General features: G+C 71.5%; 59 protein-coding genes (2 of these 59 cut by a window edge). 36 read left to right on the top strand and 23 right to left on the bottom strand.

Annotated elements, in window-relative coordinates:
- From FGM06_RS02605 to FGM06_RS02580, 6 genes are all read right to left on the bottom strand, one after another.
- Positions 1-332, bottom strand: partial view of an NAD(P)/FAD-dependent oxidoreductase gene (locus FGM06_RS02605; RefSeq protein WP_144797253.1) — the 5' portion only. It extends 811 nt beyond the left edge of the window; the window shows 332 of its 1,143 coding nt (coding positions 1-332); the start codon lies at positions 330-332; its stop codon lies off the left edge, out of view.
- Positions 329-565: a sulfurtransferase TusA family protein gene (locus FGM06_RS02600; RefSeq protein ID WP_144797251.1), complete on the bottom strand. Its 237-nt coding sequence runs from the start codon at positions 563-565 to the stop codon at positions 329-331. The genes FGM06_RS02605 and FGM06_RS02600 overlap by 4 nt, the downstream gene beginning before the upstream one ends.
- 129 nt (positions 566-694) lie before the next feature.
- Positions 695-1,945, bottom strand: a complete 1,251-nt coding sequence (locus FGM06_RS02595) for a M20 family metallopeptidase (protein WP_144797249.1) — start codon at positions 1,943-1,945, stop codon at positions 695-697.
- Between the two features lie 51 nt (positions 1,946-1,996).
- Complete coding sequence (trxA, locus tag FGM06_RS02590; RefSeq protein ID WP_144797247.1) at positions 1,997-2,410, bottom strand: thioredoxin; 414 nt, start codon at positions 2,408-2,410, stop codon at positions 1,997-1,999.
- A gap of 126 nt (positions 2,411-2,536) precedes the next feature.
- A complete protein-coding gene (locus FGM06_RS02585) occupies positions 2,537-3,601 on the bottom strand; it encodes a sensor histidine kinase (RefSeq protein ID WP_241662517.1) in 1,065 nt (354 codons plus the stop codon).
- 159 nt (positions 3,602-3,760) lie between these two features.
- Complete coding sequence (locus FGM06_RS02580; RefSeq protein WP_144797245.1) at positions 3,761-4,552, bottom strand: HpcH/HpaI aldolase family protein; 792 nt, start codon at positions 4,550-4,552, stop codon at positions 3,761-3,763.
- A 226-nt stretch (positions 4,553-4,778) separates the two neighbouring features.
- On the opposite strand from FGM06_RS02580, the gene FGM06_RS02575 reads away from it, so the two are divergent.
- Together FGM06_RS02575 and FGM06_RS02570 are read left to right on the top strand one after the other, a co-directional pair.
- Positions 4,779-5,066 carry a hypothetical protein gene (locus tag FGM06_RS02575; protein ID WP_206668649.1) on the top strand — a complete coding sequence of 96 codons (288 nt, stop codon included), beginning with the start codon at positions 4,779-4,781 and terminating at the stop codon, positions 5,064-5,066.
- A gap of 99 nt (positions 5,067-5,165) precedes the next feature.
- Positions 5,166-5,318 (top strand): AbrB/MazE/SpoVT family DNA-binding domain-containing protein, encoded by a 153-nt coding sequence (locus FGM06_RS02570; protein ID WP_144797243.1) that lies wholly within the window; start codon positions 5,166-5,168, stop codon positions 5,316-5,318.
- A 55-nt stretch (positions 5,319-5,373) separates the two neighbouring features.
- Here the strand turns inward: FGM06_RS02570 and FGM06_RS02565 are convergent, their stop codons facing one another.
- Positions 5,374-6,084 (bottom strand): nucleotidyltransferase family protein, encoded by a 711-nt coding sequence (locus FGM06_RS02565; RefSeq protein ID WP_144797241.1) that lies wholly within the window; start codon positions 6,082-6,084, stop codon positions 5,374-5,376.
- On the bottom strand, positions 6,081-7,346 hold the full coding sequence (locus FGM06_RS02560) for a molybdopterin molybdotransferase MoeA (protein WP_186310949.1): 1,266 nt from the start codon (positions 7,344-7,346) through the stop codon (positions 6,081-6,083). The genes FGM06_RS02565 and FGM06_RS02560 overlap by 4 nt, the downstream gene beginning before the upstream one ends.
- A gap of 187 nt (positions 7,347-7,533) precedes the next feature.
- Between FGM06_RS02560 and FGM06_RS02555 the strand changes: the two genes are divergently transcribed.
- The 9 genes from FGM06_RS02555 (at position 7,534) to FGM06_RS02515 (ending at position 18,117) form a co-directional block, all read left to right on the top strand.
- Complete coding sequence (locus tag FGM06_RS02555; RefSeq protein WP_186310948.1) at positions 7,534-8,127, top strand: CoxG family protein; 594 nt, start codon at positions 7,534-7,536, stop codon at positions 8,125-8,127.
- Positions 8,127-9,017 (top strand): FAD binding domain-containing protein, encoded by an 891-nt coding sequence (locus FGM06_RS02550; RefSeq protein ID WP_144797239.1) that lies wholly within the window; start codon positions 8,127-8,129, stop codon positions 9,015-9,017. Before FGM06_RS02555 ends, FGM06_RS02550 begins: the two co-directional genes overlap by 1 nt.
- Entirely contained in the window at positions 9,014-9,787 is a 774-nt protein-coding gene (locus FGM06_RS16335) for a (2Fe-2S)-binding protein (RefSeq protein ID WP_144797237.1), read from the top strand. Before FGM06_RS02550 ends, FGM06_RS16335 begins: the two co-directional genes overlap by 4 nt.
- Positions 9,784-12,279, top strand: a complete 2,496-nt coding sequence (locus tag FGM06_RS02540) for an aerobic carbon-monoxide dehydrogenase large subunit (RefSeq protein ID WP_144797235.1) — start codon at positions 9,784-9,786, stop codon at positions 12,277-12,279. Before FGM06_RS16335 ends, FGM06_RS02540 begins: the two co-directional genes overlap by 4 nt.
- Before the next feature lie 93 nt (positions 12,280-12,372).
- Positions 12,373-13,569, top strand: a complete 1,197-nt coding sequence (locus FGM06_RS02535; RefSeq protein ID WP_144797233.1) for an XdhC family protein — start codon at positions 12,373-12,375, stop codon at positions 13,567-13,569.
- Entirely contained in the window at positions 13,566-14,570 is a 1,005-nt protein-coding gene (locus FGM06_RS02530) for an AAA family ATPase (protein WP_144797230.1), read from the top strand. The genes FGM06_RS02535 and FGM06_RS02530 overlap by 4 nt, the downstream gene beginning before the upstream one ends.
- 2 nt (positions 14,571-14,572) lie before the next feature.
- Entirely contained in the window at positions 14,573-15,991 is a 1,419-nt protein-coding gene (locus tag FGM06_RS02525; RefSeq protein WP_206668648.1) for a VWA domain-containing protein, read from the top strand.
- Positions 15,988-16,881, top strand: coding sequence for a Rossmann-like domain-containing protein (locus FGM06_RS02520; RefSeq protein WP_144797228.1), 894 nt, complete (start codon positions 15,988-15,990; stop codon positions 16,879-16,881). The genes FGM06_RS02525 and FGM06_RS02520 overlap by 4 nt, the downstream gene beginning before the upstream one ends.
- A 6-nt stretch (positions 16,882-16,887) precedes the next feature.
- Positions 16,888-18,117 (top strand): XdhC family protein, encoded by a 1,230-nt coding sequence (locus tag FGM06_RS02515; protein ID WP_144797226.1) that lies wholly within the window; start codon positions 16,888-16,890, stop codon positions 18,115-18,117.
- A gap of 24 nt (positions 18,118-18,141) precedes the next feature.
- Here the strand turns inward: FGM06_RS02515 and FGM06_RS02510 are convergent, their stop codons facing one another.
- A complete protein-coding gene (locus FGM06_RS02510) occupies positions 18,142-18,555 on the bottom strand; it encodes a Rieske (2Fe-2S) protein (RefSeq protein ID WP_144797224.1) in 414 nt (137 codons plus the stop codon).
- A 94-nt stretch (positions 18,556-18,649) separates the two neighbouring features.
- Here FGM06_RS02510 and FGM06_RS02505 point away from each other — a divergent pair, with 94 nt between their 5' ends.
- Both FGM06_RS02505 and FGM06_RS02500 read left to right on the top strand, forming a co-directional pair.
- Positions 18,650-19,588 (top strand): alpha/beta hydrolase, encoded by a 939-nt coding sequence (locus FGM06_RS02505; RefSeq protein ID WP_144797222.1) that lies wholly within the window; start codon positions 18,650-18,652, stop codon positions 19,586-19,588.
- Positions 19,589-19,675: 87 nt separating this feature from the next.
- Entirely contained in the window at positions 19,676-20,128 is a 453-nt protein-coding gene (locus FGM06_RS02500) for a hypothetical protein (RefSeq protein WP_144797220.1), read from the top strand.
- A 23-nt stretch (positions 20,129-20,151) separates the two neighbouring features.
- Here FGM06_RS02500 and FGM06_RS02495 read toward each other — a convergent pair whose 3' ends face one another.
- Positions 20,152-21,054, bottom strand: a complete 903-nt coding sequence (locus tag FGM06_RS02495) for a zinc finger domain-containing protein (RefSeq protein WP_144797218.1) — start codon at positions 21,052-21,054, stop codon at positions 20,152-20,154.
- A 102-nt stretch (positions 21,055-21,156) separates the two neighbouring features.
- On the opposite strand from FGM06_RS02495, the gene FGM06_RS02490 reads away from it, so the two are divergent.
- On the top strand, positions 21,157-21,750 hold the full coding sequence (locus tag FGM06_RS02490; RefSeq protein ID WP_144797216.1) for a class I SAM-dependent methyltransferase: 594 nt from the start codon (positions 21,157-21,159) through the stop codon (positions 21,748-21,750).
- Between the two features lie 49 nt (positions 21,751-21,799).
- Here the strand turns inward: FGM06_RS02490 and FGM06_RS02485 are convergent, their stop codons facing one another.
- Together FGM06_RS02485 and FGM06_RS02480 are read right to left on the bottom strand one after the other, a co-directional pair.
- Positions 21,800-22,306, bottom strand: a complete 507-nt coding sequence (locus tag FGM06_RS02485; protein ID WP_144797214.1) for an OsmC family protein — start codon at positions 22,304-22,306, stop codon at positions 21,800-21,802.
- 62 nt (positions 22,307-22,368) lie between these two features.
- Complete coding sequence (locus FGM06_RS02480) at positions 22,369-23,265, bottom strand: DUF3267 domain-containing protein (RefSeq protein ID WP_144797212.1); 897 nt, start codon at positions 23,263-23,265, stop codon at positions 22,369-22,371.
- An 81-nt stretch (positions 23,266-23,346) separates the two neighbouring features.
- On the opposite strand from FGM06_RS02480, the gene FGM06_RS02475 reads away from it, so the two are divergent.
- The 8 genes from FGM06_RS02475 (at position 23,347) to FGM06_RS02440 (ending at position 32,146) form a co-directional block, all read left to right on the top strand.
- A complete protein-coding gene (locus FGM06_RS02475; protein WP_144797210.1) occupies positions 23,347-23,670 on the top strand; it encodes a BolA family protein in 324 nt (107 codons plus the stop codon).
- Positions 23,671-23,724: 54 nt separating this feature from the next.
- A complete protein-coding gene (locus FGM06_RS02470; protein ID WP_144797209.1) occupies positions 23,725-25,134 on the top strand; it encodes a class II fumarate hydratase in 1,410 nt (469 codons plus the stop codon).
- Positions 25,135-25,275: 141 nt separating this feature from the next.
- Entirely contained in the window at positions 25,276-26,421 is a 1,146-nt protein-coding gene (sucC, locus tag FGM06_RS02465) for an ADP-forming succinate--CoA ligase subunit beta (RefSeq protein WP_144797207.1), read from the top strand.
- Positions 26,418-27,287: a succinate--CoA ligase subunit alpha gene (gene sucD / locus FGM06_RS02460; RefSeq protein WP_144797205.1), complete on the top strand. Its 870-nt coding sequence runs from the start codon at positions 26,418-26,420 to the stop codon at positions 27,285-27,287. Before sucC ends, sucD begins: the two co-directional genes overlap by 4 nt.
- A 99-nt stretch (positions 27,288-27,386) precedes the next feature.
- Positions 27,387-30,008 (top strand): hybrid sensor histidine kinase/response regulator, encoded by a 2,622-nt coding sequence (locus tag FGM06_RS02455; RefSeq protein ID WP_144797203.1) that lies wholly within the window; start codon positions 27,387-27,389, stop codon positions 30,006-30,008.
- 136 nt (positions 30,009-30,144) lie between these two features.
- A complete protein-coding gene (locus tag FGM06_RS02450; protein ID WP_144797201.1) occupies positions 30,145-30,462 on the top strand; it encodes a helix-turn-helix domain-containing protein in 318 nt (105 codons plus the stop codon).
- Between the two features lie 95 nt (positions 30,463-30,557).
- Positions 30,558-31,865, top strand: coding sequence for a tRNA (N(6)-L-threonylcarbamoyladenosine(37)-C(2))-methylthiotransferase (locus FGM06_RS02445; RefSeq protein ID WP_144797199.1), 1,308 nt, complete (start codon positions 30,558-30,560; stop codon positions 31,863-31,865).
- Positions 31,866-31,954: 89 nt separating this feature from the next.
- Positions 31,955-32,146, top strand: coding sequence for a hypothetical protein (locus tag FGM06_RS02440; RefSeq protein ID WP_144797197.1), 192 nt, complete (start codon positions 31,955-31,957; stop codon positions 32,144-32,146).
- A 21-nt stretch (positions 32,147-32,167) separates the two neighbouring features.
- Here the strand turns inward: FGM06_RS02440 and FGM06_RS02435 are convergent, their stop codons facing one another.
- Positions 32,168-34,213, bottom strand: coding sequence for an AMP-dependent synthetase/ligase (locus tag FGM06_RS02435; RefSeq protein WP_144797195.1), 2,046 nt, complete (start codon positions 34,211-34,213; stop codon positions 32,168-32,170).
- A gap of 105 nt (positions 34,214-34,318) precedes the next feature.
- Between FGM06_RS02435 and FGM06_RS02430 the strand changes: the two genes are divergently transcribed.
- Together FGM06_RS02430 and FGM06_RS02425 are read left to right on the top strand one after the other, a co-directional pair.
- A complete protein-coding gene (locus tag FGM06_RS02430; RefSeq protein ID WP_144797193.1) occupies positions 34,319-36,214 on the top strand; it encodes a helicase C-terminal domain-containing protein in 1,896 nt (631 codons plus the stop codon).
- Between the two features lie 316 nt (positions 36,215-36,530).
- The gene (locus tag FGM06_RS02425) at positions 36,531-36,722 is read left to right on the top strand and encodes a UPF0175 family protein (RefSeq protein WP_094524231.1); all 192 of its coding nucleotides are present in this window, start codon (positions 36,531-36,533) and stop codon (positions 36,720-36,722) included.
- Between the two features lie 144 nt (positions 36,723-36,866).
- Here the strand turns inward: FGM06_RS02425 and FGM06_RS02420 are convergent, their stop codons facing one another.
- A complete protein-coding gene (locus FGM06_RS02420; RefSeq protein ID WP_144797191.1) occupies positions 36,867-37,973 on the bottom strand; it encodes a 60S ribosomal export protein NMD3 in 1,107 nt (368 codons plus the stop codon).
- 150 nt (positions 37,974-38,123) lie between these two features.
- On the opposite strand from FGM06_RS02420, the gene FGM06_RS02415 reads away from it, so the two are divergent.
- Together FGM06_RS02415 and FGM06_RS02410 are read left to right on the top strand one after the other, a co-directional pair.
- Positions 38,124-38,474, top strand: coding sequence for a DNA-binding protein (locus tag FGM06_RS02415; protein WP_144797189.1), 351 nt, complete (start codon positions 38,124-38,126; stop codon positions 38,472-38,474).
- Positions 38,475-39,068 carry a DUF7411 family protein gene (locus FGM06_RS02410; protein WP_144797187.1) on the top strand — a complete coding sequence of 198 codons (594 nt, stop codon included), beginning with the start codon at positions 38,475-38,477 and terminating at the stop codon, positions 39,066-39,068. It begins immediately after the preceding gene.
- 49 nt (positions 39,069-39,117) lie between these two features.
- Here the strand turns inward: FGM06_RS02410 and FGM06_RS02405 are convergent, their stop codons facing one another.
- The 4 genes from FGM06_RS02405 to FGM06_RS02390 all read right to left on the bottom strand — a co-directional run bounded on the left by FGM06_RS02405 (position 39,118) and on the right by FGM06_RS02390 (position 43,679).
- Positions 39,118-40,092 (bottom strand): carbohydrate kinase family protein, encoded by a 975-nt coding sequence (locus tag FGM06_RS02405; protein WP_144797185.1) that lies wholly within the window; start codon positions 40,090-40,092, stop codon positions 39,118-39,120.
- Positions 40,093-40,158: 66 nt separating this feature from the next.
- Complete coding sequence (locus tag FGM06_RS02400; RefSeq protein ID WP_144797183.1) at positions 40,159-41,451, bottom strand: DHH family phosphoesterase; 1,293 nt, start codon at positions 41,449-41,451, stop codon at positions 40,159-40,161.
- A 98-nt stretch (positions 41,452-41,549) separates the two neighbouring features.
- Complete coding sequence (locus FGM06_RS02395) at positions 41,550-42,014, bottom strand: universal stress protein (protein ID WP_144797181.1); 465 nt, start codon at positions 42,012-42,014, stop codon at positions 41,550-41,552.
- 66 nt (positions 42,015-42,080) lie between these two features.
- A complete protein-coding gene (locus FGM06_RS02390; protein ID WP_144797179.1) occupies positions 42,081-43,679 on the bottom strand; it encodes a heme-binding protein in 1,599 nt (532 codons plus the stop codon).
- Between the two features lie 151 nt (positions 43,680-43,830).
- Here FGM06_RS02390 and FGM06_RS02385 point away from each other — a divergent pair, with 151 nt between their 5' ends.
- The gene (locus FGM06_RS02385; RefSeq protein ID WP_241662516.1) at positions 43,831-44,430 is read left to right on the top strand and encodes a PadR family transcriptional regulator; all 600 of its coding nucleotides are present in this window, start codon (positions 43,831-43,833) and stop codon (positions 44,428-44,430) included.
- Here FGM06_RS02385 and FGM06_RS02380 read toward each other — a convergent pair.
- Positions 44,417-45,226 (bottom strand): SDR family NAD(P)-dependent oxidoreductase, encoded by an 810-nt coding sequence (locus FGM06_RS02380; protein ID WP_186310947.1) that lies wholly within the window; start codon positions 45,224-45,226, stop codon positions 44,417-44,419. The two genes, FGM06_RS02385 and FGM06_RS02380, sit on opposite strands and share 14 nt — an antisense overlap.
- Before the next feature lie 122 nt (positions 45,227-45,348).
- On the opposite strand from FGM06_RS02380, the gene FGM06_RS02375 reads away from it, so the two are divergent.
- On the top strand, positions 45,349-45,555 hold the full coding sequence (locus FGM06_RS02375; protein ID WP_144797177.1) for a hypothetical protein: 207 nt from the start codon (positions 45,349-45,351) through the stop codon (positions 45,553-45,555).
- A gap of 129 nt (positions 45,556-45,684) precedes the next feature.
- On the opposite strand, the gene FGM06_RS02370 is transcribed toward FGM06_RS02375, so the two are convergent.
- Entirely contained in the window at positions 45,685-45,921 is a 237-nt protein-coding gene (locus tag FGM06_RS02370; RefSeq protein WP_094526024.1) for a hypothetical protein, read from the bottom strand.
- A gap of 138 nt (positions 45,922-46,059) precedes the next feature.
- On the bottom strand, positions 46,060-46,833 hold the full coding sequence (locus FGM06_RS02365; protein WP_144797175.1) for a GTP cyclohydrolase III: 774 nt from the start codon (positions 46,831-46,833) through the stop codon (positions 46,060-46,062).
- A 140-nt stretch (positions 46,834-46,973) separates the two neighbouring features.
- On the opposite strand from FGM06_RS02365, the gene FGM06_RS02360 reads away from it, so the two are divergent.
- From FGM06_RS02360 to FGM06_RS02325, 8 genes are all read left to right on the top strand, one after another.
- Positions 46,974-47,753, top strand: a complete 780-nt coding sequence (locus FGM06_RS02360) for an HAD-IIA family hydrolase (RefSeq protein ID WP_144797173.1) — start codon at positions 46,974-46,976, stop codon at positions 47,751-47,753.
- Positions 47,754-48,022: 269 nt separating this feature from the next.
- Positions 48,023-49,414 (top strand): DUF92 domain-containing protein, encoded by a 1,392-nt coding sequence (locus tag FGM06_RS02355; protein WP_144797171.1) that lies wholly within the window; start codon positions 48,023-48,025, stop codon positions 49,412-49,414.
- A gap of 107 nt (positions 49,415-49,521) precedes the next feature.
- On the top strand, positions 49,522-49,890 hold the full coding sequence (locus FGM06_RS02350; protein ID WP_144798501.1) for a GNAT family N-acetyltransferase: 369 nt from the start codon (positions 49,522-49,524) through the stop codon (positions 49,888-49,890).
- Positions 49,891-50,002: 112 nt separating this feature from the next.
- On the top strand, positions 50,003-50,425 hold the full coding sequence (hisI, locus tag FGM06_RS02345; protein ID WP_241662515.1) for a phosphoribosyl-AMP cyclohydrolase: 423 nt from the start codon (positions 50,003-50,005) through the stop codon (positions 50,423-50,425).
- Entirely contained in the window at positions 50,426-51,586 is a 1,161-nt protein-coding gene (locus FGM06_RS02340) for a DUF7118 family protein (RefSeq protein ID WP_144797169.1), read from the top strand. It abuts the gene before it with no gap.
- 68 nt (positions 51,587-51,654) lie between these two features.
- Complete coding sequence (locus tag FGM06_RS02335; protein ID WP_144797167.1) at positions 51,655-52,053, top strand: hypothetical protein; 399 nt, start codon at positions 51,655-51,657, stop codon at positions 52,051-52,053.
- A gap of 418 nt (positions 52,054-52,471) precedes the next feature.
- Positions 52,472-53,500, top strand: a complete 1,029-nt coding sequence (gene thyA / locus FGM06_RS02330) for a thymidylate synthase (protein WP_144797165.1) — start codon at positions 52,472-52,474, stop codon at positions 53,498-53,500.
- A complete protein-coding gene (locus tag FGM06_RS02325) occupies positions 53,500-54,075 on the top strand; it encodes a dihydrofolate reductase (protein ID WP_144797163.1) in 576 nt (191 codons plus the stop codon). Before thyA ends, FGM06_RS02325 begins: the two co-directional genes overlap by 1 nt.
- A gap of 28 nt (positions 54,076-54,103) precedes the next feature.
- Here the strand turns inward: FGM06_RS02325 and FGM06_RS02320 are convergent, their stop codons facing one another.
- Positions 54,104-55,279, bottom strand: coding sequence for an ABC transporter permease (locus FGM06_RS02320; protein ID WP_144797161.1), 1,176 nt, complete (start codon positions 55,277-55,279; stop codon positions 54,104-54,106).
- Positions 55,276-55,427: the end of an ABC transporter ATP-binding protein gene (locus tag FGM06_RS02315; protein WP_144797159.1), read on the bottom strand. It continues 580 nt past the right edge of the window; the window shows 152 of its 732 coding nt (coding positions 581-732); its start codon lies off the right edge, out of view; the stop codon is at positions 55,276-55,278. The genes FGM06_RS02320 and FGM06_RS02315 overlap by 4 nt, the downstream gene beginning before the upstream one ends.

Below are 55,427 nucleotides of genomic sequence, written 5' to 3'. Positions count from 1 at the left end.
CCGGTCGCCAGCACGAGGTGGTCGTATCCCATCGTCGGCCCGTCGCTGAACCCCAGCTGTTCGGCCTCCGTGTCGATATCGGTCACGCGATCGATTCGGAGGTCGACCGCGTCGTCGACGAGCTCGTCGAGCCGACGTCGACCGTCCGCCGTCTCGCGCTGGCCGAAGGGGACGTACAGCCACACCGGTTTGTAAACGTGGTCGGGGCCGTCGTTGACGAGCGTCACCTCGACGTCGCCGGCGTCGAGTTTGGATTCGAGCCGGTCGGCGAGGTCGTTCGCGAGGACCGATCCGCCGGTCCCGCCGCCGACGATGACGACGCGTTCAGTCATGCTTTCTCCACGTAGAACGCGGTGTGATCGTCGCCCTCTTCGACGGCGAGCAGCTCGTTACCCGCCTCCTCGGCCCACTCCGGAACGTCGGTGCGCGACTGCTCGTTGTCGCTCAGGAGCCGTATCACCGCGCCGGAGTCGGCCCCTCGGATCGCTCCGATGAGGTCCATCAGGGGACCGGGGCAGGCGGCTCCTCTGGCGTCGACGGTCTTGTCAGGTTCGATGTCGGTCATGGGCGTCTCACGGGTGTCGATTGCGTCCGACCGACATTAGTATTGTATATGAGTTCCAAGAGTGTGAAAATCGACGAAACCGCACGCGGCCGACGGGCGTCTCTCGACTACGGCCGCGACGGGGGACCGTTACTGGGAGATCGCGGAGGCCCACGCCGACGGGAGCCGCGCGTAGACGAGGGCGTTACCCACGAGCGCGTCGACGGGCACGTACTCGTCTGCGGCGTGGACGGTGTCGGTCCCGAGCGCGAACTCGACGGTCGGTACCCCGGCGTTCCGGAGCGTCTTCGCGTCCCCGCCGCCCGTCGCGCTCCGACGGAAGACGCGCTCGCCCGTGACGTCGGCCGCCGTCGACGCCACGGCCTCGACCAGCGGGCTGTCGGGGGGCTCCGCGGTGCCGATGCTCCACGAGACGTCGGTGATCGTTATCCCCTCGCAGTCGGCGACGCAGGCCCGGATGCGGGAGAGCACGTCGGGCGTCGAGACGCCCGCGGTCAGGCGCACGTCGACCTCGGCCCGGGCCGACTCCGGGACGCTGTTCACCGCGTCGCCGCCCTCGAAGACGCCGAGGTTGATCGAGGGGAACCGGAACAGCTCTCGGGCGGCCCTCTCGCCCATCGCCGGGGCGTAGTACTCGACCGACTCCTCGACGATCGGCTCGACGTCGGCGCCGAGGTCCAGCCGCTCCGAGCCGAAGCGGTCGCGAAGCGTCTCGACCGCGCCGTAGAGGCGGTCGACCGCGTTGACGCCGAGCGCCGGCCGCGAGCCGTGGGCCCCCTCGCCGGCCGCCTCGAGCGTCAGCCAGATGCTGCCGCGGTCGGCGACCGTGACCGAGTGCCGACCCGCCTCGCAGGTCGGCTCGCCGATCACGCAGGCGTCCGCGTCGAGCCGTCCGGCCTCCAGAAGCGCGGGCAGGCCGGCATCGCCGCCGACCTCCTCGTCGCTCACGAACGCGAACAGCAGGTCGACCGGCGGCTCGGTGTCGGTCGCCGCGAACGCCCGAAGCGCGAACAGCATCGACGCCACGGCGCCCTTCATGTCGGTCGCGCCGCGGCCGTAGACGCGGTCGTCAGCGCGCTCGCCCAGCGGATCGCGGGTCCACGCACCGGCGTCGAACGGGACCGTGTCGAGGTGGCCGTTGTACAGCAGCGTTCGGTCGGACGCCCCGGCGAGTCGAACGAGGAGGTTCGGCTTCGCCGGGTCGACCGCGAAGCGCTCGACCTCGACCGGGAGCGGGTCGAGGGACCGCTCGATTGCGTCGACGACCTCGCGCGTGTCGCCCGGCGGGTTCGACGTGTCGATCGCGAGGAGGTCGAGAGCGAGGTCGGTCAGCTCCTCGCGGCGCTCTCGCACGTATTCGACGGGAACCGCGTCGCTCATCCGCGGCCGAGCCCCCGACTCGATTCGGCTCTGTTCATGGACGCGTGCGGATCAGGCGTGCTCCTCGATCACGGAGCGGAGCCGCGCTTCGTCCTGCATTCCGACGAGGCGTTCGGCCGGCTCTCCGTCGGCGAACAGCAGGAGCGTCGGGACGCCGCGGACGCCGTACTCGGCGGCGAGCGCCTGGTTCGCGTCGACGTCGACCTTCGCCACGGTCGCGTCGGTCTCGGCGGCGATCGACTCGACGACCGGTTCGAGCATCTGACACGGGCCGCACCAGTCGGCGTAGAAGTCGACCAGCACGACGTCGCGTTCGGAGACGGTCTCGTTCAGTTCCGCCTTCCCGTCGACCGGAACGGGCTCGGACGGGCTCCGCGGCTCCACCTCGTCGGTCGCTCCCGCTTCGTCTCGGTTCCGAAGCTCCTCCATCTTCTGTCGTCGGATCGCCTCGATTTCCTCGGTCATCGACTCGTCGTACGGTCCGCGTCGACTTATGTTTTTGCGTGATTCACACAATATTGCCTCTCTCGGACGCACGTCACGGCCCCGCGACGTCGACGCGCGCCCGTCGTCGGCCGCGGGACGGACGGGTCAGGACTCCTCCGCGGTCGGCACCGTGATCCGGACGACCGTCCCGGTCGGCTCGTTCTCGAGCAGCTCGAACGTCCCGTCCGACGTCTCGACGGTCCAGTAGATGATCCAGAGCCCGAGCCCCTGCGTGTGGACGAGCGACGTCTCCTCGGGGCTCTCGATCGCGTCCGCGTCGAACTTCGGGACCCCCGTTCCGCTGTCGACGACCTCCACGACCGCCGCTCCCGTCCGGTCCGTGCGGAGCGCGACCGTGACCGCGACGTCGGTCGGCGTGTGCTCGGCCGCGTTGCGGAGCGCCTCCTCGACCGCCGCCGGGAGCGCCGGGTGCGACGCCACGCGGGGGTCGTCGTCGAACTCGGTCGCGATCGACACGTCCGGGTACGCCGTCCCGACCGCTTCGATCCGCTCCTCTACGAGCTCCCGGAGGCGGAACGTCTCGCGCTGGTCGGTGTCCCAGATCGAGACGATCTCCCGCGTGCGGTCGGTCGTCTCGAGGAGGCTCTCCAGGTGCGCCCGCGCGATCCGCACGTCCTCGTTCGTCTCCGCGCCGTGATCGCGCCGTTCGATCCGATCCAGGTTGCCGAGCGCGACGCAGAGCTCGTTCCGGAGGTTGTGTCGCAGCACGCGCTGGTTTATCGTCAACAGCTTGGTGAGGTCGCGGGCCTCGTCGAGCCGCTCGTCGGCCTCGACCGCGTACAGCCCGCCGCGGACGCCGACGGCGGAGCCGAGCGTGGTCGCGAACGCGAGGAGGAAGGTGAGCTCCCGCCGGTCTCCCTCCATCGCCCATATCAGCCAGACGGCGAGCGCGAGGAGCGCGAACGAGCCGGCCACGGTGAGCGCCAACCGCAGCGCCCGCCACTTCCCGGACCGGGAGATCGGTCGGTTCGGGAGCTCGTACCCCGTCGCGACCACGAGGAGGGCGATACCGCAGATCACGAACGCCTCCAGTCCCGTCCCGAGCCCCTCGCCCTCGGTCGCGAGGTGGGCGAGTCCGAGCCCGATACAGAGGGCCCCCAGCGCGTACACCCCGTGCTGTGGACGGACCCGGTGACGTGGAGGTGACACGGGTGGCCATACGGACAGGAACGTAAAGAATTTCGCCCGTCGGGCAGCGTACCCGCGAGCAACAGCTGAAGAGAAGTATTCATTCTAACGACATGTATCGAGGCAGACGGTGCCGAGAGCCGGGCGGTGGATCCGCCCTCGCATACCGTCGGAGCGCGTCTATCGGCCGGTCTCGAAGCCGTCGAGCCAGTCCGTCACGGCCCCCTTGAGCGCCCCGGTCGTGCTGCCGACGTTCAACAGTTGGTACCCGTTCGCCACCTTCTCGTCGACGTCGGCCGCGTCGAATCCGAGCCCGCCGACGGGCACGCTCGCGGCGATGGCCTTCGACCGGACCGTCTCGACCGCCTCCCGCACCTCCGGGTGGTCGATCTCGCCGGGGTGGCCGAGCGAGACCGACAGGTCGAACGGTCCGACGAACACGAACCCGAGCTCCGGGACCGCGAGGATGTCGTCGAGGCTCGCGACGGCCGCCTCGGTCTCGATCGTCGCGCCGACGAGCGTCTCCGCGTCCTCGGTCGCGACGTAGTCGTCGGCGAGCCCCCAGCGGCGGGCGCGCGCCGAGCCCAGCCCGCGGTCCCCGGGCTCGCCGTCGTAGTCGAACCGCGCCGACTTGACCGCCTTCCGCACCTCGTCCGGGCCCTCCACGCGCGGGAGGAACACGTTGCGCACGCCCAGATCGAGCGCCTTTCGGACGAGCGCCGGATCGGTGCTCGGGAGCCGCACGAGCAGCTCCGTGTCGGTCGCCTCGGCCGCGCGGAGCAGGTCCTCGATCCGGCCCGCGTCCCACGGGTCCGGGCCGCCGTGTTCGAGGTCCAGCCAGACGACGTCGAGGCCGAGATCGCCGTAAAACTCCACGAGCCGCGGGCTGTACGCGTTCTCGAGCGCGGCGAGCGCGACGTCGCCCTCGTCGAAGATGGCCGCCAGGTCGTTGGTCGACGGTGAGTCCGTCATGAGCCATCGGTTGCCCGCGTCCGGCATACGTCTGCCGACCGGCCCGCCCTCCCGCACCGGAACCGCCGCGAGCGCCGGTTCGAGGTCGCGGTTCAGACTGCGATTCCCAGATCGAGGTCCCGGCCCGAACTCCCGCCGCGGCCGCGCCGTCCAGTTGATTCTATCGCTCAGGTGAGAAATTTTTATAAAGACCCCCGATATGTGGTACTGTATCGTGTGTCGGGAGATGAAACGCGAGCCGGCGTGGGTGTCGGCGATCCGGCTGGCGATGCTGGAGGGGCGCGTCACCGTCGACGGCGTCGTCGAGGAGGCGAACCTGATCGAGGGGCGCGAGCGCACAGTCAGCGACGTGTTGGAGACGATGCGCGAGCGCGACCTGCTCGCCGCCGTCGACGGCGACGGCGACACCGACGTCTACGTCCCGGGACCGGTGCTGATCGAGTCGGACCGGTTCAATCTGGACTTCGACCGCGCCTCCGAGGGCGGTGCCCACCGCTGGAACTCCGCCGTCTGACTCTCGGGGACCCCCGATAGGCCCGACTCCCGTCTCGTCCGATCACTACGCATCGCCATAGCGTAAACTATGTCCCTGCTACGATCGTAGGGGCATCCCATGGGTAACCTCACGGACACCAAAGTGTCGGAGAAGAACCTGACGACGGTCCCCAAGCCCGTGCGCAACTTCCTCGACGTCGGCGCCGGCGACCGCGTGGAGTGGCACGTCGAGGACGGGAATATCGTCGTCAGGAAGGCGACCGAGGAGTAGACGCCGACGCCAGCCCGGCCGAACCCCGGCCGACGCCCAACCGAATCCCGGTCGATCAGCCGCCGCCCGTCTCCTCCGACCCCCGCTCGAAGAGGTCCGTCGGCCGGTCGACGTCGCGGCGGACCCCCGGGTCGTCGACGGCGACGAGCGCGCTCGCGTCGCCCCCGAGCAGGATCTCGCGGCCCCCCACGTCGCCGTCGACGTCGGCGAGCCGGTCGAAGAACCGCCGGTCGAACAGCACCGGATTCCCGCGGTCTCCCCCGTGGGCGGCCGCGAGCGCGTCGCCGGCGCCCGCGGCGTACGCAGCGACGAGCGTCTCGACGGTCTCCGGGTCGACGAACGGCATGTCGCCCAGCGCGATAATCGCGGCGTCGACCCGCGCGTCTCCTCGACCGCCGGATTTCCCGCTTCGAATCGCGTCGATTCCGGCCCGAACCGACGTCGACTGTCCCGCCTCGTACGCGTCGTTGACGACGATGTCCACAGAGAGGTCGTCGACGGCGGCCCGGACGCGATCGGCCTCGTGACCCACGACGACGACCACCGGGTCTAGGCCGGCGGCGACCAGCGTTTGGGCGGCGTGGCGGACGACCGGCTCCCCGTCGACGGTCGCGAGGAGCTTGTTGGCGTCGCCGAAGCGGCTGCTCGTCCCCGCGGCGAGCAGCACGCCGGCGACGCGGGGCGGGTTCGGGTCACCCCCTCCGGCGGCGTCGTCCTCGCCCGACTCGAAGGGCGGCGTCGCGACCGGGAGGCCCTCGTCGGTCATCGCTCGACGACGGGGTACGGGACGACGGCGACCGTCTCGCCGGCCGACAGCGCCGACTCGGTGAGCACGAACCCGTCGGCGCGCGTCGCCCGCGTGCTCGACGAGAGCACGCTCGGGTCGAACGTCTCCTCGTAGACGGCGAGCGGCGAGTCGGCGTGGCCGAGCGGCGTCGCCTCGCCCCCGTCGAGCGTCACCGGGACGGCGTAGGTGAACCCGGGGACCGAGATGCCGACGTCGCTCGTCATCTCGGCGTCGACGGTCGGGAGCGACGTGCTCCCGGTGAAGAAGGGGCGCGCGACCAGCGAGGTCACGGCGTGCGCGCCGACCGGCTTGCCCGGGATCGCGAAGGCGACGGCGTCGCGGTCGTCGAGGGTGGCGACCGCGATCGGCTTGCCGGGCCGCAGCGCGACCCGGTGGAAGCGCACGGTCCCGAGCTCGCGGAGCGCGCGGACCACGTAGTCCTTGTCGCCGACGCTCGTGCCTCCCGTCGTCATCACGACGTCGTGCTCGGCGGCGAGCCCGGCGATCCGGTCCCTGACGCGCTCGTACTCGTCGGGGACGGTGCCCTCGTACGTCGCCTCGCCGCCCCACCCGCGGACGAGCCCCGCGAGCACCGGCGAGTCGAGGTCCGCGTGACGCCCCTCGTGGATCTCCGTGCCGGTCGCCAGCAGGCCGACGGAGAGCCGCTCGACGACGGGCACCTCGTCGACCCCGAGGTCGCCGAGCAGGATCGCGTCCTTCGCGCCGAGCCGCTCACCGGCCGCGAACAGGCGCTCGCCGGCGGCGACGTTGCTGCCGCGCTCGTAGACGTACGTGCCGGGCTCGGTCGGCGACCCGTCGAGCAGGCCCTCCTCGACGGTCGCCTCCTCCTGCTTGAGCACGGCGTCGGCCTCGGCGGGGAGCGGCGCGCCCGTGAAGATCCGGACGGCCTCCCCGTCGCCGAGGGCCGGCGGGTCGGACTCCGGGAACACCTCCCGGTCGACCAGCTCGTACGGGTACCCCTCGCTCGCGTCGAACGCGTAGCCGTCCATCGTGGCGTGACTTCGGGCGGGCACGTCGCTCGGCGCGTCGATCGGCTCCGCGAGGGTGCGGCCGGAGATCCGATCGAGCGCGACCGACTCGACCGCCCACCGGTCGAGCCACTCGGCGCGGAGGTCGCGCACGCGCTCCGCGGCCGCCTTCAGGGGGGTGATCTCGCCGTGGTTGTGCCCGCCGTCCACAACGCCCTCGCGACCGCCTTTTTCACCGCCATCGCCGCTCATCTGTTCCCTCCGGGGCTTTCGAACCCGATCCGTCCGCAGATCCGGTATTTGTCATGGTCAATAACGTTTATTATGGTGCTACGACATAGCATGGTTCGTGGTAATAGTATGCTCATAGTAGGGGGGTATAAAAGATGACGGTGACGGACGGTCGAACGACGGCGGACGCGACGGGGGGGTGTCGCTGATGGAGTTCGACGGCGAGTTCGAGCTCGACGGCGTCCCACCGGAGAAGGCGTGGGTCGTGCTCTCGGACCCGATCGCGGTGCGCGACTCGCTGAAGGGGTGTCAATACATCACCCCGATGGACGACGACTTCGAGTGGGACTCCTACGAGCCGGAGGAGGACGTCCCGACGCTGCCGGAGGCGGAGGCCGACGACGTCGCCGCCCGCGCGTTCCGGGCGGGCCAGGACTACGCGGCGCTGATGCAGGTCGGCGTCGGCAGCGTGAAGCCGAAGTTCGAGACGACGGTGACGATCGAGGACCGCGACGAGGAGGAGTTCGTCATGACGGCCACCGGGTCCGGCTCGGCCAGCGGGAGCAGCTTCAGCATGGAGTCCGGGATGCACATCCATCCGCAAGAGGACGGCGACGGGTCCCGCATCGAGTGGTGGACCGAGGCCGACATCTCCGGTCGGATCGCCCAGCTCGGCGGCCGCGTCATCAACCCGGTCGCCAACAAGATCGTGAACAACTTCTTCACCTCGATCGAGTCGCAGATGACCGACGTCGAGGAGACCGACTCGGGGGTCACCGACAGGATCCGAGGGATGTTCTGATGAAGTCCGCACCGTTCGAGCATCACGAACCCGAGACGGTCGACGAGGCGGTCAGCCTGCTGGAGAGCCTCGACGACCCGACGATCCTCGCCGGGGGACAGAGCCTCGTGCCGATGTTACGGTTCCGGCTCGCGAACCCCGACGTGGTCGTCGACATCAACGGCGTCGACTCGCTCGACTACCTCCGCGAGGAGGACGGCCACCTCCGGCTCGGCGCGCTCGCGCGCCACGCCGACGTCGAGGACTCGGCCCTGATCGACGAAAAGTACGGCAGCTTCGCCGACGCCGCGCCGCTGGTCGCCGACCCGCAGATCCGGAACCGCGGCACGGTCGTCGGCTCCGTCGCGCAGGCCGACCCGAAGGGCGACTGGGGGAGCATCCTCCTCGCCCACGAGGGCGACGTGATCGCCACCGGTCCGGACGGCGACCGGGCGATCCCGGCGGACGAGTTCTTCCTGCTCCCGTACGACACGACGCTCGGAGAGCAGGAGCTGATCACGGAGATCCGCGTTCCCGCGCCCGAAGCGAACGAGGGGAGCGCGTACCACAAGCTGAAGCGCAAGACCGGCGACTACGCGATGGCGGGCGTCGGCGTCCGGCTCGTCTTCGACGACGGCGTCATCGAGTCGGCCGGGATCGGGATGACCGCCGTCGACATCACGAACGCCCGGGCGACGGACGCCGAGGAGCACCTCGAAGGGGAGCGGCCGAGCCCGGACCTGTTCGCCAAGGCCGGCGAGCTGGCCGCCGAGCAGTCGAACCCCGAGTCGGACGAACACGGCGGCGCCGACTACAAGGAGCGGATGGTCGACGTCCTCACCCAGCGCGCGCTGGGCGACGCCGCCGAGCGGGCGGGGACGGTGACGGTCGAACGGAGGGTCACACAGTGACTGACGAACGCGAGATCACGCTGACGGTCAACGGCACCGAACACACGATCGAGGTCGAGCCGCGCCGCCTGCTCGTCCACGCGATCCGAGAGGACCTGGACATGACGGGCACGCACATCGGCTGCGACACGGGCAACTGCGGCGCCTGTACCGTGCTGAAGGACGGCGAGCCGATCAAGTCCTGCCTGATGTTCGCCGCGCAGGCCGACGGGGCGGAGATCCTCACCGTCGAGGGGATGGAGGACCTCCCCGAGGCCGACGACATCCACCCGCTCCAGGAGGGGTTCCGCGAGGAGCACGGCCTGCAGTGCGGCTACTGCACGCCGGGGATGCTGATGGCGGGCAAGGCGCTGCTCGACGAGCACCCGGACCCGGACGAGGAGACGATCCGCGACGCGATCAGCGGGAACCTCTGTCGCTGTACCGGCTACCAGAACATCGTCCGATCGATCGAGTACGCGGCCGAGGAGCTGGAGAACCGCGCCGCGGCCGACGGCGGCGCGGTCGCGGCCGACGGAGCGACTGGCGGCGGGTCCGCGGCGTCGCCTCAGGGCGACGCGTCGCCCGAGGGCGGCCACGCGGCCCCCGAGTTCGGCGGCGACGCGGACACGTTCTGCGGCCGAGAGGACTGCTGCGGCGGCCCGGACGGGGCGGACCCGTTCGACCGCGACGCGCTCCTCGAGGCGAACGACGCGGACGCCGCGGGCGACGCGGGCGGCACGGACGACGCCGCCGACACCGACGCGGACGACCGAGGTGACACCAAATGAGCAGCGAACCGGATACCCCCGACGCGGAGACGGAGTATCAGCACGACGAGGACGGCGGTCCCGACCCGGAGAAACACTGCGGCCACGGCCGCGGCGGCATGGGCGAGGAGGTGACGCGCAAGGAGGACAAGCGCTTCATCACCGGCCGCGGCAACTACGTCGACGACATCAAGAAGCCGGGCATGCTCCACTGCGAGATCGTCCGGAGCCCGCACGCCCACGCCCGGATCGAGGAGATCGACGGCTCTCGCGCCGAGGCGATGGACGACGTCGTCGCGGTGCTGACGGCCGAGGACTTACTGGAGCACGACCTCGCGACGATGCCGACGCTGATGGACGACACGCAGGACGTGCTCGTCAACGACAAGGTGAAGTTCCAGTCGCAGGAGGTCGCGGCCGTCATCGCGAAGGACCGCTACGCGGCGAAGGACGGCGCCGAGAAGGTCGAGGTCGACTACGACGTGCTCGACCCCGTCGTCGACGCCGAGGAGGCGCTCGAGGAGGACGCCCCCCTCGTGCGCGACGAGCTCGACGACCAGGAGGACAACCACATCTTCGACTGGGACACGGGCGACAAGGAGGCCACCGACGAGGTGTTCGACGAGGCCGACGTCACCGTCGAGGAGGACATGCTGTACCAGCGGCTCCACCCGGCCCCGATCGAGACGTGCGGCGCGGTCGCCGACTGGGACCCCGGGATGGACAAGATGACGGTGCACATGACCTCGCAGGCGCCCCACGCCCACCGCACCCTGTTCTCGCAGGTGTCGGGGATCCCGGAACATAAGGTCCGGATCGTGAGCCCCGACGTCGGCGGCGGGTTCGGCAACAAGGTGCCGATCTACCCGGGGTACGTCGTCGCCGCCGCGGCGTCGTACGTCCTCGAACAGCCGGTGAAGTGGATCGAGGAGCGCTCCGAGAACATCCAGACGACCGGGTTCGCCCGCGACTACGACATGACCGGCGAGCTCGCCGCCACCGAGGACGGCGTCATCGAGGGCGTCAAGGTCGACGTGCTCGCCAACCACGGCGCGTACAACGCGGCGGCCCAGCCGTCGAAGTTCCCGGCCGGCTTCTTCAACATCTTCACCGGCTCGTACGACATCGAGGCCGCGTACGGCTCGCTGACGGCCGCGTTCACCAACACCGCGCCCGGCGGCGTCGCCTACCGGTGCTCGTTCCGGGTCACGGAGGCGGTGTACCTCATCGAGCGCATGGTGAAGGTGCTCGCCGACGAGCTGGAGATGGACCCGGCGGAGATCCGCCGGCGGAACTTCATCCCCTCCGACGCGTTCCCGTACGAGTCCGCGACGGGCTGGAACTACGACTCCGGGAACTACGAGAAGGCGCTCGACAAGGCCCTCGAGATGGCCGACTACGAGCACTACCGCGAGGAGCAGCAGCGGCGGATCGACGAGGACGCCGACAAGCTCATCGGCATCGGCATCTCCTCGTTCACGGAGGTCGTCGGCGCCGGACCCGGCAAGCAGTGCGACATCGCCGGGATCGAGATGTTCGACTCCGCGGACCTGCGCGTGAACCCGACCGGCAACGCCGTGTTGCGGGTCGGCGTCCAGACGCAGGGGCAGGGCCACGAGACCACCTTCGCGCAGATCGTCGCCGAGGAGCTCGGGATGGACGTCGACTCGATTACGGTCGAGCACGGCGACACCGACACCGAGCCGTACGGGCTCGGGACGTACGGGTCGCGGTCGACGCCCGTCGCGGGCGCGGCCGCCGCCGTCGCCGCGCGCAAGGTGCGCGACAAGGCGAAGTCGATCGCCGCCAACGAGCTGGAGGCCGCCGAGGAGGACATCGAGTGGGACCGCGAGTCCGGCGAGTTCCACGTCGCGGGCGCGCCCGACCGCTCGATCACCATCACGGAGATCGCGGCCGGCGCCTACATGAACCACCCCGGCGACGAGGAGCCCGGGCTGGAGGCCGTGAACTACTACGACCCGCCGGAGATGACGTACCCGTTCGGCTCGTACATCGTCGTCGTCGAGGTCGACCGCGAGACCGGCGAGGTCGACTTCGAGAAGTTCGTCGCGGTCGACGACTGCGGCAACCGAATCAACCCGATGATCATCGAGGGTCAGATCCACGGCGGGCTCGCCCAGGGGATCGGCACCGCGATGTTAGAGAAGGTCACCTACGACGACAACGGCAACGTCACCGGCGGCGACTTCATGAACTACCTGCTGCCGACGGCCAACGAGATCCCGAACTTCGAGACGGGACACACGGTCACGCCGTCGCCGCACCACCCGATCGGCGCGAAGGGCGTCGGCGAGTCGCCCACCGTCGGGTCGCCGCCGGCGATCGTCAACGCGGTCGTCGACGCGATGAGCCACGCCGGCGTCTCCCACGTGGAGATGCCGATGACGCCGGACGTCGTCTGGGAGACGCTCGACGAGGCCGGGCTGGCCCACCAGCCCGCCCACAACGTCGAGTTCGACCTCGGCGACGACGCCGAACCGGCCGACGACTGAGCCGCACGCAGCCAGCCGCGCGCCGCCCCTCGGTCGCGCCGGCCGCCCGTTCGGCCGAACCGACCGGGGCGGCGGGACCGCTTCCACCAACTGATGACACACGACGAGACCGAACACGACGAGACCGAGCACGTCGAGGCCCACGAGCCCGTACCCGACGGGGGCCAGAGGCCCGACGACGAACCGAGCCGGGCCGCGACGAGGATCGACGACGGCGACGTCTCCGCGTTGGAGGCGGAACTCGCCGAGCGCCGCGAGCCGTACGCGCGGGCGACGATCGTCCGGCGCGAGCCGCCGGTGTCGGCCAACGTCGGCGACCGCGCGGTCGTCACCGCCGACGGCGAGATCCACGGCTGGGTGGGCGGCGCGGCCTGCGCGCAGTCGGTCGTGGCGACGCAGGGCGTCGAGGCGATCGAGGAGGGGAGCCCCCGGCTCGTCGGGATCGCGCCCGACCCGGAGACGGTCGACCGTCCCGGGCTCGACGCCTTCCCGATGACGTGTCACAGCGAGGGTGTCCTCGAACTGTTCATCGAGCCGGTGACGCCGACGACCGAGCTCGTCGTCGTCGGCGACTCCCCGGTGACGCGGTCGCTCGCGCGGCTGGCCGACGAGCTCGCGGTCGACGTGACGCTCGTCGTCGCCGACGGCGACGCGGACCGCGACGTGCCGGATGCGACCCGGGTGCTCGACACGGTCGACCACGAGGCGATCGCAGACAGCGTCGGCGCCGCGCCGCTCGTCGTCGTCGCCTCGATGGGCGAGTACGACGCGCGCGGCGTCGCCGCCGGCGTCCTCGCGGACGCGCCGTACGTGGGCCTCGTCGGCAGCGACGAGCGGGCGGCCGAGGTGACCGAGCGCGCCGCGGGGCTGCTCGACCGCGACGTCGACGACGTCGCCGGGGCCGTGACCAACCCCGCCGGCGTCGACGTGGCCGCCTACACCCCGGCGGCGATCGCGGCGAGCCTGCTCGCCGAGGTCGTCGGCGAGCGGTCGGCGGCGAGCCCGGCGAGGGCGGGCGGGACGGCCGGGGTGAGCGATACCGCTGCGGTCGGTTCGGCCGACGATGATGGAAGCAGCGAGACCGCCGACGGCGACGACACCGAACCCGCCGACGATGACGGGAGCGACGACGAGCCCGCGATCGACCCGGTCTGCGGCATGACCGTCGACCCGGCGACGGCGGACGCGTCGGTCGAGCACGACGGCGAGACGTACCACTTCTGCTGTCACGGCTGCGCCGACTCGTTCGCGAACGACCCGGCGTCGTACCTCGAGGGGGCCGAGGCGTGAACGGGGAGCTCGACGGGAACCCCTTCGCCTCGCTCACCGAGGAGGAGCTGCGCGAGCGGTTCGAAGCGACCGACTACGTCGCCGACGACCGCACGGTGACGACGGTCGACCTCGCCCTTCGCTTGGGGCGCCCGCTCCTCGTCGAGGGGCCGCCCGGCAGCGGGAAGACTGAGCTCGGCAAGACGCTCGCGGCGGGGTTCGACACGGAGCTGATCCGCCTCCAGTGTTACGAGGGGCTCACCGCCGAGAATGCCCTCTACGAGTGGAACTACACCAAGCAGCTGCTCGCCGTGCAGGCCGACGAGGGTACCGTCGCCGGGGGCGCCGCGACGAACGGCGACGCCGGCGCGGTGGCCGGGGGACGCGAGCACGAGGGGGGCGACGGCGACGCCGCCGGCTCCGTGTTCGGCGAGGAGTACCTCCTCGAACGCCCCCTGTTGCGCGCGCTCCGCAGTTCGGAGGGCCGCCCCCCGGTGCTGCTGATCGACGAGATCGACCGCGCGGACGAGGAGTTCGAGGCGTTCCTGCTGGAGCTGCTCTCGGACTTCCAGGTGTCGATCCCGGAGTACGGCACCGTGAGCGCGTCGACGCCGCCGATCGTGATCCTCACGTCGAACCGGACGCGGGGGCTGAGCGACGCGCTGAAGCGACGGTGCCTCTACCTCCACGTCGAGCCCCCGTCGTTCGAGACTGAGTACGAGATCGTCCGCCGGAAGGTGCCGGAGCTCGACGCCGCCGTCGCCGCCGAGGTGTGCTCGGTGGTCGAGCGCCTGCGCGAGGAGTCGTTCCTCAAGCGCCCGGGCGTCGCCGAGACGCTGGACTGGGCCCGCGCGGTCGCCGCGCTCCGCCACGACGACGCCGACGAGACGCTCGCGCCCGACGAGATCGAGCGGACGATCGGTTGCCTGCTGAAGGAGGCGGAGGACGTCGGCCGCGTCGACGCGGAACTGCTCGAACGCCTCCACGACGCCGCGAGCGCGGCGGCCGAGCGGGTCGACTGACCGTGGCGCCCCCCGACCGCGCCGCGACGGAGACGCCCGACTTCCCGGCCGCGAGGGAGCACCTCCTCGCGGAGCTGATCCGGTTCGTGGCCGTGCTCCGGCGCGACGGCGTCGCCGTGCCGGCCTCCGGAGCCCTCGACGCCGCCCGCGCGCTCGCGGCGGTCGGCCTCGACGACGAGGACCGGGTTGAGGCGGCGCTGCGCGCGAGCCTGCTCTCCGAGACCGCCGACGGCGACGCCTTCGCGGAGGCGTTCCCGACGTTCTGGCACCGGCTCCGGAGTGGCCTCGACCGGATCGCCACCGCCCACGACGGGCCGTCGCCGGCGGGCGACGAGGGGGACGACGACGGCGACCGAGAGGGAGACGAGACGGGACCGGCCGCCGGCTCCGACGCCGCCGACGCGGAGGAGCCCGGCCTGCTCGACGGCGCGGAGCCGCCGGAGATGGACGCCGACGGGGACGGCGACCCGACCGTCCGGATCCCGACCGACCGCCGCCACGCCGCCGGCGACCGGCCGACCGACGAGCCGCGCGAGGAGACGGACGGACACCGGTACAGCGCGGTCGGCGAGAGCGCGCTCGTCGACGCGGACGTGCCGGCTCCGTCGGGCGCGGAGCGCGCGGCCGCGGACCGGTTCGTCGACGCGCTCTCCTCGCTCCCGGGCCGCCGCCGCCGCCGGTCGCCGACCGGTCCGCTCGTCGACGCGCGGGGCGCGCTGCGGGCGAGCCTCCAGACCGGCGGCGCGCCGATCGACCTCCCGCGCGACGAGCCGACGCCGAGCGAGCTGCGGTGCTGTCTGCTCGTCGACGTCAGCGGGTCGGTCCTCGACACGATCGACCGGAGCGCGCTGCTCGGGCTCGGCGAGCGGGTCGCTGCGAGCGCGCGCGACGCCCGCGTCTTCCTCTTCGACACCGACCTCGCGGAGGCGACGGCGGCGTTCGCGGACCCGGCCCGCTCGCCGGCCGACGCGCTCCGCGCCGCGGAGGTCGAGTGGGGCGGCGGCACGAGGATCGGGCACGCGCTCGGCGAACTGCGCCGGACCGCGCCGCACGCCGTCGACCGGCGGACGGTCGTCGTCGTCGTGAGCGACGGGCTCGACGTCGGCGACCCCGACCTGCTCACGGACGGGATCACGTGGCTCTCCGACCGGGCCGACGGCGTCGTCTGGCTCAACCCGCTCGCCGTCTCCCCGTCGTTCGAGCCGGCGTCCCGCGGGATGAGCGACGCGGCCCCCTACGTCGACGGGCTGTTCGGGTTCGCCGAGGCGGCGGACCTCGCGGAGGCCGCCCGCCAGATCGAGCGCCGCGGGCTCGGCGGGCCGGTCGGCTACGAGCACGACCCGCGCCGGACCGGCGCGACACGGAGAGAGCGCGGTCGCACCGGCGACGACACGCGGACCGGCGACGGGGGTGTCGTATGAAGGAGGGAGACGGTGGCGTCGCGGGCTCTGCCGACGCCGACGAGGAGTGGCCCGGTCCCGTTTTGCGGGCGACACGCGACGCGCTCCGCGACCGCGGCGCGCTAACGGAGGTCCGCCTCGACCGCGTCACGGTCGGGGATTCCGTCGCGCTGGTGGAACTCGCGGCCGAAAACGAACGGGAGAAGCGAGACGGACGGCGACCCGCGGCCGGGCTCGCGCACCTCCCCGACGGCGCCGCGCCGACCGTCCCCGAGGACGTCGAAGGGCTGCTGGCGCCGGTCCGCGCGGGCGCGGTGGCCGACGGCGACCGAATCGCGACCGCCGATAGCGACCTCGGCGCCCGCGCGCTCGCGGTGGCGGCGCTGAACGCATGCGCGGCGCCGCTGCTCGACTGGCGCGACGGCGACCCGATGGCACTGCTCGACCCGTCGGTCGAGAGGGTCGTCACGGTCGGGCTGTTCCGGCCCGCGTTCCGGAAGTTCGACGGTGTCGAGGTCCGCGTCATCGAGCGCGACCCCGTCGACCCCGCGACGGTGGCGACCCCCGCGGGCGTCGCGCTCCGGTCGTTTTCCCCGGCGGAGACCGCGGCCGCGATGGAGGGGGCGGACGTGGTCTTCGTCACCGGATCGACGCTCGTGTACGGCGGAATCGAGAGATATCTCGACGCGGCCCCCGCGTCGGCGACCGTCGTCGTGGTGGGGGCGACCGCCTCGTCGCTCCCCGACCCGCTGTTCGAGCGCGGCGTCGACGTCGTCGCCGGCGCGGCGGTGGACGACCCCTGGCGGGCGCGGGCCGCGGTGGCGGGCGGCGCCTGCGGCACGGACCTCCACGACCGCGGCGTTCGGAAGGTGTACGCGGCGCGCGACGCGCCGGCGACCATCGACCTGTGACCTGACATGACAGCAAGCAACTGGAGCGTACCGGAGACCGAGGTGGTACAGCGCGTTCGCGACCGACTCGACGCCGACGGCACCGACGTGCTCGCGACGATCGTCGACGTCGAGGGCAACGCCTACCGTCGCCCGGGAGCGAAGATGCTCCTCGACGACGACGGGACGGGCGTCGGCTCGATCACGGCGGGCTGTGTCGAGGACGACCTGCTCGCCGCTGCGGAAGCGGTCCGCGAGACGGGCCGCCCCGATCGCGTCACGTACGATCTGATGGAGGGCGACGACGACGTCTGGGGGCTCGGCGTGGGCTGTAACGGCGTGATCGACGTCCTCCTGGAACCGTTAGACGAGACGTACCGCCCGGCCGTCGAGGCGTTCGGGGCCGGCCGCGACGTCGCGGTGCTCACGGTGCTCTCCGCGGGCGGCGAGGGAGAAGGGGACGGTGCGGGCGACGTCGACGACGCCGCGGACACCGACCGCGACCGCCTCGGCGAGCGCGCGTACTACCGTCCCGACGAGGACCGGCTGACGCTCCCCGACGGGTCGCCCGCGGACGGGTGGCCGGCCGAGGCGCTCGCGGGGCCGGCGGCGGACCTCGCCGCGCGCGGCGCCGCCGACGTGGTCACGGTCGAAGGCGGGACCGGCGCGACGCTGGAGGTGTTCGTCGACGGGCTCGCCGCCCCGGACGACCTCGTCGTCTTCGGCACCGGCCACGACGTCGGACCGGTGGTCGAACTGGCCGAGCGGAACGACTTCCGGGTCACCGTCGTCGGCTTCCGCGGCGGGGTCGACCTCGAGGAGCGGTTCCCCGACGCCCACCGGACCGTGACGACGTCGCCGGCGGGGATCGCCGACGCGCTCGACCTCGACGAGCGGACGCACGCGGTCGTGATGACTCACAACTTCGTCGACGACCGCATCGCCGCCGAGGAGCTGCTCCGGTCGCCGGCCCCCTACGTCGGCCTGATGGGCCCGCGGGAGCGGTTCGAGGAGATGATGGAGGCGTACGACGACGAGGGGACGACGTTCGACGAGTCCGAACTCGCGTCGCTGTACACGCCGATCGGGCTCGACCTCGGCGGCGGCTCGCCGTATCAGATCGCCCACAGCATCGTCGGCGAGGTCCTCGCCGTCAGCAACGACCGGACCCCGCGGCACCTGCGCGAGCGCGAGGGACACATCCACGACCGCGTCGACGTCGAGGCGCGCTCGGAGCCGGAGCCGCCGAGCCGGTAGGGTCGACCGCCGCCGGACTGATTCTCACAGCGAGAGGTGCGACGTCGACCCCGGATCGTCGTCGTCGGTCCCGCCCTCGTGTCGGAACGTGTATCCGTCGTCGGTCAGGTGGACGGCGCCGCCGTCGACGGCGACCTCGACGTCGCGGAGCGTCGTCCCGGCCGCCGGGCCGTTGTCGCACTCGCCGGAGCAGGCGTCGAACAGCGAGCCGTGCCGCGGACAGATCACCTCGCCGTCCCGCATCGGCACGCCGTCGCCCGTGTCGAACCGCTGGCTCTCGTGCGGGCAGGTGTTCACCCACGCCCGCACTCCGGGCGGCTCCTCGCAAGGTACGAGGACGACCTCTCGGTCGTTCGTGAACGGGTCGGCCGCCGTGAAGCGGTACGATCCGCGCTCGGTGACGGCCTCGACGTCGGCGAGCTTCGTCCCGTCTGGCATCGACCGAGCCCACGATTTCCCGGGTGAAAAGCGTCGCGGCGGGACCCGCGACCGCTCCCCCAAGACTTAGCCTCCGGTCGTCACACGTTCGGCCATGCACGCCGACGAGATCGACCCGCAGGCGAAGGCGGCCGTCGAGCGTCAGGACCGGTTCCCGATCCCCCACAGCAGGTGGGGGCTGAAGCTCGCCCGCCTCCTCACCGAGCCGGTGATGCGCATCCGCAACCGGAACCCCCCGCCGGTCGGGCGGACCGTCGACGGGACGGTTCCCGGTCCCGACGGCGCCCTCGACGCGCGGCTCTACCTCCCGGACGCCGAGGGGCCGTTTCCCACCGTCGTCTTCTTCCACGGCGGCGGGTTCGTGCTCGGCAGCGTCGCCACCCACGACCGGCTCTGTCGGGGACTCACGCGGGAAAGCGGCTGCGCCGTCCTCTCCGTCGACTACCGGCTCGCGCCCGAGCACCCGTTCCCCGCGGCGGTCGCGGACGCGTACGCCGCCGTCGAGTGGGCCGCGGAGAACCCGGACTCGGTCGCCGGGACCGGGCAGGTGGCCGTCGCGGGCGACTCGGCCGGCGGGGCGCTCGCCGCGGTCGCCGCGCTCATGGCCGCCGAACGCGACGGCCCGGAAATTGCACATCAGGCGCTGTTGTACCCGGGCGTCGGCGTCCACCCCGACCAGCCGTCGGTCCGGGAGCACGCCGGGGTCGTCCTCGACGAGGCCGACCTCGAGTGGTTCGCGGACTGCTACTACGGCGACGAGATCCACCGCCGGAACCCGTACGCCGACCCGACGAACGCCGGCGACCTCGGCGGCGTCGCGCCGGCGACGGTGGTCACCGCGGGGTTCGACCCGCTCCGGGACGGCGGGCGGGCGTACGCCGAACAGCTGGTCAGAGACGGCGTGCCGACGCGCTACGAGAACTACGAGGCGATGGTCCACGGCTTCATGACGCTCCGCGAGGTCGACCGCGCCGAGGAGGCGATCGCGACCGTCGCCGACGACCTCGCCGGCGCGTTCCGGTGCGAGGCGTGACGCGTGGGGGTCTTTTCGCCGCCCCCACCCGCGAAGTTTCTGTCGACTTACAAAAATGTAATACGGGTGGGGGCGCCTCGTGGACGCATGGTGAAGAGCACGGTCCGGTTTCCCGAGTCTGTGGTCGGCGAGATCGAGTCGCTGGTCGAGAGCGGCCAGTTCGAGAGCAAGTCCGAGTTCTACCGTTTTTCGACCGACTACGTGCTGAACCAGGTGCTCGACGACTACGAGCCGGAGACCATCGATTACGAGGAGATCAGAGGGGAGGTGATGCCGCGGGCGGAGCGCGAGCTCGGCGCCGACGCCGACGCTGACCACCCGCCGTTCTTCGAGTCCGTCGCGTTCGTCAGGAAGCTGGCGCTCCGCGGGAACTTCAGCGACGCCGAGGACTTCATCGACCATCAGTACGTCCCGAGCGACCGGCACGCGGTCGTCTTAGAGGACCTCCTCCGGCTGTACCGAGAGGAGTCGTCCCCCGCCTCGCGGCGGGCCCCTCCGGAGCGCGAGCCGCGCGCCGCGCCGGACGAGCCGCAGCGCTGACCGTCGACCGACCGACGGTCGGCTCACCCGCGTCGCACCGCGATGCCGGAGTAGCCGCAGGCGTCGCACGAGAGCGTCTCGCGGGCGCCGAACTCGTACGCCGATAAGGGCGCCCCGCAGCGCGGACACGGGTCGCCGGCGGCGAGCGGCGGGGCGTGGCGGACGCCGGCGACGACGAGCCGGACGGCGAGCTCCGCCGCGGCCGCCTCGTCGACCGCGCCGCCCCAGATCACGTTGGCGTCGGCGCCGATCCGCTCGCGGACCGCCGCGATCACGTCGGTCGCGGCGGCGATGCTGGTCTCCGGGTCGACGACGACGTCCACGAGGACCGCGCTCGCGTCGGTCGCGTCGACGCCTTCGGGGAGCCCGTCGAAGGCCGACGCGACCGCGTCCCCGGGGGCGTCGCGGTCGGCGGTCCCGGTCCCTAGCGCGGCGACGCCGGCCGAGAGCACCGTCTCCGCGTCGGTGAGGTCGAGGTTGACGAAGCCGGGCTCCTGGACCGTCGCGAGGAACGCGCGGATCGCCGCCTCGACGGCGTCGCCCTCCGCGAGCAACACGGCGTCGACCGAGTCACGGACCGCCGAGAGCGCGTCGCCGTCGGCCGCTGCCGCTGGGACGACCGCGACCGCGAACGCGTCGAGCCCGCCGAGCGCCCGGAGCGATTCGCTCGCCCCGTCGTCCTCGCCGAGGTCGTCGGGATCGAGCGCGACGACGACCGCCGCGGGCGGCGACGCGTCGGCCGCGGCCGGCACCGCGCTGCGCTCGCCCGCGGGCGGCGTCTCCGCGAGGAGCTCAGCTGCCGACGCGTATCGGGCGTCGCGGAACTCGGCGCGGGCGAGCCGGTCGGCGTACGCGCCGAGGCCGCAGACGACGATGGAGCCGCCGAGGGCGTCGGCCGCCTCGCGCAGGTCGTCCCGGTGAGACATCTGCGAGGACCGTTTAGGCTCCGACGACAAACCCCTTCCCACTCGCGGAGCGCTCGGCGCGGGGACCCCAACCGCTAAATCCGGTCGATCGCTACGGCCCGCATGGAGCGCTTCCGGAACACGGGGCAGCCGGACTGGGACTGGTGGGGACGGATCTGGCCGACGCCGGCGGACACCCTTCGGCGGCTCGGCGTGACGCCGGGCGACCGCGTCGCCGAGATCGGCTGCGGCAACGGCTACTTCGCCCTGCCGGCCGCGCGGATCGCCGACCCGGCGTCGGTGTACGCCGTCGACGTCGACGCGACGCTGCTCGCTGAGCTGGAGGGGATGGCGAACGCGCAGGGGATCGGGAACGTCGTCCCGGTCCGCGGCGACGCCCGGGACCTCGCCGACCTCCTTCCCGAGCCGGTCGACCTCGCGCTGCTCGCGAACGCCTTCCACGGGATCGACGACCGGGCCGCGTTCGTCGCGGGCGTCGCCGCCGCGCTCGCCGCCGACGGGCGGTTCGTCGTCGTCAACTGGCGCGACCGGCCCCGGGCGGAGACGGCGGTCGACGGCGAGCCGCGCGGCCCGCCGACCGAACTGCGGTTGGGGCCCGAGGAGACGAGGCGCGCGGTCGAGGCGGCGAGCGACCTGCGGCTCGCCCGCGAGGTCGACCTGCCGCCGTTCCACTACGGGCTCGTCTTCGAGCGCTGAATCCGGGTCGGGGCGGGGCTTTTCAGGAGGGTTCCCGCTCTGTCTCCGCCTACGAGAACTCCCACGTCGTCTCCGGCTCGGGCGCGTCCGCCAGCGTCCGGTACACCACGCAGTACCGCTCGGTGTACTTCCGCAGCGCCGCCCGGGTGTCCTCGTCGAGGTCGCCGTCGACGCTCACGTCGAGGCGGATCTCCTCGAAGCCGACCCGGACGTCGTCGTCGATACCGAGCGTCCCGCGGAGGTCGAGGTCGCCGCTGGCCTCCACGCTGATGTCGGGGTCGACCCCGAAGTTCTCCGCGACGGCCTGGGCGGTCAATTGCGAACAGGCCGCCAGCGCGCCGAGGAGGAGGTCGCCGGAGCACGCGGCGGCGCCGGGACCGCCGGCCCCCTCGTGGAGCTCCGCCTCGTAGATCGCGCGGCCGATGTCGACGCTGCAGGCGCGCACGTCGTCCTGCTCTTCGCCCGTCGCGGTCAGCGTGACCTTGGCCGCGTCCGGGTTCTCCTCGTACTCGCGTTTCAGCGGCTCCTGCTCCTCCCGCAAGTCAACGTCTGACATGATCGTTTCCAGTTACCGAGACTCGCGAAAAGAAGCTTGCGCCGCCTCGCACCCGCGTCGGGCTACGTCGAGTCGGCGGACAGCGCCCTCGACCGGCGGTAGGTCCGACCGAGCGCGTACACGAGTCCGACCAGCCCTCCGACGGCGAACACGGCGGGGCCGACGCCGAACGATATCTCGGTCGGCGTGTTGACGAAGCTGAAGAGGTAGGTGATCCGGCCCGGCGTCCCGACGACGACCGACTCGACGCCGAGTGTCGAGAGCGCGATCGGTCCGGCGACGGCGAGGAGCAGGAACGTGCCGAAGACGGCGACGGCCGCGCCGGAGAGCGCGTCCCAGGCGACCGCCGTCACGGACGGTGTGCGGGGCGTGTCCCCCGCTCGTCCCACGATCTTGACGCCCGTCTCGTGGTCGACGATCCGGACGTGAGCCGGGTACCCGAGCACCGTGACGGTCATCCAGACGTCGGCGACCGCGCCCGCCGCGTTCAGGGCCAGCGGGATCACGAGCCACCCCCAGCCGAATCCCACCATCAGGGGGACGCCGACCGCCGTCATGACGACGAGCGGGGTCAGGAGGACGACGACGAACTCGTTCCGACTGAATTCGTGGTCGGTCGTCGCGTACGCGTAGGGGAGAATGAAGTGCGCGACGCCGACGCCGTAGCGCGGCTCGCCGCCGTAGTACCGGATCGCCAACCCGTGGAGCCACTCGTGCGGGACGAGGAACGCCGTCCCGAGGAACGCGACGACGAGCACGTCGACCGCCGTCGCGGCCCAGCCGAGCGTCGCGGGCGCGAACCGGAGCGAGACCGGAGCGCCCGTCGCGGCCTCGTGCAGGCCGGCGAAGAACGCCCACGCGACGATCATCCCGAGCGTTCCGACCGCGGTCATCTGGATCGTCAGCGCCCGCGTGAGCTCGAGTTCCCCGAGCACGGGGCCGGTGGTCTCGTCGGTCATGCTTCGGTTTCTCCTGTCGATATGTTAAGATTTCGCGTGTCCATGCGGTCGCTTTTTGCCGAGGGGGCTCCGAGACGGGGCATGACCATCGAACCGGCCGAGATCGAGGACCTGATCGAGGCGGGGATCCCGGACGCCGTCGCCCGCGTGACGAACCCGCGGATCCACGACGACGAGGACGAGGACGCGCACTTCGCGGCCGTCGTCGTCTCCCCCGCCTTCGACGGCGAGTCGCTCGTCGACCAGCACCAGCGCGTGTACGACGCCGTCGGCGACCACATGACCCGGTCCGTCCACGCCTTGGAGATCAAGACGTACACGCCCGTCGACTACGCCGAGCACGGCGACGGGAGCCTCGCGCCCGACCTCCGCGAGGCGGGGCTGTTCCCGGTCGAGGGCGAGTGAGTCGGGACGGCCGCATTCAATAGCTTTTACCCGGTCTCGCGGGAAGCCTCGCGCATGGGTGAGCAATACCGCACGGAGGAGGACAGCCTCGGCGAGATGCAGGTGCCGGCCGACGCCTACTGGGGCGCGCAGACCCAGCGCGCGGTCGAGAACTTCCCGATCTCCGGGATCCCGATGAGCCGGCGATTCATCCGGGCGCTGGGCGTCGTGAAGAAGGCGGCCGCGCAGGCGAACCGCGACCTGGGGCTCGTCGACGAGGACACCGCGGAGGCGATCGTCGCCGCCGCGGACGAGGTGATCGCCGGCGATCACGACGACCAGTTCCCGGTCGACGTGTTCCAGACCGGCTCGGGAACTTCCTCGAACATGAACGCCAACGAGGTGATCGCCAACCGCGCCGCCGAGATCGCCGGCGCGGAGATCGGCGACCGCGTCGTCCACCCGAACGACCACGTCAACTACGGACAGTCGTCGAACGACGTGATCCCGACCGCGATGCACGTCGCCGCCCTCGAGGCGGTCGAGAAGGACCTCGTGCCCGCACTGGAGACGCTCCACGCCGAGCTGGAGGCGAAGGAGGCCGCGTTCGACGGCGTCGTCAAGACCGGCCGCACGCACCTCCAGGACGCGACGCCGATCCGGCTCGGTCAGGAGTTCGGCGGCTACCGGACCCAGGCCGCGAAGGGGATCGAGCGCGCCGAGACGGTCCAGTCGAGCCTCCGCGAGCTCGCACTCGGCGGGACCGCGGTCGGCACCGGGCTCAACACCCACCCTGACTTCCCGGAGTTGGCGGCGGAGTACATCTCCGACGAGACGAACACGACGTTCCGCGAGGCCGACAACCACTTCGAGGCGCAGGCAGCCCACGACGCGATGGCGGAGGCGCACGGCGCGCTCCGGACGATCGCCGGGAGCATGAACAAGATGGCGAACGACCTGCGGCTGCTCGCCTCCGGCCCGCGCAACGGGCTCGGCGAGGTCGAACAGCCGGAGAACCAGCCCGGCTCCTCGATCATGCCCGGGAAGATCAACCCGGTCGTCGCCGAGTCGGTCAACCAGGTCCACAAGCAGGTCGTCGGCAACGACGCCGCGATCTCGGCGGGCGCCGCCCGCGGCGAGATCGACTTAAATCTCTACAAGCCCGTCATCGCGCACAACTTCCTCGAATCGGCGGAGTTGCTCTCGAACGCCGCGGCGACGTTCGGCGAGCGCTTCGTCGCGAAGCTGGAGGCCAACGAGGAGCACTGCGAGACGCGCGTCGAGCAGTCGATGGCGCTGGCGACCGCGCTGAACCCCGCGATCGGCTACGACAAGGCGTCGAAGGTCGCGAAGACGGCGCTCAAGGAGGGGAAGAGCGTCCGCGAGGCCGCCGTCGAGGCCGGCTACCTCACCGAGGCGGAGGCCGACGAGGTGCTCGACCCCGAGGCGATGACCCACCGCGTCATCCTCGGCGACGAGGACTGACTGACCCGTAGCGAGCCGGCGCGGACGGGCCGCGCCGGGGGCATCCGCTCCGATCGCCCGCCTTCTCCGGGGCGGCGCTCCGCGCGCCGCTCGCGGCGGATCGGCACCATTTAAGCCGCCGTCGGTCCCCCTTCGAGACGGATGAAGCTACACGAACATCAGGCGAAGACTATCTTCGCGGACGCCGGGATCCCGGTCCCGGACTCCCGGCTCGCGACGACCGTCGACGAGGCGCTCGACGCCGTCGACGAGATCGGCTATCCGGCCGCGATCAAGGCGCAGGTCCACGTCGGCGGCCGCGGCAAGGCCGGCGGGATCAAGATCGCGACCGACCGCGAGGAGGCCGAGCAGTACGCCGAGGAGATCCTCGGGATGGACCTCAAGGGGTACACCGTCGACTCCGTGCTCGTCGAGGCCGGCGTCGACTTCGTGGACGAGCTGTACGTCGGCGTCACGATGGACCGCGGTGCGGGCGAGCCGGTCCTGATGGTGTCGACCGAGGGCGGCGTGAACATCGAGGAGGTCGCCGAGGAGAACCCCGACGCCATCGCGCGCGAGCACGTCGACCCCGCGTTCGGCCTCCACCCGTACCAGGCCCGCAAGGTCGTCTACGAGGCCGGCGTCGACGCCGACGTCGCGCTCGACGTCGCGTCGATCCTCTCGACGCTGTACGACCTCTACGAGGCGAACGACGCCTCCGAGATCGAGGTCAACCCGGTCATGATCACCGGCGACCGCGACGTGGTCGCGGCCGACGCCGTGATGAACATCGACGAGGACGCGCTGTTCCGCCAGCCCGACCTCGCGGAGATGGCCGAGGCGTCCTACGAGGACGACTTAGAGCGGAAGGCCGGCGAGTACGGCTTCGACTACGTCCGCCTCTCGGGCAACGTCGGCATCATCGGCAACGGCGCCGGGCTCGTGATGACGACGCTCGACCTGGTCGACTACTACGGCGGGAAGCCCGCCAACTTCCTCGACATCGGCGGCGGCGCGAAGGCCGAGCGCGTCACGAAGGCGCTCGACATGGTCTTTTCCGACCCCAACGTCGACAGTGTCGTGTTCAACATCTTCGGCGGGATCACCCGCGGCGACGAGGTCGCCAAGGGGATCAACGAGGCGCTCGCGGAGTTCGACGAGATCCCGAAGCCGGTCGTCGTCCGGCTCGCCGGCACCAACGCCGAGGAGGGGATGGAGATCCTGAACACCGACCTGATCGAGGTCGAGGAGACGCTGGAAGCGGCGGTCCAGCGCGCGGTGAAGAACGCGGAGGAGGTGACCCAATGAGCATTTTCGTCGACGACGACACCAGGGTGGTTGTACAGGGGATCACCGGTGGGGAAGGGAAGTTCCACGCCGGCCAGATGATCGAGTACGGCACCAACGTCGTCGCCGGCGCGGTGCCCGGCAAAGGCGGCCAGGAGGTCGCCGGCGTCCCGGTGTACGACACCGTCGACGAGGCCGTCGAGGAGGAGGACGCTGACGCGTCCGTCGTCTTCGTCCCGCCGGCGTTCGCGGGCGACGCGATCTTCGAGGCGCTCGACACCGACCTCGACCTGGCCGTCGCGATCACCGAGGGGATCCCGACCCAGGACATGGCGAAGGTGAACAAGCGCCTGAGCGAGGTCGACACGCGGCTGCTCGGCCCGAACTGTCCGGGGATCATCACGCCCGGCGAGGCGAAGCTCGGCATCCTGCCGGGGAACATCTTCGCCGACGGCAACGTGGGGCTCGTCTCCCGCTCCGGCACCCTGACGTACCAGGTCGTCGACAACCTCACCGAGCGCGGGATCGGCCAGACGACCGCCATCGGGATCGGCGGCGACCCGATCATCGGGACCTCCTTCATCGACGCCTTGGAGGCGTTCGAGGCCGACAGCGAGACCGACGCCGTCGTGATGTGCGGCGAGATCGGCGGGGAGGACGAGGAGCAGGCCGCCCGCTTCATCGGCGAACACATGGACACGCCGGTCGCCGGCTTCATCGCCGGGCGCACGGCGCCGCCGGGCAAGCGGATGGGCCACGCGGGCGCCATCGTCTCCGGCTCCGGCACGGGCACGGCGCAGTCGAAGATCGACGCGCTCAACGACGCGGGCGTCCCCGTCGGCGACACCCCCGAGGAGGTCGCAGACCACGTCGAGGACTTCCTGTAGGCGACGCCGGGGCGGACCGCCCCCGATCGCCGTCGCTCCGGTTCTCAGTCTTGACCATCGGAGCGTAAGCTAAAATTACCGGTGGTGTGAGGGGTACCCATGGACACCGCTCCCGGAGACGCCGGCGACGGCCCCGCCGCCGACGCCTTCCGCGGATCGGATCCGGCCGGCGGGGGGCCGCGCCGGGTGCTCTTCGTCGACGACGAGCCCGGCGCCGCCGACCTCGCGGCGATCCACGTCGAGCGGCTGCTCGACGGGATCGAGACGGTGACGTACACCACTCCGGAGGACGCGCTCGCGGCGGTCGAGACGGACCGCGTCGACTGCGTCGTCAGCGACTTCGACATGCCCGGAAGCGACGGGCTCGAACTGCTCACCGACGTCCGCGCGGTCGACCCCGGGATCCCGTTCGTGCTGTTCACCGGGAAGGGCTCCGAGGAGATCGCCAGCGAGGCGATCTCCGCCGGCGTGACTGACTACCTCCAGAAGGGCTCCGGTCGGGACCGGTACGAGATGCTCGCGAACAGCGTCAGGAACGCGCTGGAGCGCCGACGGGTCGAGCGGGACCTCCGCGAGGTGAACGCGAAGGTGACCGCGCTCCACGAGTTCGCGACGGAGGTCGCCGCCTGCGAGCGCGTCGCCGACGTGTTCGAGCGGACCGTCGCCGCCGCGGAGGGCATCCTCGAGTTCGACCGGTGCGTCACGGCCCGACGCCGGGACGGCATGCTCGTCCCCGCGGCGCTCTCGGAGAGCGTCACGGACGACGAGGTCCGCGCGTTCGAGCTCGGTGAGGGGGTCGTCGGCACCACGGCGGCCGAGGGACGGACGATGGTCGTCGACGAGATCAGCGTCGACCCGGCCGACCCGGACCAGCTGGAGGACCCGGAGAACTGCGACCTGCCGGGCGCCGGACGCCGTGCGAGCGGCGAGCGGGTCGGCGGTGCCGATCGGACCGACGACGCCGCTCCGGCCGACGCCGCTCCGATCGCCGACGCCGCTCCGGCCGACGCCGACCGGACCGTCGACGTCGAACAGGCCGACGGCAGCGCGGTCGCCGACCCGGTCGCCGACGACATCCGCTCGGCGATCAGCGTTCCGATCGGGTCGTACGGCGTGTTGCAGGCCGTCTCCGACGGCTACGCCGCGTTCGACGAGGGGGACGCCGAGTTCGCGGAGCTGCTGGCCGCCCACGCCGCCGACGCGATCGAACAGATCGAGACGGAGAACGCGCTCCGGGCCGAGCGGGACCGGCTGACGGCGCTGTTCGACGACCTCCCGCTGCCGGCCGTCAGGACGGTGGCGCTGGGCGACGGCGATCGCCGCCTCGACGCCACGAACGAGGCGTTCGAACGGACGTTCGGCTACTCGGCGGCCGATCACGGCTACTGCGAGATACGGGACGCGATCATCCCGGAGGGCGCGGACCGACACGATCCCGGGACGGTCCTCGAAGCGGAGGAGACGCCCAGCCTCGAGGTGCGCCGCCGGACGACCGAGGGACTCCGGGACTTCATCCTGCACGTGATCCCCGTGCGGCGCCGCGACGAGACGGTCATCTACAGCATCTACGCGGACATCGGCGAGCAGAAGCGGGTCGAGCGGACCCTCCGGAACCTCCACGAGACGACCCGCGAGATGTTCCGCGGGGAGGGTCGCGAGGAGATCGCCGCGCTCGCGACGCGCGCGGCCATCGACATCCTGGAGTTCCCGAACAGCGCGGTCCGGCTGTACGACCCCGACGCGGGAGAGCTGTTGCCGACCGCGATCAGCTGGGAGGCGACCGCCGCGCTCGGCGAGCGCCCCGCGTTCGGACCGGGCGACGGCCGGATCTGGGAGGCGTTCGAGCGCGGCGAGCCGATCGTCGTCGACGACCTCGACGCCGTCGACACCGTCGTCGGCTACGGCGACCTGCGGAGCCTGCTCGTCGTCCCGCTCGGCGACCACGGCGTGATGCCGCTCGGCTCCCGCGAACCGGGGTTCTTCGACGACACGGCGATCCAGCTGGCCCGAGTGCTCGCCGCGAACGTCACCGTCGCGCTCGACGGCGCCGAGCGAACGGCGCAGCTCCGGACCCGCGACGCCGCGCTCCAGCGCGAGATCGATCGCCTGGAGAAGTTCGCCGGGCTCGTCTCCCACGACCTCCGGAACCCGCTCAACGTCGCGGCCGGACGGCTCGAGATCGCGCGCGGACTCGTCGACGGCGCGGACGCGCTCGCCGAGCTCGACCGGGTCGCCGACGCCCACGAACGGATGGAGGAGCTCATCGACGACCTCCTCGCGCTGGCGCGACAGGGGCAGACGGTCGACGAGCTGGAGTCGGTCGACCTCGCCGAGGCGGCGGCGGAGGCGTGGCGCACGGTCGACACCGCGGGCGCGACGCTGGACGCGCCCGACGAGGCGGTCGCGGTGGACGCCGACCCGGAGCGCCTCCGCACGCTGTTGGAGAACCTGTTCACGAATAGTATGGAGCACGGCTCGACCGACACCGGTCCCGGCGTCACCGTCACGGTCGGGGCGCTCGCGGACGGGTTCTACGTCGCCGACGACGGCGAGGGGTTCGACGTCGATCCCGACGAGGCGGTCGAGTACGGGGTCTCCAACGACCCGCACGGGACCGGCTTCGGGCTCGCGATCGTCCGCGAGATCGCGGCCGCACACGGGTGGACGCTCTCGATCGACGACGCCGACGGCGCGCGGTTCGAGTTCCGCACGGACGGGTAAGAGGAGCCCGCCGCCGACCGCGCATCCGCTCGACCACCGCGTCGTTCTCCTATCATATATAAAACGACGGGGAGCTGTGCGGCCGGGGCACACACCCGGGCCACGATTATGACCGACTCGCCCGTGTGCGTTACGTATGGACGACAGTGCCCGCGAGCTGCTCGAGCCGCTCCCGCCGAGCGCCAAACTGGTCTACTACGTTCTCGACGAGGAGGGCCGGTTCGACCAGACCGGGCTCGCCGAGGAGACCCGCCTCTCCACCCGGACCGTGCGGTTCGCGATCGAGAAGCTCACCGAGGTCGGGCTCGTCGAGGAGGGCCTCTGCCCCCGCGACGCCCGCCGGTCGGTGTACGCGCCGGTCCCCGAGTCGGAACGCTCGGAGGCGGCCGAGCCGGAAGCCGCCTCCGAGCCCGACGCGGAGACGCCCACGGCGACCGCGGTCGCCGAGGACTGACGGCGGTCGTCTCCGGCGACCCGGACGAGGACTTCCTTCTCGCTGCCCCCGATCCGTCGCGCTTTTGCCCGCGGGACCGGTAGTGGGCCCACTCGATGGCGACGTACCACATCGAAACCTACGGCTGCAGTTCGAACCGGGGTGAGAGCCGGGAGATAGAGCGCGCGCTCCGCGACGGCGGTCACCGCCCGGCCGACGGGCCGGAGGACGCCGACGTCGCCATCCTCAACACCTGCACGGTCGTCGAGAAGACGGAGCGGAACATGCTCCGCCGCGCCGAGGAGCTCGAGGAGACGACGGCCGACCTCGTCGTCACCGGCTGCATGGCGCTTGCACAGGGCGATGCCTTCCGCGAGGCCGGCGTCGACGCCGAGATCCTCCACTGGGACGAGGTGCCGACGTACGCGCTCAACGGCGAGTGCCCGACGACCACCCCCGACGCCGAACCGGTCCTCGACGGCGTCGTCGGGCTCCTCCCCATCGCCCGCGGCTGCATGAGCAACTGCTCGTACTGCATCACGAAGTTCGCGACCGGGCGAGTCGACTCCCCGCCGGTCGAGGAGAACGTCGAGAAGGCCCGCGCGCTGGTCCACGCCGGCGCGAAGGAGATCCGCGTCACGGGGCAGGACACCGGCGTCTACGGCTGGGACGACGGCGAGCGGAAGCTCCCCGAGCTGCTCGACCGCATCTGCGACATCGACGGCGAGTTCCGGGTCCGGCTCGGGATGGCGAACCCCGGCGGCATCCACGGGATCCACGAGGAGCTCGCCGACGTGTTCGCCGAGAACGAGGAGCTGTACGACTTCATCCACGCGCCGGTCCAGTCCGGCTCCGACGACGTCCTTGAAGAGATGCGCCGGCAGCACCGCGTCGACAAGTTCCGCGAGGTCGTGGCGACGTTCGACGACCGGCTCGACCACTGGACGCTCTCGACCGACTTCATCGTCGGCTTCCCGACCGAGACCGACGCCGACCACGAGCTGTCGATGGATCTCCTCGCGGAGGTCCGCCCGGAGAAGATCAACGTCACCCGCTTCTCGAAGCGCCCCGGCACCGACGCGGCCGAGATGAAGGGGCTCGGCGGGACCGTCAAGAAGGAGCGCTCGAAGGCGATGTCGGAGCTGAAGATGGAGGTCGTCGGCGAGGCGTACGAGTCGATGGTCGGCGAGCGCTACGAGGTGCTTGTCGTCGAGGAGGGCACCGGCGACTCCGTGAAGTGCCGCGACAACGCGTACCGCCAGATCATCGTACAGAACGCGACCGAGCGCGGCGTCGACGTGGGCGACTTCCTGACGGTCGAGGTGACTGGCCACAACACCGTGTACGCGTTCGGTGATCCCGTCGAAAAGCGCGAGCCCGTCGAGGGCGACGACCCCGCCGAGTCGACCGCGTCGTCGGCGTAGGCGACCGCCGCGGGTTACGCCGGATCGCGTCGGCGACGGAGGCGGTACGCCGGCCGAACCTATTTATGCCTCTCCTGAGTGTTAGATATATGAAACGAAAGGCCGAACGGCGTTGTCACCTGCTGTTGGCCGTCTCGTTGGTTCTCCTGACCGTCGGCATCGGGTACGACCTCGTCGTCGGCACCAAGCTGGCCGATTTCCTGGTTATTATTTTGGGACTGCTCTTCGGCTGGATCGGATTCATGTACTGTCTGGCGAGCACCGAGCTGTGGAGGGCGTAGCCGGTCTGCGGGATATCCCGCCTACGACTCCTTGTAGATCATCTCGATCTCGTCGGCGAAGCGGTCCAAGATGTTCCGCCGCTTCTTCTTCATCGTCGGCGTGAGCAGGTCGTTCTCCTCGGAGAACTCCTCCTCGACGAGTCGGAACCGCTTGATCTTCTCGTACGGCTCGAACGAGGCGTTCACGCGGTCGACCTCCTCCTGAATCCGCTCGCGAACGCGGTCGTCCCGGCAGACCGCCGCACGATCGTCAGGCAGGTCGACCCCGCGCGTCTCCGCCCACGACTCCACTTTCTCGAAGTTCGGGACGATGAGCGCGGAGACGAACTTCCGGCCGTCGCCGAGCACGACGCACTGCTCGACGAACTCGTTCGCGGCGAACCGGTCCTCGATCGGCCCCGGAGCGACGTTCTTGCCGGTCGAGAGCACGAGCAGCCGCTTGGCGCGCTCACGGAAGGCCACGTACCCGTCCGGTCGGAGCTGGACGATGTCGCCCGTGCGGAACCACGGCGCGTCCGGGTCGCCGTCGCGCTCCTCGGGGGGCGTGCCCGCGACGGTCGCGTCCGCCGGGAGGCTGTCGGCCTCGGTGAACGCCTCGGCGGTCGCCTCCGGTCGGTTCCAGTAGCCGTCGGTCACCTGCGGGCCGCGAACGAGCAGCTCTCCGACGTCGCCGTCGAGGTCGTCGGCCGCCTCGCCGACGACCCCGCCGTCGATCGCGATCTCGGTGTCGACGACCGGCGGGCCGATAGTGCCGACCTTCGGCGCCTCTGGAGGGTTGACGCTGATCACCGGCGACGTCTCCGTGAGCCCGTACCCCTCCAATATCGGGAGGTCCATCGCGTGGTACAGCGCGCACAGCTCGGCCGACAGCGACCCGCCGCCAGAGATGAAGAAGTCGACGTTGCCGCCGATCGCCTCCCGGACCGACGAGAAGACGAGCCGGTCGGCGACCGCGCGTTTCGCGTCGAGCAGGACGCCGGGGTCGTCCGCCCCGTGATGGGCTCGCCCCACCTCGACCGCCCACTCGAAGATCCGCTCTTTCACCGGCGACTCGCCGGCCTGCTCGCGGATCGCGTCGTACAGCTTCTCGTAGACGCGCGGGACGCTCGTGGTCGTCGTCGGCCGCACGAGCCCGAAGTCCTCGCGGAGGGTGTCCGGGCTCTCGGCGTAGCCGACCGTCGCGCCCGCCGCGAACATCATGTAGTGGCCCGCCATGCGCTCGAAGACGTGCGCGAGCGGGAGGAAGGAGAGCGTCGTCGACTCGGCCGAGATCCCCGGCACGTCGGGGTCGCGGTCCGGGCGGTCCGCGAAGCGGCGGTAACACTGCGTGACGTTGTCCCGGAAGTTCGCGTGCGTGAGTCGGACACCCTTCGGCTTCCCCGTCGTCCCGGAGGTGTAGATGAGACTGGCGAGGTCGCCGACGTCGACCGCGTCGAGCCACCCCTCGTAGGCGTCCGCGTCGAACGCCTCCGCGCCGAGCGCGTGGAGCTCGCCGAGGGTGTACACGTCGTCGGCGGAGAGTGAGGAGTCGTCCAAATCCAGCTCGGTCGTCTCCACGTCGTCGAACGAGACGATCGCGTCGAGGTCGTGCGAGAGGTCGCCGGCGACGGCCAGCACCTCGTCCACGAGGTCGCAGTCCTCGACGACGACGACGGTCGCGCCCGGGTCCTCCAGCAGGTACCGGACCTGATCCGGCGACGAGGAGGCGTAGACGGTCGTCACGACCGCGCCCGCGGCCAGCGCCGCGAAGTCGGTCTGGGCCCACTCCATCCGCGTCTCCGCGTAGAGAGCGACGCGGGCGTCGCCGTCGACGCCGACCTCGCGGAACCCCGCGGCCAGGCGCCGCACGACGCCGCGCATCTCGGCGTAGGTGACGTCGGCGTACTCGCCGTCGGGCGCCGCCGGGACGACGCCCTCGGTCACCAGCGAGCGGTCGTAGATCCCCCCCTTGTACCGCTGGGCGACCCGATCGGCGTTGCGCTCGGCCGACCGCTCGAACGTGCGCGGGAGCGTCTCCCGGGCGACGACGTCGTCCGCGAACTCACGTTCCGCCTCCTGCCAGTGCATACCGCCTTCGACCCGCCCGAACAGTATAAACAATTGGGTAGTTTTGAGTTTACCAGACCGGTCGGAACGCGAGGGTTTAATCCCGAGAGGGAGCGAGGGACCCCTGTGGACCCCGACCGGATCCCCGCCGAGTTCCCCGCCCCGAGCTTCCGCGGCGCGCAGGAGCGGGCGCTCGCCGACATCCGCGACGCGTTCGCCGCCGGCAACGAGGTCGTCCTCGTGCGCGCGCCGACGGGGAGCGGGAAGTCGCTGCTCGCGCGGGCCGTGATGGGCGCGGCCGCCACCGTCGAGGAGACGTCGCCGAGCGAGGCGACGGGCGCCTACTACACGACGCCGCAGGTGTCGCAGATCGACGACGTCGAGGCGGACGACCTCCTCGACGACCTGGCGGTGATCCGCGGGAAGTCGAACTACGACTGCATCCTCCCCGGCGAGCACGACACGCCGGTCAACCGCGCGCCCTGCGTCCGCCAGCAGGGGTTCGACTGCTCCGTGAAACACCGGTGCCCGTACTTCTCCGACCGCGCGATCGCCTCCGGGAACCGGTACGCCGCGTTGACGTTGGCCTACTTCATGCGCACCGCGGGCTCCGAGGTGTTCCGCAAGCGCGACGTCGTCGTGATCGACGAGGCGCACGGGCTCGCCGAGTGGGCGGAGATGTACGCGACGATCGAGCTCTCGCCCGGGCGCGTCCCCGTCTGGGACGACGTGAGCGTCCCGGACGTGGAAGCCGACGCGGGTCCGGAGGAGGACGCGCTCGACCGCACCGCCCGCTTCGTCGCCTCCCTCCGCGACGTCGCGAAGCGCGCGAAAGACGAGCTGACGGGCCGGCCCGAGCTCGACCGCGAGGAGGTCGCGCGCCGCGACCGCCTCGGGGAGCTCATAAGCGAACTCGGCTGGTTCCTCGAGGACTACCGCGACCTCGACTCGCCGACGACGTGGGTCGTCGACCAGTCCGGCGGAGAGGGGTCGCCGCTCGCGATCAAGCCGCTCGACCCGGCACGCTACCTCCGGCACACCGTGTGGGACCGCGGGAACCGGTTCGCGCTGCTGTCCGCCACCATCCTCTCGAAGGAGGCGTTCTGCCGCGGGATCGGGCTCGACCCGGCGAACGTCGCCCTCGTCGACGTCGAGCACACCTTCCCGCTGGAGCACCGCCCGCTGTACGACGTGACGCGGGGGTCGATGACCTACGAGCACCGCGACGAGACGGTGCCGAAGATCGCTCGCCTGATCGTCCGGCTGATGGCCGAACACCCGAACGAGAAGGGGCTGATCCACGCGCACTCCTACGACATCGCCGGTCGGATCACCGAACTGCTGGGCGAGTTCGGTGTCGCCGCGCGGGTCCGGCGTCACGGCCGGGAGAACCGCGACGCCGAGCTGTCGGCGTGGAAGGCGAGCGACGATCCCGAGGTGTTCGTTTCGGTGAAGATGGAGGAGGCGCTGGACCTGAAAGGCGACCTCTGTCGCTGGCAGGTGGTGTGTAAGGCGCCGTACCGCAACACGAACGACTCCCGCGTCGCACGCCGGCTCGCCGACGACCAGTGGGCGTGGTACCACCGCACCGCGCTGCGGACCGTCATCCAGGCGTGCGGCCGCGTCGTCCGCGCGCCCGACGACTACGGCGCGACGTACCTCGCGGACGACTCCCTGTTGGACCTCTTCGACCGCGCCGCGGCCGACACGCCGCCGTGGTTCCAGGATCAGATCGACGCGATGACGACCCCCGACCTGCCCGACTTCGACCCCGCCGCCGCGCTCGCCGGCATCGACGCCGAGCCGTCCGGCCCCTCCCGAGCGGGGCGGAGCCGAACGGGTGGCGTCGACGGCGACGGACCCGACGGGACCGGGAGATCACGGAGCGGTGGCTCGGGGGCGGGACCGTCGGGTGAGGCCAGCGCGTCCGGCGACAGGGGTGAGACGACGCGCACGCGCTCCGAGGCGGACGCGGAGGAGCGTCGGGATCACCCGCTCTCCGACGTCTGGGGCGACGGCTGAGGCGGAGGTTCGAGCCGCGTTTCGCCGCCGAGCGGCGCCGGATACGAGGCCGTCGGATCGCGCGATCCCCGCTTAAATCAGCGAGATTCCCCAGGCGGCCATGGAGCTCACCATGAGGAACGCGAAGAACAGCGCGAATATCTGTTGTCTGTTCATACCCCACCTGCACCGCAGAGCGGCATAATTCCTGCGGGCCGTCCTCGGTAGTGATTATACGCCGCCGGTCTGATCGATCGTCAATATATATCGTATAAGGTGTATCAGGAACCTCAATCAATTAGTAACCTTCATAAACCTACACGGGTCTACTGTAGGTATGGCAACGAAGGGCCTCTCGAGTGCGCTGACGCTGTACGGTGCGCGAACGCTGACACTCTCTCAGGCGGCCGCACAGGCGGGCCTCAGCGAGGCCGAGTTCGTCGAACAGCTCGAGCGCCGCGGCATCGACGTGACCGAGTCCGAGCGCGCCGCCGCCCTCGGAAACGAGTCGACCGCTCGCGCCGACTGAACGCGACCGCCTCCCTCACCTCGACGGCGGACCGTCCCCGCCGCCGTTTCCTCGCGTACCGTCACGCACAGCGTCGCGACCGTCGGGGGCCGAGATCGCGTCCCTCCGCGACGGCGCCCGGACCGACCTCTCCGCGACGACGCCCTACTCGTCCGGGACGAGGTGCACGTCGCCCTCGTGTTCGAACGCCAGCACGCTGTCGGCGTCGCCGTCGACGAAGTCGGGGTTCGGGACCGTCTTCGCCTCGTAGGTGACCGGGTCGAGCACCTGAATCGCGTTCTCGTCTTCGACCGTCACGACCGTCGTCTCCGCTGCGTCGTCACGCGTTCCGAGCCGCGTCGCGTCCGGCGCCTCGGCGTCCTCGAACTCCGAGGTGTACGCCTCGCCCGTCGCGAGACGGACCCCCTGCAGCCGGCCGGAGACGCCCGTGACGAGCACGGGACCGTCGCCGTCCTCGGGGTCGATAATCTCGCCCTCGGCGTACCGCGGGAGCCGGACCGCGAACGTCACCCGGTACACCTCGTTGCCGTCGCCGTCCTCGGTGACGAGCGTCGGATACGACTCGAAGCTCCCGCCGAGCGCGTCGGTGACGCGCGTCGCGACGTTCTGGGCGAGCCGGTTCGAGGAGAGCTTCACGTCCGGGCCGTCGTCGGTCTCTTTCACCTCCGTGATGAAGGCCTCGCGGTCGCCGTCGGCCTCCTGGGCGGCGACGTACGACTCGGCGATCTCGAGCGCCTCGGCGCGCTCTTCCGGCGTCAGGTCGCGCTCGTCCGCGCGCACCTGCACGGTGCCGGCGTAGTAGCCGCCGGCGATCCGCCCGCAGCGGTCGCAGGTCCCGCGCGATATCTTCACCGGGACCGTGACCTCCGCGGAGCGGAGCGTCCCGCGGACGACGCCCGAGAAGCGGCAGTGCATCCGGACGTTGTTCTCGTCGACCTGCTCGGGCTCGACGCCCCACTCGACGTCCGTGGCGTCGACGTGGACGCCGAGCGCCTCCGCCACCTCGTCGACGGCGACGTCGGTGTAGTCGCGCGCGCCGACGTCGCGCCACGACTCGCCCCGCCGGACCGCGCCGCAGCCGGAGCAGACCAGCACCTCGATCCGGTCGGGGGCGTCGACGAGGTCGAAGTCCTCGAAGTAACAGTCGTCACATAACAGCGCGTCTCGGCCGCGCGGTTCGCCGGGGAGCGGCTCGCTCCGCTCCGGCACCGGATCGCCGCACCGCGGACAGAACTCCCGCGACTCGCTCATTGCCCGCGGCTACGCCGAGGAGCCGTTTAAGCGGCGCGGACCGTCGGCGCGGGCGGTCCTCCCCCGCCGGCCGTTCGGGGCGTCCGACGCCCCGCGGTCGCCACCGCGGCCTCCGAAATCGTTTTTCGCGCGGGCCGTGAAGGCCCTCGTATGAGCGAGAACCCCGACGACGAACGACTGGAGGAACTGCGAGAGAAGAAGATGGAGGAGCTCCGCGAGCAGCAGCAGGGCGGCGGCGACGCCGAGGCCCAGCGCGAGGCGCAGGAGCGCGCCGACGCCCAGCAGGAGGCCGTCCTCAAGCAGTACCTGACCGACGGCGCGCGCCAGCGGCTCAACGCGGTCGAGATGTCGAAGCCGGAGTTCGGCGAGAAGGTGAAACAGCAGGTCGCGGCGCTCGCCCAGAGCGGTCGGATTCAGGGACGTATCGACGAGGACCAGATGCGCGACCTCCTGAAGGAGCTGCAGCCCGATCAGCAGAGCTTCGACATCAGGCGGCGATAGATGGAGCTCGCGCTCCTGTACAGCGGGGGGAAGGACTCCTCGCTCGCCGCCCACCTGCTCGACCGGTTCTACGACGTGCGCTGCGTCACCGGCAGCTTCGGGCTCACCGACGACTGGGAGCACGCCGAGCGGGCGGCCGCGGAGCTCGGGTTTCCCTTCGAGCGCGTCGAACTGGACCGCGCGGTCGCCGAGGAGGCGGCCGCGACCATGCTCGAGGACGGCTACCCCCGAAACGGGATTCAGCGCGTCCACGAGCACGCCCTGGAGGCGATCGCGAGCCGCGACGTCGACGCGATCGCCGACGGCACCCGCCGTGACGACCGGGTGCCGACGGTCTCTCGCGCGCAGGCGCAGAGCTTAGAGGACCGCCACGGCGTCGACTACATCTCCCCGCTGTCGGGGTTCGGCCGCCACGCCGTCGACCGGCTCGTCGAGGAGACGTTCGACGTCCAGCAGGGGCCGAGCGAGGAGGTGCCGAAGGCAGACTACGAGGACGAGCTCCGGACCCTCATCGCGGAGGAGCACGGCGAGGCCACCGTCGACGACGTGTTCCCGGACCACGACCAGACGTACGTCCACGGCCGGAACGACTAGGTCGGCGACGCGTTCGCGTCGTTTCTCCGCCGAAGTCGACCGGATCTCCCTACCGACGTTCGCCGAGGAACGACTCCACGCCCTCCTTCGAGGGGGCCGCCGTCATCCCGCCACGTTCCCGAACCGAGAGCGCGGCCGTCGCGTTGGCGAACGCGACCGCGTCGTCGAGGTCGGCATCGCCCCCCGAGCCTTCCCCGGCGAGCCGCGCGATCAGCCCCGCGGTGAACGCGTCGCCGGCGCCGGTGGCGTCGACGGCCTCCACCGCGAAGCCGGCGTGGCGAGCGGTCCGCTCGCCCCACGGCGCCGCCGCCGAACTCGTGACGACCGCGCCGGACTCTCCGAGCGTTACGACGGCGGTGTGGGGGCCGAGTTCCAGCAGGTCGCGGCCGAGCGCCTCGCCCTCCTTCGAGGAGAGCCCCGTCGCGTCCACGTCCTCGTCGCTGGCGAAGACGACGTCGCTGTCGGCGACGATCCCGCGGACCGCGTCGACGACGGCCTCGCGCTCGCCGTCCGGCACGAGGTCCTCGCGGTAGTTGACGTCGAACGACACCGTGCAGTCGCTCTCGCCGGCCGCCGCGGCCAGCTCGCGCATCGCTTCCCGGCCGTCCGGGTGCGTGAGGGCGACGCCGCCGAGGTGGACCCACGAGACGGACGCCAGCGCGTCTTCCGGGATCGAACCGGGCTCGAAGCCGAACGTGACGTCGCCGGAGCCGTAAAAGCGGAAGCGCCGACCGTCGACGCCGGGAGGCGAGACGACCGCGAGGGTGGTGTTGCCGTCGACGCGCTCGAACGCGGCCGCCGGCACCCCCTCATCGACGAGCGTCTCGCGCAGGAAGTCGCCGAACGGATCGCCGCCGAGCCGAGTCCAGAACGCCGGCAGGGCGCCGAGCCGGGAGAGCCCGACCGCGACGTTGGCCGGCGCGCCGCCCGGTCGGTGCGAGAAGCCGTCCACGTCGCGGAGCGTCTCCCCCGACCCGGGGAGGAAGTCGATCAGCGTTTCGCCGGCCACGAGGATCTCCGCCATGCGAGAGACAGGGTCGCCGGGCGACATGAAAGTGTGCGGTTCGCCCCTGTTCGCTCGGTGATACCCCTACTCTTCGGCGTCAGTTCCGTCCGCGTCGGGCCCGTCCGCGTCGCCCTCCGCCGCCGCGACCTCCTCGGCGACCGCCTCGAACGCGGCGAGGATGACCCGCTTGCAGGCCTGCCCTTCGGTCGTCCAGTGCTGGGCGTAATCGAGCATGTCGTCGTAGATGTCGGGCTTGCAGCCGGCGGCCTGCGGGTGGCCGCCGCCGTTCACCTTCCCGGCGACCTCGTGGGCGTGCCGGAACGCCTCCGAGCCGCGGATCGACGCAGAGCCGGCCGGCTTGACGATCACGGCGGCGTCCGCGCCCGCCTCGCGGAGGGCCTCCGCGACCTCGTTCTGCGAACACCGCCCGTACGTCACCGCGACGGTCCACGCGCCGACCTCGTGGGTGACCGCGCGGTCGACGGCGGCGTCGATCCGCGCCTCCTTCTCGACGCGGCGGTCGGCGACGAACGCCTCGACGGTCTCCGGGAGGTCGGCGCCGTACGCGCCGACGACCGTCGCGTACTCCTCGCTCCCGGCCCAGTAGGAGTAGTCGGCGAGGTCGTCCGAGCGCGGGTCCTCCTTGATCCAGAGGTCGTGGTCGCGCGTCACGGCCGCCAGCTCGGCCCACCGGTCGTCGAACGCGTGGTCGAGCGAGCGCAGCGCCACGTCGGCGGTGCACTCCTCGTCGGACTCGCCGATCACGAGGTCGACGCCGAGCGCTCGGACCGCTTCCGCCGTCTCCTCGTCCCACTGGTGGTGGTCGAACCAGCGGATCGAGGCGGTCTCCTCCGCGAGCGCCTCCAGCGGCTCCGCGATCCACTCGTAGTCGTCGGGACAGAGGTCGCAGACGAACAGGTCGACGTCGTCGTCGGCGTACGCGAGCACGCGTTCGAGCGAGGTGTCGAGCGAGTACGGCCCCGCCGCGACCAGCCCGACCGGTGACCGCGTGTGAGCGTCGTCGGTGGGATCGTCGCCGTCGTCGGTGACCTCCCCCTCCGCGTCTTCGCCCGCTTCCTCCGCGTCTTCGCTCGCCTCCTCTCCGTCGTCCCCCTCCGCGAGCCGCGCCGCGATGGCGGCCTCGAAGTCGGCGACGTCGAGGGCGGCGTCGTACGCCTCCCGGACCATCGCCGCGCAGGCGAGCCCGTCGGCGTCGCCGTCGGCGATCACGACCGCCTCGCTCCCCTCGATCGCCTCCTTGGCCCGCCGCTCGGCGCGCTCCTCGTCCAGCGAGTCCGGGTAGAAGAAGCCCTTGCCGGGCAGCCGCGTGTACCGCGAGCGGGGGATCCCCGCCTCGTCGATGAGCTCGTCGTCCATACCGACGGGCCGGGCGGGAGCGGGAAAACTCCGCCGTTCTCCGGGTGCGCGTCGGATCACCTCGTCCGCCCGTGCCGCCGTCCCGCCGCGTGCGTCCCTCAGATCGTCGTTCGCCGCGGGTCCTCGTCGGTGAGCTGGCGGACGGTGAGCACGGGGATCGGACAGGTCCGCACGACGCGCTCCGCGACGGAGCCGATGAGGAACCGGTTCTCGCCGTGTCGCCCGCGCGTCCCCATCGCGACGACGTCGGCGTCGACGTCGCGGGCGTACCCGGATATCTCGGCGGCCGGCCGCCCCTCGCGCACCTCGACCGTGACGTCGATGCCGGGGTCGCGCTCCGCCGCGGCGTCGGCGACCTGTTCGAGCGCCGACTCGCCGTGGTCGTCGAGCGCCTCGCGGAGGTCCTCGCGGACCTCGTCGGGCGTGGACTCGACTTCTCCCTCGTCGACGACGTAGACGGCGTGGACCTCGGCCTCGAATCGGGCGGCGACGTCGACCGCGACGTCGACGGCCCGCCGCACGCTGTCGGAGCCGTCGGTCGCGACCACGATCGTGTCGAACATACGACTCCGTTCGCCGAGGCGATAGTTAAAAACAGGCGGTCGGCGGCGGGGCGGTTCGTCCCGGAATCAGGCGAGGAAGACGTGCCGCGGCCGGTCGGCCAGCACCTCGCGGCCCCACTCGACCGTCTCGCGGAACTCGTCTGAGCCGAAGAACGTCATCGCGTCCTCCTTCGCCTCCCACTGGCTGGCGATGAACATGTCGTTCTCGTCCTCGACGTTGCTCATCAGGTCGGTCTCGACGTGGCCGTCCATCTCCGCGAGGATCTCGCCGACCTCGTCGAACGTGTCGCCGAACTCCTCGCGGTAGTCCGGCTTGACGGTGTAGAACATCCCCATCGTGCCGAAGCCGGACTCCTCGCCGGCGCGGGCGACGACGTCCGGGAGCTCCGAGAGGAACCCGGCCGCGGTCTCGGCGGCGGAGGCCGTGTCCCAGATGGAGACGACCGCGGACCGGTCGGTGTGGCGACCCTCGTACACGGCCGTCTTCACGTGGGTGCCGTAGTGGTCGAAGTTGCCGCGGAGCCCCTCGACCTCGTCGAACAGCTCGTCGACGTCGGCCTCGCTGTACAGCACGGTGGCGTACACGTCCTCGCCGTGCGGCTTCCCGGCGTAGATGTCGAGGTCAGCGAGCTCGCCGCGGATCTCCTCGTCGGAGACGCCCTCGCCGCCCGCCTCCTCATCGCCGTGCGGGTGATCGCCCTCGCCGCTCGGTTCCTCCTCGCCGTGCGGGTGGTCGCCGTGCGCGGAGCCGCCGCCGGCGCTCGCGTGGTCGTGGCCCCCGCCGCGGCTCCCGCGGCTCTCGTCGCCGTGATGGTCGCTCTCGCCGTGAGCGCCGCCGTGTCCCCCCTCGCCGTGGCCGTGCTCGCCCTCCCGGTCGGCGTCGCCCGTGGGCACCGTCTCGCCCGCGAGGTACGCGCCGAGGTCGGCCGGCGGGAACCGCCGCCCGATGTAGAACTCCTCGAACTCGCCGTACCGCGATGAGGCGGGGTCGAAGCGCATCTCGTAGACGATGTCCTTGATGTCCGTCGGGTCCGAACCGAACAGCGTGACGCCCCACTCGTGGTCGTCGAGGCCGACCGAGGAGGCGATCACCTGCTTGATCTTCCCGGCGTACTCCTTGCCGACCTCGCCGTGGCCGGCCATGAGCTCCGCGCGGTCCGAAAAGGAGAGGTCGTACCAGTTGTACTCCTCGCCGCGGCGCTTGCTCATCGGATAGAAGCAGACGTACTCGTCGTCCGGGATCTCCGGGGTCAGCTTCCCCTCGATGTACCGGCGGAGGCCGGCGTCGACCTCCTCGGGCCCCTCCTCGAAGTACGCGTCGGAGACGTAGCCGGAGACCTCGGTGACCGAGACGTACGAGGTGGTCCGCTCGGTGAAGTTCGCGAGCGCGGTGTCCTCGAACCGGCGCTCGATCGACGAGAGGTCGTCGAGCGTCGGCCGGAAGTGGACGAACAGGAGGTCGGCCTTGTGCCCGAGCACCGAGAACAGCCCGGAGTCGCCCTCCTCGGCGTCGGCGACGAGCTCGCGGTGTTTCAGGAAGGCCTTCCCCTCCTCGATCGCCCGTCGTCGCTCCCGCTCGGGGGCGTCGCGCCACGCGTCCCAGTCGATAGACCGGAAGTCGTGCAGCGCGAACCACCCCTCCTCGGTCTGTGGTGCCTCGACCATACCTCGGCTTGGGGCCCCGCTACTTAGGGGCTTGCGGGTCGCGGCCGCGACGGTCGGGAGCCGGGCGGTCCGGCGACGGACCGGAGAGGCGGCGCGTCCTCGGTTGTCGCGACCGAAACGCTTTCACGACGATCCCGGAAACGTGTCGACGATGCGCAAGAGCGGGCCGCCGAAGGGACTTATCTCGTACCTCGTGTTGGAGCTGCTCGACGAGTGCCCGCGGTACGGATACGAGCTGTTAGGCGAGATCACCGCGATCAGCGGCGGCCACTGGGAGCCCTCGTACGGCTCCGTCTACCCCATCCTCTACAAGTTCGAGGAGGAGGGCGTCGCCGAGCGCGTCGAGCGCGCCGACGAGCCCGACCGGAAGTACTTCGCCCTCACCGACGCGGGCCGCGAGGAACTGGCCGAGAAGCGCCGCGAGATCGGCGCGGAGGCGAAGGACTTCGGCGACGTCGTCCTCGGCTTCTACCACCTGTACGCCGCACTCGCGACCGACGACCGGTTCGACGTCGACGACGCCGACGGCGACTGGGCGTACTCCGAGCGCTACAGCGCGTGGATCGTCGAGCAGACGATCCGCCACCACGAGCGCGACTTCGGCGAGTTCGAGCGGATCGACGCCGCGCCGGAGGCGTTCTACGCGGAGGCGGCCGAGGGCGAGGACGGGAAGGGTCCGCACGAGGCCACCGGAGACCGGACCGTCGAGGGGGACGCGGCCCCCGACGGCGGCGACGCTACCGATCGATGAGCCGCCCGAGTATTCCCCCCGGCAATCCGGCCCGGATCAGGCGGTCGTACAGCCGGTCGGGGAGCACCGCGGCCAGCCGCGGGAGCCAGCGCGCGCGGCGGCTCACCCGGTAGACGGCCCGCGGACCGTCGGTCGTGGCTGCCTCGACGACGCGCTCGACCACCGTCTCGACGTCGGTCGCGGCGGGCGCGTATCCCTCGAACGCTCGGTAGGCGTCGGCGTAGGGCCCCTCGGGGTCCGCGTTCCGTTCGGTGACCCCCGCGGCGGCGCGCTCGTTGAACCCGGTCGGAACCGGGCCGGGCTCGACGAACGCGACCGTCGCGCCGCGGGGCTCGACCTCGCGGCGGAGGGCGTCGGCGTAGCCGCGCAGCCCGGCCTTCGCGGCGCCGTAGGCGCCGTGGTACGGGAGCGCGGTCGACCCGACCATCGATCCGACCAGGACGATCCGGCCGCCGCGCTCCCGGATCGACGGGAGGGCGGCCCGGACGACGGTGTGGACCGCGGTCAGGTTCGCGTCGAGCTGGCGGCGGAACGAGTCGACGGTGGTGTCCTCCACCGCCGCGATCTCGTACACGCCGACGCAGGAGACGAGGCAGTCGAGTTCGCGGTCCGCGAGGAGCGCCTCGACCGCGTCGCCGTCGCGAAGATCCAAGGCGTGCGTCTCCGCGGCCTCGGGGAGGGCCGCCAGCCCGTCCGCGTCGCGGTCGAGCCCGATCACGTCGTGGTCGGCCGCCGCGAGCGTTCGCGCGACGCCGCCGCCGATCCCGCCGGCCGCCCCGGTCACGAGGACGCGCATGGGAAACAGTAGCACCCGAGGGCTGGTGACGCTGGCGGTTCGCGTCGGTCCCGGAGTCCGCGGCGGGCGGCCCGGACCGCGCTCCCGAAGGCATATACCACCGACCCGCGACTACCCGACGTATGTCATCCGACGAACCGTCGGTCCCGATCGTGTGCACCGAGTGCGAGACGGAGACCAGCGTCCCGCTCTCCGACGTGGCCGACACGCTCGCGAAACACAACGACGGGAAACACGACGGCGAGGAGGTGGCGGAGGTCGACCCGGCGCTGAAAGACCGGCTGGCCGACCTCGTCGCCGAGGACCTCGGACTGTTCGACGAGGCGTAGTCGGCGAGCGGGAGAGGACGACCCGGCGGAGAAGAGCGGCCGCCGACCGCCACCGGTCGGCCGTGGACGGTCGATTGTTGGTCACGGCCACGGACGCGGGCGTCGGCGGTGCGCCGCTCTCGGAACGGCTCAGTCGTTCCGCGCGAGCGCGCCCTTCGGGTGGCCCTTGTGCTGGAGGTTCCGGTTGTCGCGCTTCCGCGTCGCCGTCGCCGGGATGACGGTGTCGGCGTCGACCTCGCTCCGCGGCCGTCCGGTGTAGCCGTGGTCGGGGTGTTCGGCGCAGTGGGCCATCGCGTCGTGGGATCCCTCCCACGGCCCCTCGTCGCAGCCGTCCGCCGTGCAGACGAACACTATCTCATCAGACATGTTGAGCGAGGCTTCCCGGCCGGCGTATATAAAACTGGAGCCGCGGTTATCAGTATAGATAACAGCGCCGTAGCGGGCTTCGATCCGGTCGTTGCGGGCCGGGATCCTGGCTCGGTCGTTGCGGGCCGGAATCCGGACTCAGTCGCTGGCGGCGGGGGCGCCGAACAGCTCGACGCTCGTGCCGTCGTGGCGGCAGTCCTCCAGCGCGTGTTTGGCGGCGAACCCCGCCTCGTGGGCGGAGGCGCCCCGGCCGACGCCGACCTGCAGCTCCACCTCCACGTCGTCTTCGACGTGCGCGACCGCGTCGGCGAACGCGCGCTCGGGGAGGTCCGGACAGACGGCGATGATGTTGTCGCCCCCGACGAAGAAGGAGAGCGCGCCGTGCCGCTCCCGGAGGTAGCGCATGAGGGAGGCGTACGCCCGTTCGATGTTGATGAACGTGTCGAACTCGTTGAGCCGATCGGTGTACTTCCCGGTCGCGTTGACGACGTCGAAGTGCGCGACCTGGAGGTCCGATCTCGTCGTCTCCGTGAGGTACTCGCCGGCGAGCACCTCGGTCCGGGCCTTGTCCTGGGCGCTCCCTTCGAGCTGGAGCTGCCGGTTCGCGGCCTCCAGCGCGTCGACCGGTCGCTCGGCGACCGCGGTGCCGAGGCTGATGCTCACCGGGTACCGGTTCCCGATCGACTCCTGGAGGGCCGCGTGGGCCGCGCCGTCCACGCCGTTCGTCACCGCGATCATGTTGTCGAAGCGCGTGAAGAAGACGTACGCGTCGCGGTGGCCGACGAACTGCGCGATGTCGGCGAACAGCCGCGACTGGAGCGTCTGGAGGTCCATCTCCCGGCGCGGCTCCGGTGTCGTCGTCCACGGCCCGTAGTTGTCGATCTGGACGAGGGTCACCTGGGTCGTCGTCACAGTAGACTCCGATAAGGAGTCGCGCCGCTTTACCCTTCCGTTATCCCGAAGCTGGAACCGGTATCGTATCTGGGACCCACGCGGCGGCGGAACGGCGACCGCCCCGCAACCACTACGGCCGTGGCGCCCCGACGAGGGACATGGCATTCAGCGGCGCCGTCCTCGACGTGGACGGCACGGTCGTGCGAGGCGACGATCCGATCCCGGGCGCGCCGGCCGGCTACCGCCGGCTCCGAGAGGCCGGGATCGAGACGCTGTTCGTCTCGAACAACCCGACGAAGGCGCCGCCGGCGTACGTGGACCGGCTCGGCGCCGCGGGGTACGACGTCGACGTCGACAGCGTGTTCACGGCCGGGACGGTGACGACGCGATACCTCGCGGAGCGCCACGCCGATGACGACCTGCTGTGTATCGGCGACCCCGGTCTGCTCGACCAGTTCGCGGCGGCGGGGCTCTCGACGACCGACGACGTCGACGCCGCCGACGCGCTCGTCGCCTCGATCTCCCGCGGGTTCGACTACGAGGACCTCTGTACCGCGCTGTGGACGCTGGAGCGCGGCGTCCCCTTCATCGGCACCGACCCCGACGTCGTGATCCCGGCCCCCGAGCGCGACGTCCCCGGATCCGGCGCGGTGATCAACGCCATCGCCGGCGTCGCCGAGCGCGAGCCCGACGTCGTCCTCGGCAAGCCCTCGGACACCGCGATCGAGATGGTCCGCGAGCGGCTCCCCTACCCGCCCGAGGAGTGCCTCGTCGTGGGCGACCGGCTGAACACCGACATCGCGCTCGGCGAGCGCGCGGGGATGACGACCGTGCTCGTCAGGTCCGGCGTGACCGACGACGACCGGCTCGCCGCCGCCGACGTCGCCCCCGACTACGTGCTCGACGACCTCGGCGACATCGACCGGGTCCTCGGCTGATCGGCCTCGGCTGATCAGCCTCCTCTCGTTCCCGTCCCACTACTTCCGCTCCGTGGATAACGCTTATACCGACCAGTCGCTTTTTGCCTCGTATGAGTGGCGTTGACACGCACGAGGAGGCGACCGGGGACGACGACGAGGACCCGGAGCGTCCCGTCCGCGTGATCGAGGGACACGCGGTCCAGTTCAACGAGTACCGGTACTGACCGACGCCGCGGTCGCCGGCCGGTGTCGGGACCGTTAAGTGCTCGTCCCGGGTAGCCGAACCCGTGATACGGAGGCTCCGACGCGCGAGTACCTTCGCCGCCGTAGCCGCGCTCGCAGCCCTCGCGCCGACCCTCGGCGACGCCGCAGTCGTTCCCTTCCTCGCCGTCGCCGGCCTCGCGTTCTTCGGGATCCGCGACGGCGAGTGGTTCGAGACGCTCGCGCTGCCGGGCGACCGGGAGGAGGAGCGGCTCTACGGGCTCGTCGCCTTCTCGGTCGCCGCCGCCGGCCTCGCGCTGTTCGCCTCGCTCCCCCGCGCCCCCCTCCCGTACGAGGCGTTCGCCGCGGCGGCGCTCGCGGTCGGCGGGGGACGGCTGGGCCGAGAGCTCGTCGGCCGGGCGACGAGCGACGAGTTCCCGCTCGTCGCCGGCTACGTCGCCGTCGGCGCGTTCGCGGCCCTCGCCGGACAGGTCGCGGTTCGACTCCAGACGGCGGCCCTCGGCGTCGACGGCGGCTTCTCCCTCGGCGGGGCCGCCGTTCCGAGCGTCGACCTCGCGGGAGCGTCGTCGTCGCTGACGGCCCCGCTCCCCGACCTCGTCTTCCTCGCGTCCGTGGCGGCGCTGACCGCCGCGCTCGTGCGGTCGCTGGTGTTCGCCCGCGACGCGCACATCACGGTGATCCTCGTCGCGTTCGCGGTCTGGGGGTTCCTCGCGCTCGACCCGACGGTCACCGTCCCCCTCCTCGCGTTCGGGCTCGGCGTGACCGCCGCGCTCGGCTACGTCTCCTTCGCGCTCGGCACCGCTTCGGTCCCCGGCATGCTCACCGGGGTGCTCTCCGCGCTGCTCGCCGTCGTGCTCGGGGGCGTCGGCTGGTTCCTCACGCTGATGTCCTTCTACGCCGTCGGCGGCCTCGCCTCCAAGTACCGGTTCGACGAGAAGGCCGCCCGCGGCGTCGCCCAAGAGAACGAGGGCGCGCGCGGCACCGGCAACGTGCTGGCGAACTCCGCGGTCGCGCTCGTCGCGCTCGTCGGCTACGCCGCGACCGCCCACGTCGCCCTCCCCCCGGCCCCCTTCGCGTTCGCGTTCGCGGGAGCGACCGCCACCGCGATGGCCGACACGCTCTCCTCGGAGATCGGCGGGCTGTACGACGGGCCGCGGCTCGTCACGACCCTCAAGAGGGTCGAACCCGGCACCGACGGCGCGATCACCTGGCAGGGCGAGCTCGCCGGCTTCGCGGGCGCGCTCGTCGTCGCCAGTCTCGCCGCGGTCGGGATGCCCGTCGGCGACCTCGCCGTCGGCGGCGGGATCGTCGTCGCCGCCGGCGTCGCCGGCATGACCGTCGACAGCCTCCTCGGCGCGCTGATCGAGGGCGACCGGATCGGCAACCAGACCGTGAACTTCCTCGCGACGCTGTCGGGCGCGGCGGTCGCGGTCGCGCTCGGGGTGACGGCGCTGTGACCTCTCCCACTCGCGACGGCGAGGGGTCGGGTTCCGATCCGTCCGAGGAGGACGCCGTCACCCCCGACCCGCGCGTTCGCGCCGCTCGTCCGCCCGACGCCGACCGGATCCGCGAGCTGCAGTCGTTTCTCCGGCAGCCGAACCCGGACCTCTTGGAGTACGGGCTCGCGGTCGGATCGGCGCTCGTGAGCGTCGCGGACGGGCGGACCGTCGGCTACCTGCTGCCGGTCGACGCCCCGAACCGGCCCGGCGTCCACCTCGCCGAGCTCGTCGTCGATCCGGACCACCGACGCGAGGGGCGCGCCCGCGGCCTCCTCTCGGCCGTCATCGCCGACGCCGACGGCCCCGTAACGCTGCAGGCGCACCCCGACAACGACGGGGCGCTCGCGCTGTACGACGGGCTCGGCTTCGAGGTCGTCGATCGACGCCCCGACGCCTACGCCGACGGCGACGCGCTCGTGTTGCGCCGGGAGTAGGAGGGGTGCCCCCGGGAGCGACCGGCGTCTCCCGGGTCGGCCGACACCCTCACCGACCGTCGGAGCGAGAACAGACAAAAGGACTATTCGAGCCCCGCGCTTCGAGCGAGACATGAGCGACGCCGACGCGGACGGGAGCGCGGGAGGGGACTCCGGAGCGAGCGGGGACGCCGCCGAGGCGATCGACGTGGACTTCGGCGAGGACGGGCTCGTCCCCGCGATCGCCCAGGACGCCGACTCCGGCGAGGTGCTGATGCTCGCGTACGTCTCGCCGGAGGCGCTCGACCGCACCCGCGAGACGGGCGAGGCGCACTACCACTCCCGGTCGCGCGACGAGCTGTGGCACAAGGGCGGCTCCTCCGGCCACACGCAGGCGGTCCGGGAGGTGCGCGTCGACTGCGACGCCGACACCCTGCTGTACCTCGTCGACCAGAACGTCGGGGCGTGTCACACGGGCCACCGCTCCTGTTTCCACCGAACGATCGACGGCGAGAACGTCGGGGAGCGCGTCTTCGACCCGGACGAGGTGTACTGAATGGGCGGCGCGGGGGCGACGACCGAGGCAAGCGGCGCCGACCCGGTCGCCGAGGCGGGTGAAGCGGCCGCGACGCTCCGCGAGCGCTACGACGAGCTCCGGCGGCTCGAAGGCCGGATCGCCGACCTCGGCCGGGAGCGCGTCGAGGCCGCGGCGGACACGTACCGACGGGCTCACCGCGTGCTCGACCAGTACGAGGGGGACGCGGTCGGCAGCGGGGACTTCGAGGCGTACGTCCGGTTCGAGGGCGAGTTCGCGAACGCGGTCGACGTCGACGACGACGCCCTCGCTTCCGACGCCTTCGCGGCCGCCGACGAGGCGGTCGACAAGAAGCGGCTCTCCGAGTCGGACTTCGAGGCGGCCCGCGACGCGCTCGAACCCGCCGGGGAGTACCTCGACCTGCTCTCCGACCGCGACGAGGCGGTCGACGACTACCGGATCGCCCGCAAGGACGCCCGGGAGGCGAAGAAGCGTCTCGCCGCCCGGCTCGACGAGCTGCGCGAGGTCGCGGACATGGCCGACGCCGACCTCGACTCCGACGTCGACCGCCTCCGCGAGCCGGTCGAGACGTACAACGAGGCGGTTCGGGAGTCGTTCGACGACTTCTTCAAGTCCGCGTCGGCCCGCGACGTCTTCGCCTTCCTCGACCGCGCGGACGCCACCCCGTTCGTCGACGTCGACGTGCCGCCGACGGACCTGGCCGACTACGTCGCGGAGTACGAGGCCGGCGAGGAGCCGCTCCCGACCCTGCTGGAGTACGCGGACTACTCGAACTCGAAGCTGGAGCACTACGTCGACGACCCCGGCGCGCTCCGGACGGCGGTCGCGGTCCACCGCACGTACATCGAGCGGCTCGACGGCGAGCCGCTGACGCTCGGCTGGCCGCCCGCCGCCGGCGACGAGCTCGCCTACGAGATCGACGAGCTGATCCCGCTGGTCTCGCGGGTCGCCGACGACGAGACGGTCGCGACGCTGCGGGCGGTCCGGGACCTCGCGCGCGACGGGGAGTACGAGCGGCTCCGCCGCGCCGCCGAGGTGCGCGACGCGCTCGACGAGCCGGAGCTGGAGCTCGTGCGGACCGGCGCCGTCGACGACCGGGTGCGCGAGGCCGAGCGCACCCTCGAGATCGTCGAGGACGTGCTCGCGGAGACGGAACGGTAACGGCCTTTTAAGTCATTTCTCTCGGCGAAGCGCGCCCTTTCAAGAGCCGCCGGCGCCGACGTGGTGGCATGACCCGATTCGACGCCGCCACCGAGGACGAGCGGCTGAAGCTGTTCGCGGACGCGGCGACCGCGCACCGCGCCCGGTCGAGCGACGTGATGACCGTCGACGTCGACCCCGACAGCGACGTCACCGAGGGCGGCGAGGTGCCGCCGTGGATCCAGCTCGCCGGCACGGAGCTGATCTTGGACTGCACGGACGACGAGCTGGAGCGGCTGAAAGCGCTCCTCGGCGAGTTCCCCGAGTTCCGGATCGACGAGCTCGTCAGCCCGGAGGAGGCAGAGGGGACGAACGCGGTCGTCACCGCGCGCTCGGACGCGAACCGCGTGGCGGGGTTCGTCGAGCGCGCGTTCCGCGAAGTGTACGGGCTCGACGACGACTACCGGGCCTGGGTGACGGCTATATGAACTTGATTGGGGTGTCGTGATCGGCTATTTATGAATCGTTGACGGCGCGGTGAACATCTCCAAAGCCCCAGCCGTGAGGCTGCTCCTTTGACTCCCACCCCGCACCGCGACCGCACAGCCTCGCGCCTCCCCAGCCTCGTCACCGGCGCGTAGCGCCGGTTGCAAGCGAGAGCGAAGCTCTCGCCCTGTCGCTGGCGTCGACGACGCCAGCGACTCCCTCGCGGGCTCCTCGCGGCCGCCGATGGCGGCCGCTCGGAGGCGCGCCACCGCTTCGATTGTTTATAAACCAGGGCTCGACGGCGACGAGCGCGTGGACACCCGTTCGAGTCGTCGCGACACACTTAGTTTCCCCCCGCGCATTTGACCCGACAGACTCGTCGTTCCCCGCGCTTGCCGGACGGGTGCGACGTCGACCACCATGCAACAGTACCTCGATCTCGTCGACGACACCCTGTCGACGGGCACGTACAAGCCGAACCGGACCGGCGTCGACACGATCGCGTCGTTCAGCGGGCAGTACACCGTCGACCTCGCGGAGGGGTTCCCGCTCCTCACCACCAAGAAGATGGACGGCTACCGGTGGTACTCGCTCATCCACGAGGTGCTGTGGTACCTCTCCGGCGAGGAGCACGTCCGGAATCTCCGCGAGGAGACGAAGATCTGGGACGCGTGGGCCGACGAGGAGGGCCGCCTCGACACCGCCTACGGCCGGTTCTGGCGCCGGTTCCCGGTCCCGGACGAGGACGCCGCGCTCCCCGGCGAGACGTGGCCCGAGGACGCCCACCGCTGGGTGACCGTCGAGGAGGACCCCGACGGAACCGAGCGCCGGACGTTCGACCAGATTCAGTACGTGATCGACACCCTCGAGGAGAACCCCCGCTCGCGCCGGATGGTCGTCAACGCGTGGCACCCCGCCAACGCCGCGACCTCGACGCTCCCGCCGTGTCACTACTCGTTCGTCGTGAACGTTCAGGACGGCCGGCTGAACCTCCACCTCACGCAGCGGTCGGGCGACATCGCGCTCGGCGTGCCGTTCAACATCGCCGCGTACGCGCTGCTCGCGAACGCGCTCGCCCAGCGGACGGGGTTCGAGGTCGGTGAGTTCGGCCACACCGTCGTCGACGCGCACGTCTACTGCGGCCGCGGCGAGCGCGGGAAGTGGTACGCGAACAACCTCCCGTACGTGCAGGAGCGGCTCGGGAACGTCGAGAGCAAGGCCGACTACCTCGACGTGAAGAGCTGGGTCGAGCGGACCGCGCCCGACGAGGCGGACGGCGAGGAGGGGTACGACCACGTCCCCGGCCTGCTCGAACAGCTCTCGCGGGAGCCGCGCGAGCGCCCTCGGATCGAGATCGCGGACGCCCCCCTCAACGAGCTGACCTACGAGGACGTCGAACTCGTCGACTACGACTCCGCGGACGGGCTCTCGTTCGCGGTCGCGGAGTGATGGCCGGCGACGCCTCCCGGAGCACCGAAGACGGTCTCCCGGGCGCCGACGTCGACCTCGTCGTCGTCGCCGCGGTCGCCGAGAACGGCGTCATCGGCGACGAGGGGGGGATGCCGTGGCACTACCCGGCGGATCTGGCCCACTTCAAGCGGCTCACAACCGGCCATCCCGTGATCGTCGGCCGGAAGACGTACGAGAGCATCGCCGACCGGATCGGCGGCCCGCTCCCCGACCGCACCAGCGTCGTGCTGACGACGCGCGACCTCGACCTCCCGGAGGGGGCGGTCGTCGCCAACGACGTCACCGGGGCGGTCGTGCTCGCCGCCGCCGACGCCGCCGACCGAGGCGTCGACGAGGCGTACGTGATCGGCGGTGCGGCGGTGTACGAACAGTTCCTCGACCGCGCCGACCGGATGGTGTTGACGGAGGTCCCCGGGCGTCCCGACGGCGACACGCGCTTCCCCGACTGGGACGACGACGCGTGGCACGAGGTCGACCGCGAGGTCGTCGCGGACGCCGACACCGACGCCGGCGGCGACCTCGCGTTCGTCACGTACGAACGCGTAGACCGGTGATGCCGACCGCCGGAGAGGGCGGACCGGGTCAGCTCCGCAGCGCCTCCACGGGGCGCTCGTTCGCCGCCTTCCAGGCCGGGTAGGCGCCGCTGACGAGCCCCACGCCGACGCCGAAGCAGAGCGCGAGGAGCAGGTAGTAGCCGTTCGTCGGGTCGAGCGCGAGGGCGGCGTCGACCTCGGGCGTCGCGGCGACCAGTCCCGCGACGAGCAGGACGGTGAGGAGCGTCCCCGCGGCGGCGCCGGCCGCGCCGATGAGACCGGCCTCCGCGAGCAGCACGCGCAACACGTCGCGCCGCGTCACGCCGACCGCGCGCATCACGCCGATCTCCTGCCGCCGCTCGACGGTGCTCATCAACATGACGTTGAGGATCGAGACGCCGGCGACGACGAGCGAGATGGCGCCCAGACCGAGGAGGAACGTGCTGAGCAGCCCGAAGAACTCGTTCACTTCGTCGACGATGGCGGCGAGCTCGAACAGGTCGACGCGCTCCTCGCGGGCGTTCACCTCCGCGCGGATGTCGTCGGCCGCGGCCCGCGCGGCCTCCCCCGATTCGGCGACGACGAGCGCCTGCGCGTACCCGTCCGCCGAGAAGGCGGACTCGGGGAGGAAGACGGCGTCGTCGGGCGCCACCGGGCTGAACGTCTGGCTCTCGGCGAGCACCGCGACGACCCGGACCTGCGACCCGGCGATCTCGACGCTGTCGCCGGCGCCGACGCCCAGCTCCTCGGCGACGCCCGCCCCGACGATCGCGCCCCGCCTGTGGCGCTCGGGGAGTCGCCCTTCGGCGGCCTCGAACGCGAGTGCCGGCTCCTCCACGCCGTAGACGGTCGCGAACTCCCGCCCGCTCGGGCCGGCGACGACCGCGCTGTCCGAGTACAGCGGGACGACCGCCGGCTCGCCCACCGCGCGCCGGACGTCGGCCACGTCGGCCTCGGAGAGCGACTGGACCCCGGCGTCGGCGTTCGGCGAGACCACCACCTGCGTCCCGATGTCGCCGATGGCGTCGTCGGCGCCGAGCGCCAGCACGTTGCCGAAGATCCCGAGCGCAGCGACTGCGAGCACGCCGATGCAGACGCCCAGCACCGCGAGCGCGGTCCGCACCCGGTTCCGGCGCAGGTTCCGCGCGGCCATCGCGACCGCGGGGCGCCAGCCGCGGAGCCACCCGGCGGTTCCCGGCCGCCCTTTCGGCGACGGTCCGCTCATCGGTCCTCCGCGGTCGCGGTCTCGCGGTCGCGTCGCGGTCCCTCCTCGTTACCCTCGTCCGGCATCCCGCCCGCGAGCACGCCGTCGGTGAGCTCGACGACCCGGTCGGCGTACCCCTCGACGAGCGGGTCGTGCGTCACCGCGACGA

This window comes from Halorubrum depositum (assembly GCF_007671725.1).
GTDB classification, from domain to species: domain Archaea; phylum Halobacteriota; class Halobacteria; order Halobacteriales; family Haloferacaceae; genus Halorubrum; species Halorubrum depositum.
This window is presented reverse-complemented; position numbering and strand designations above follow the sequence as displayed.

Bases quoted from the DNA above. Each gene is read 5' to 3' on its own strand.
- FGM06_RS02360 (WP_144797173.1), top strand. From the start codon at position 46,974: ATGGCATTCAGCGGCGCCGTCCTCGACGTGGACGGCACGGTCGTGCGA.
- FGM06_RS02580 (WP_144797245.1), bottom strand. From the start codon at position 4,552: ATGACGGACTCACCGTCGACCAACGACCTGGCGGCCATCTTCGACGAG.
- FGM06_RS02455 (WP_144797203.1), top strand. From the start codon at position 27,387: ATGGACACCGCTCCCGGAGACGCCGGCGACGGCCCCGCCGCCGACGCC.
- FGM06_RS02475 (WP_144797210.1), top strand. From the start codon at position 23,347: ATGACCATCGAACCGGCCGAGATCGAGGACCTGATCGAGGCGGGGATC.
- sucC (WP_144797207.1), top strand. From the start codon at position 25,276: ATGAAGCTACACGAACATCAGGCGAAGACTATCTTCGCGGACGCCGGG.
- FGM06_RS02600 (WP_144797251.1), bottom strand. From the start codon at position 565: ATGACCGACATCGAACCTGACAAGACCGTCGACGCCAGAGGAGCCGCC.
- FGM06_RS02520 (WP_144797228.1), top strand. From the start codon at position 15,988: ATGAAGGAGGGAGACGGTGGCGTCGCGGGCTCTGCCGACGCCGACGAG.
- sucD (WP_144797205.1), top strand. From the start codon at position 26,418: ATGAGCATTTTCGTCGACGACGACACCAGGGTGGTTGTACAGGGGATC.
- FGM06_RS02500 (WP_144797220.1), top strand. From the start codon at position 19,676: ATGGTGAAGAGCACGGTCCGGTTTCCCGAGTCTGTGGTCGGCGAGATC.
- trxA (WP_144797247.1), bottom strand. From the start codon at position 2,410: ATGACCGAGGAAATCGAGGCGATCCGACGACAGAAGATGGAGGAGCTT.
- FGM06_RS02470 (WP_144797209.1), top strand. From the start codon at position 23,725: ATGGGTGAGCAATACCGCACGGAGGAGGACAGCCTCGGCGAGATGCAG.
- FGM06_RS02450 (WP_144797201.1), top strand. From the start codon at position 30,145: ATGGACGACAGTGCCCGCGAGCTGCTCGAGCCGCTCCCGCCGAGCGCC.
- FGM06_RS02550 (WP_144797239.1), top strand. From the start codon at position 8,127: ATGAAGTCCGCACCGTTCGAGCATCACGAACCCGAGACGGTCGACGAG.
- FGM06_RS02505 (WP_144797222.1), top strand. From the start codon at position 18,650: ATGCACGCCGACGAGATCGACCCGCAGGCGAAGGCGGCCGTCGAGCGT.
- FGM06_RS02535 (WP_144797233.1), top strand. From the start codon at position 12,373: ATGACACACGACGAGACCGAACACGACGAGACCGAGCACGTCGAGGCC.
- FGM06_RS02415 (WP_144797189.1), top strand. From the start codon at position 38,124: ATGAGCGAGAACCCCGACGACGAACGACTGGAGGAACTGCGAGAGAAG.
- FGM06_RS02510 (WP_144797224.1), bottom strand. From the start codon at position 18,555: ATGCCAGACGGGACGAAGCTCGCCGACGTCGAGGCCGTCACCGAGCGC.
- FGM06_RS02485 (WP_144797214.1), bottom strand. From the start codon at position 22,306: ATGTCAGACGTTGACTTGCGGGAGGAGCAGGAGCCGCTGAAACGCGAG.
- FGM06_RS02390 (WP_144797179.1), bottom strand. From the start codon at position 43,679: ATGGTCGAGGCACCACAGACCGAGGAGGGGTGGTTCGCGCTGCACGAC.
- FGM06_RS02495 (WP_144797218.1), bottom strand. From the start codon at position 21,054: ATGTCTCACCGGGACGACCTGCGCGAGGCGGCCGACGCCCTCGGCGGC.
- FGM06_RS02425 (WP_094524231.1), top strand. From the start codon at position 36,531: ATGGCAACGAAGGGCCTCTCGAGTGCGCTGACGCTGTACGGTGCGCGA.
- FGM06_RS02540 (WP_144797235.1), top strand. From the start codon at position 9,784: ATGAGCAGCGAACCGGATACCCCCGACGCGGAGACGGAGTATCAGCAC.
- FGM06_RS02320 (WP_144797161.1), bottom strand. From the start codon at position 55,279: ATGAGCGGACCGTCGCCGAAAGGGCGGCCGGGAACCGCCGGGTGGCTC.
- FGM06_RS02370 (WP_094526024.1), bottom strand. From the start codon at position 45,921: ATGTCTGATGAGATAGTGTTCGTCTGCACGGCGGACGGCTGCGACGAG.
- FGM06_RS02575 (WP_206668649.1), top strand. From the start codon at position 4,779: ATGAAACGCGAGCCGGCGTGGGTGTCGGCGATCCGGCTGGCGATGCTG.
- FGM06_RS02445 (WP_144797199.1), top strand. From the start codon at position 30,558: ATGGCGACGTACCACATCGAAACCTACGGCTGCAGTTCGAACCGGGGT.
- FGM06_RS02410 (WP_144797187.1), top strand. From the start codon at position 38,475: ATGGAGCTCGCGCTCCTGTACAGCGGGGGGAAGGACTCCTCGCTCGCC.
- FGM06_RS02340 (WP_144797169.1), top strand. From the start codon at position 50,426: ATGGGCGGCGCGGGGGCGACGACCGAGGCAAGCGGCGCCGACCCGGTC.
- thyA (WP_144797165.1), top strand. From the start codon at position 52,472: ATGCAACAGTACCTCGATCTCGTCGACGACACCCTGTCGACGGGCACG.
- FGM06_RS02395 (WP_144797181.1), bottom strand. From the start codon at position 42,014: ATGTTCGACACGATCGTGGTCGCGACCGACGGCTCCGACAGCGTGCGG.
- FGM06_RS02380 (WP_186310947.1), bottom strand. From the start codon at position 45,226: ATGCGCGTCCTCGTGACCGGGGCGGCCGGCGGGATCGGCGGCGGCGTC.
- FGM06_RS02385 (WP_241662516.1), top strand. From the start codon at position 43,831: ATGCGCAAGAGCGGGCCGCCGAAGGGACTTATCTCGTACCTCGTGTTG.
- FGM06_RS02595 (WP_144797249.1), bottom strand. From the start codon at position 1,945: ATGAGCGACGCGGTTCCCGTCGAATACGTGCGAGAGCGCCGCGAGGAG.
- FGM06_RS02440 (WP_144797197.1), top strand. From the start codon at position 31,955: ATGAAACGAAAGGCCGAACGGCGTTGTCACCTGCTGTTGGCCGTCTCG.
- FGM06_RS02565 (WP_144797241.1), bottom strand. From the start codon at position 6,084: ATGACCGACGAGGGCCTCCCGGTCGCGACGCCGCCCTTCGAGTCGGGC.
- FGM06_RS02400 (WP_144797183.1), bottom strand. From the start codon at position 41,451: ATGGACGACGAGCTCATCGACGAGGCGGGGATCCCCCGCTCGCGGTAC.
- FGM06_RS02490 (WP_144797216.1), top strand. From the start codon at position 21,157: ATGGAGCGCTTCCGGAACACGGGGCAGCCGGACTGGGACTGGTGGGGA.
- FGM06_RS02420 (WP_144797191.1), bottom strand. From the start codon at position 37,973: ATGAGCGAGTCGCGGGAGTTCTGTCCGCGGTGCGGCGATCCGGTGCCG.
- FGM06_RS02335 (WP_144797167.1), top strand. From the start codon at position 51,655: ATGACCCGATTCGACGCCGCCACCGAGGACGAGCGGCTGAAGCTGTTC.
- FGM06_RS02435 (WP_144797195.1), bottom strand. From the start codon at position 34,213: ATGCACTGGCAGGAGGCGGAACGTGAGTTCGCGGACGACGTCGTCGCC.
- FGM06_RS02480 (WP_144797212.1), bottom strand. From the start codon at position 23,265: ATGACCGACGAGACCACCGGCCCCGTGCTCGGGGAACTCGAGCTCACG.
- FGM06_RS02555 (WP_186310948.1), top strand. From the start codon at position 7,534: ATGGAGTTCGACGGCGAGTTCGAGCTCGACGGCGTCCCACCGGAGAAG.
- FGM06_RS02515 (WP_144797226.1), top strand. From the start codon at position 16,888: ATGACAGCAAGCAACTGGAGCGTACCGGAGACCGAGGTGGTACAGCGC.
- FGM06_RS02375 (WP_144797177.1), top strand. From the start codon at position 45,349: ATGTCATCCGACGAACCGTCGGTCCCGATCGTGTGCACCGAGTGCGAG.
- FGM06_RS02405 (WP_144797185.1), bottom strand. From the start codon at position 40,092: ATGGCGGAGATCCTCGTGGCCGGCGAAACGCTGATCGACTTCCTCCCC.
- FGM06_RS02325 (WP_144797163.1), top strand. From the start codon at position 53,500: ATGGCCGGCGACGCCTCCCGGAGCACCGAAGACGGTCTCCCGGGCGCC.
- FGM06_RS02560 (WP_186310949.1), bottom strand. From the start codon at position 7,346: ATGAGCGGCGATGGCGGTGAAAAAGGCGGTCGCGAGGGCGTTGTGGAC.
- FGM06_RS02570 (WP_144797243.1), top strand. From the start codon at position 5,166: ATGGGTAACCTCACGGACACCAAAGTGTCGGAGAAGAACCTGACGACG.
- hisI (WP_241662515.1), top strand. From the start codon at position 50,003: ATGAGCGACGCCGACGCGGACGGGAGCGCGGGAGGGGACTCCGGAGCG.